This is a genomic window from Pseudomonas sp. BLCC-B112, assembly GCF_028550695.1.
GTDB lineage: Bacteria > Pseudomonadota > Gammaproteobacteria > Pseudomonadales > Pseudomonadaceae > Aquipseudomonas > Aquipseudomonas danubii.
The window spans coordinates 114219-171150 of record NZ_JAQQGK010000009.1 but is presented as its reverse complement, the minus strand read 5'-3'; the positions used below and the strand labels follow the sequence as shown (position 1 = coordinate 171150).

At 59.7% G+C, this 56932-nt stretch carries 53 protein-coding genes, 1 tRNA gene and 4 pseudogenes (2 of these 58 only partly in view); 21 read left to right on the top strand and 37 right to left on the bottom strand.

The window, feature by feature from the left end; genetic code table 11:
- Together PQT43_RS23380 and cobA are read left to right on the top strand one after the other, a co-directional pair.
- On the top strand, positions 1-1133 hold the final stretch of the coding sequence (locus tag PQT43_RS23380; RefSeq protein ID WP_272754729.1) for a nitrate reductase. The gene continues 1588 nt to the left of window position 1, outside the view; the window shows 1133 of its 2721 coding nt (coding positions 1589-2721); the start codon falls outside the window, past its left edge; its stop codon occupies positions 1131-1133.
- A gap of 9 nt (positions 1134-1142) precedes the next feature.
- The gene (gene cobA, locus PQT43_RS23375; RefSeq protein ID WP_272754727.1) at positions 1143-1883 is read left to right on the top strand and encodes a uroporphyrinogen-III C-methyltransferase; all 741 of its coding nucleotides are present in this window, start codon (positions 1143-1145) and stop codon (positions 1881-1883) included.
- Positions 1884-1961: 78 nt separating this feature from the next.
- Here cobA and PQT43_RS23370 read toward each other — a convergent pair whose 3' ends face one another.
- The 8 genes from PQT43_RS23370 to ppsA all read right to left on the bottom strand — a co-directional run bounded on the left by PQT43_RS23370 (position 1962) and on the right by ppsA (position 10096).
- Positions 1962-2939, bottom strand: a complete 978-nt coding sequence (locus PQT43_RS23370) for an OmpA family protein (RefSeq protein ID WP_025128772.1) — start codon at positions 2937-2939, stop codon at positions 1962-1964.
- A 107-nt stretch (positions 2940-3046) separates the two neighbouring features.
- Positions 3047-3637, bottom strand: a complete 591-nt coding sequence (sigX, locus tag PQT43_RS23365; protein WP_011060195.1) for an RNA polymerase sigma factor SigX — start codon at positions 3635-3637, stop codon at positions 3047-3049.
- A gap of 87 nt (positions 3638-3724) precedes the next feature.
- Complete coding sequence (locus PQT43_RS23360; RefSeq protein ID WP_016964357.1) at positions 3725-4549, bottom strand: mechanosensitive ion channel family protein; 825 nt, start codon at positions 4547-4549, stop codon at positions 3725-3727.
- Between the two features lie 2 nt (positions 4550-4551).
- A complete protein-coding gene (locus PQT43_RS23355) occupies positions 4552-4797 on the bottom strand; it encodes a hypothetical protein (protein WP_011060193.1) in 246 nt (81 codons plus the stop codon).
- A 63-nt stretch (positions 4798-4860) separates the two neighbouring features.
- Entirely contained in the window at positions 4861-5856 is a 996-nt protein-coding gene (locus PQT43_RS23350; protein WP_102863847.1) for a zinc transporter ZntB, read from the bottom strand.
- 25 nt (positions 5857-5881) lie between these two features.
- The gene (rraA, locus tag PQT43_RS23345; RefSeq protein ID WP_102863848.1) at positions 5882-6373 is read right to left on the bottom strand and encodes a ribonuclease E activity regulator RraA; all 492 of its coding nucleotides are present in this window, start codon (positions 6371-6373) and stop codon (positions 5882-5884) included.
- A gap of 255 nt (positions 6374-6628) precedes the next feature.
- Entirely contained in the window at positions 6629-7618 is a 990-nt protein-coding gene (locus PQT43_RS23340; protein ID WP_102878971.1) for an alpha/beta fold hydrolase, read from the bottom strand.
- A gap of 102 nt (positions 7619-7720) precedes the next feature.
- Positions 7721-10096 carry a phosphoenolpyruvate synthase gene (ppsA, locus tag PQT43_RS23335; RefSeq protein ID WP_253084498.1) on the bottom strand — a complete coding sequence of 792 codons (2376 nt, stop codon included), beginning with the start codon at positions 10094-10096 and terminating at the stop codon, positions 7721-7723.
- A 174-nt stretch (positions 10097-10270) separates the two neighbouring features.
- On the opposite strand from ppsA, the gene ppsR reads away from it, so the two are divergent.
- Complete coding sequence (gene ppsR, locus PQT43_RS23330; RefSeq protein ID WP_102863851.1) at positions 10271-11089, top strand: posphoenolpyruvate synthetase regulatory kinase/phosphorylase PpsR; 819 nt, start codon at positions 10271-10273, stop codon at positions 11087-11089.
- A gap of 73 nt (positions 11090-11162) precedes the next feature.
- Here the strand turns inward: ppsR and PQT43_RS23325 are convergent, their stop codons facing one another.
- A complete protein-coding gene (locus PQT43_RS23325) occupies positions 11163-12587 on the bottom strand; it encodes an aminotransferase-like domain-containing protein (RefSeq protein WP_253084497.1) in 1425 nt (474 codons plus the stop codon).
- A 93-nt stretch (positions 12588-12680) separates the two neighbouring features.
- On the opposite strand from PQT43_RS23325, the gene PQT43_RS23320 reads away from it, so the two are divergent.
- Positions 12681-13634, top strand: coding sequence for a DMT family transporter (locus tag PQT43_RS23320; protein ID WP_272754721.1), 954 nt, complete (start codon positions 12681-12683; stop codon positions 13632-13634).
- Positions 13635-13758: 124 nt separating this feature from the next.
- On the opposite strand, the gene prpD is transcribed toward PQT43_RS23320, so the two are convergent.
- The 6 genes from prpD to PQT43_RS23290 form a co-directional block, all read right to left on the bottom strand.
- Positions 13759-15243, bottom strand: coding sequence for a 2-methylcitrate dehydratase (gene prpD / locus PQT43_RS23315; RefSeq protein ID WP_272754720.1), 1485 nt, complete (start codon positions 15241-15243; stop codon positions 13759-13761).
- Between the two features lie 164 nt (positions 15244-15407).
- On the bottom strand, positions 15408-16598 hold the full coding sequence (gene prpF / locus PQT43_RS23310; RefSeq protein ID WP_272754719.1) for a 2-methylaconitate cis-trans isomerase PrpF: 1191 nt from the start codon (positions 16596-16598) through the stop codon (positions 15408-15410).
- Positions 16599-16659: 61 nt separating this feature from the next.
- Entirely contained in the window at positions 16660-19254 is a 2595-nt protein-coding gene (gene acnD / locus PQT43_RS23305) for a Fe/S-dependent 2-methylisocitrate dehydratase AcnD (RefSeq protein WP_272754718.1), read from the bottom strand.
- A gap of 202 nt (positions 19255-19456) precedes the next feature.
- On the bottom strand, positions 19457-20584 hold the full coding sequence (gene prpC / locus PQT43_RS23300) for a bifunctional 2-methylcitrate synthase/citrate synthase (RefSeq protein ID WP_102878965.1): 1128 nt from the start codon (positions 20582-20584) through the stop codon (positions 19457-19459).
- Positions 20585-20653: 69 nt separating this feature from the next.
- Entirely contained in the window at positions 20654-21547 is an 894-nt protein-coding gene (gene prpB, locus PQT43_RS23295; RefSeq protein ID WP_102863857.1) for a methylisocitrate lyase, read from the bottom strand.
- Positions 21544-22266 carry a GntR family transcriptional regulator gene (locus PQT43_RS23290; RefSeq protein ID WP_102863858.1) on the bottom strand — a complete coding sequence of 241 codons (723 nt, stop codon included), beginning with the start codon at positions 22264-22266 and terminating at the stop codon, positions 21544-21546. Before PQT43_RS23290 ends, prpB begins: the two co-directional genes overlap by 4 nt.
- Before the next feature lie 267 nt (positions 22267-22533).
- Between PQT43_RS23290 and rloA the strand changes: the two genes are divergently transcribed.
- The 4 genes from rloA (at position 22534) to pabB (ending at position 27101) form a co-directional block, all read left to right on the top strand.
- A complete protein-coding gene (rloA, locus tag PQT43_RS23285; RefSeq protein WP_102863859.1) occupies positions 22534-23070 on the top strand; it encodes a retropepsin-like aspartic peptidase RloA in 537 nt (178 codons plus the stop codon).
- A 5-nt stretch (positions 23071-23075) separates the two neighbouring features.
- Positions 23076-24608: an osmotic stress tolerance membrane protein RloB gene (rloB, locus tag PQT43_RS23280; RefSeq protein WP_102863860.1), complete on the top strand. Its 1533-nt coding sequence runs from the start codon at positions 23076-23078 to the stop codon at positions 24606-24608.
- A complete protein-coding gene (locus PQT43_RS23275; RefSeq protein WP_102878964.1) occupies positions 24608-25594 on the top strand; it encodes an alpha-L-glutamate ligase-like protein in 987 nt (328 codons plus the stop codon). Before rloB ends, PQT43_RS23275 begins: the two co-directional genes overlap by 1 nt.
- A 163-nt stretch (positions 25595-25757) precedes the next feature.
- Positions 25758-27101, top strand: a complete 1344-nt coding sequence (gene pabB / locus PQT43_RS23270; RefSeq protein WP_123392244.1) for an aminodeoxychorismate synthase component I — start codon at positions 25758-25760, stop codon at positions 27099-27101.
- 114 nt (positions 27102-27215) lie between these two features.
- Here the strand turns inward: pabB and thrH are convergent, their stop codons facing one another.
- Positions 27216-27833: a bifunctional phosphoserine phosphatase/homoserine phosphotransferase ThrH gene (gene thrH, locus PQT43_RS23265; RefSeq protein ID WP_102863862.1), complete on the bottom strand. Its 618-nt coding sequence runs from the start codon at positions 27831-27833 to the stop codon at positions 27216-27218.
- Between the two features lie 175 nt (positions 27834-28008).
- On the opposite strand from thrH, the gene PQT43_RS23260 reads away from it, so the two are divergent.
- From PQT43_RS23260 to PQT43_RS23250, 3 genes are all read left to right on the top strand, one after another.
- Positions 28009-28743, top strand: coding sequence for a phosphoadenylyl-sulfate reductase (locus PQT43_RS23260; protein WP_102863863.1), 735 nt, complete (start codon positions 28009-28011; stop codon positions 28741-28743).
- A gap of 526 nt (positions 28744-29269) precedes the next feature.
- Entirely contained in the window at positions 29270-30817 is a 1548-nt protein-coding gene (locus tag PQT43_RS23255; protein WP_267269657.1) for an NCS1 family nucleobase:cation symporter-1, read from the top strand.
- A 55-nt stretch (positions 30818-30872) separates the two neighbouring features.
- Positions 30873-31601, top strand: coding sequence for an aspartate/glutamate racemase family protein (locus tag PQT43_RS23250; RefSeq protein ID WP_016964340.1), 729 nt, complete (start codon positions 30873-30875; stop codon positions 31599-31601).
- A 36-nt stretch (positions 31602-31637) separates the two neighbouring features.
- Here the strand turns inward: PQT43_RS23250 and PQT43_RS23245 are convergent, their stop codons facing one another.
- Positions 31638-32561: a LysR family transcriptional regulator gene (locus PQT43_RS23245; protein WP_110595224.1), complete on the bottom strand. Its 924-nt coding sequence runs from the start codon at positions 32559-32561 to the stop codon at positions 31638-31640.
- Between the two features lie 126 nt (positions 32562-32687).
- Here PQT43_RS23245 and PQT43_RS23240 point away from each other — a divergent pair, with 126 nt between their 5' ends.
- Complete coding sequence (locus PQT43_RS23240; RefSeq protein WP_110595223.1) at positions 32688-33434, top strand: 3-oxoacyl-ACP reductase family protein; 747 nt, start codon at positions 32688-32690, stop codon at positions 33432-33434.
- Between the two features lie 134 nt (positions 33435-33568).
- Here the strand turns inward: PQT43_RS23240 and PQT43_RS23235 are convergent, their stop codons facing one another.
- The 4 genes from PQT43_RS23235 to PQT43_RS23220 form a co-directional block, all read right to left on the bottom strand.
- The gene (locus PQT43_RS23235) at positions 33569-34264 is read right to left on the bottom strand and encodes an HAD-IA family hydrolase (protein WP_272754716.1); all 696 of its coding nucleotides are present in this window, start codon (positions 34262-34264) and stop codon (positions 33569-33571) included.
- A gap of 159 nt (positions 34265-34423) precedes the next feature.
- Positions 34424-34585 (bottom strand): hypothetical protein, encoded by a 162-nt coding sequence (locus PQT43_RS23230; protein ID WP_272754715.1) that lies wholly within the window; start codon positions 34583-34585, stop codon positions 34424-34426.
- A gap of 109 nt (positions 34586-34694) precedes the next feature.
- On the bottom strand, positions 34695-35060 hold the full coding sequence (locus PQT43_RS23225) for a glycine zipper domain-containing protein (protein ID WP_102863869.1): 366 nt from the start codon (positions 35058-35060) through the stop codon (positions 34695-34697).
- A gap of 397 nt (positions 35061-35457) precedes the next feature.
- Positions 35458-35922 carry a hypothetical protein gene (locus tag PQT43_RS23220; protein WP_372852653.1) on the bottom strand — a complete coding sequence of 155 codons (465 nt, stop codon included), beginning with the start codon at positions 35920-35922 and terminating at the stop codon, positions 35458-35460.
- Between the two features lie 1183 nt (positions 35923-37105).
- On the opposite strand from PQT43_RS23220, the gene PQT43_RS23215 reads away from it, so the two are divergent.
- Both PQT43_RS23215 and PQT43_RS23210 read left to right on the top strand, forming a co-directional pair.
- A complete protein-coding gene (locus PQT43_RS23215; RefSeq protein ID WP_102863872.1) occupies positions 37106-37375 on the top strand; it encodes a hypothetical protein in 270 nt (89 codons plus the stop codon).
- Positions 37376-38606: 1231 nt separating this feature from the next.
- Positions 38607-39044 carry a hypothetical protein gene (locus PQT43_RS23210; protein WP_170003351.1) on the top strand — a complete coding sequence of 146 codons (438 nt, stop codon included), beginning with the start codon at positions 38607-38609 and terminating at the stop codon, positions 39042-39044.
- 65 nt (positions 39045-39109) lie between these two features.
- Here PQT43_RS23210 and PQT43_RS23205 read toward each other — a convergent pair.
- Together PQT43_RS23205 and PQT43_RS23200 are read right to left on the bottom strand one after the other, a co-directional pair.
- Positions 39110-39220 (bottom strand): annotated as a pseudogene (locus PQT43_RS23205) (IS5/IS1182 family transposase); the annotation flags it as partial.
- 40 nt (positions 39221-39260) lie between these two features.
- The gene (locus PQT43_RS23200; protein ID WP_272754786.1) at positions 39261-39626 is read right to left on the bottom strand and encodes a hypothetical protein; all 366 of its coding nucleotides are present in this window, start codon (positions 39624-39626) and stop codon (positions 39261-39263) included.
- A gap of 131 nt (positions 39627-39757) precedes the next feature.
- On the opposite strand from PQT43_RS23200, the gene PQT43_RS31525 reads away from it, so the two are divergent.
- The gene (locus tag PQT43_RS31525) at positions 39758-39991 is read left to right on the top strand and encodes an HNH endonuclease (protein WP_372820908.1); all 234 of its coding nucleotides are present in this window, start codon (positions 39758-39760) and stop codon (positions 39989-39991) included.
- A gap of 71 nt (positions 39992-40062) precedes the next feature.
- Positions 40063-41134 (top strand): annotated as a pseudogene (locus PQT43_RS23195) (tyrosine-type recombinase/integrase); the annotation flags it as partial.
- 122 nt (positions 41135-41256) lie between these two features.
- Here PQT43_RS23195 and PQT43_RS23190 read toward each other — a convergent pair.
- Positions 41257-42045 carry a hypothetical protein gene (locus tag PQT43_RS23190; protein WP_170003353.1) on the bottom strand — a complete coding sequence of 263 codons (789 nt, stop codon included), beginning with the start codon at positions 42043-42045 and terminating at the stop codon, positions 41257-41259.
- A 357-nt stretch (positions 42046-42402) separates the two neighbouring features.
- Positions 42403-42492, bottom strand: a tRNA-Ser gene (locus PQT43_RS23185).
- Between the two features lie 319 nt (positions 42493-42811).
- Here PQT43_RS23185 and PQT43_RS23180 point away from each other — a divergent pair.
- The 3 genes from PQT43_RS23180 to PQT43_RS23170 all read left to right on the top strand — a co-directional run bounded on the left by PQT43_RS23180 (position 42812) and on the right by PQT43_RS23170 (position 45566).
- On the top strand, positions 42812-43501 hold the full coding sequence (locus PQT43_RS23180; RefSeq protein ID WP_102878956.1) for a crotonase/enoyl-CoA hydratase family protein: 690 nt from the start codon (positions 42812-42814) through the stop codon (positions 43499-43501).
- 212 nt (positions 43502-43713) lie between these two features.
- Positions 43714-44436 (top strand): lysophospholipid acyltransferase family protein, encoded by a 723-nt coding sequence (locus tag PQT43_RS23175; protein ID WP_110652116.1) that lies wholly within the window; start codon positions 43714-43716, stop codon positions 44434-44436.
- Positions 44437-44594: 158 nt separating this feature from the next.
- Positions 44595-45566, top strand: a complete 972-nt coding sequence (locus PQT43_RS23170; RefSeq protein WP_102878954.1) for a magnesium and cobalt transport protein CorA — start codon at positions 44595-44597, stop codon at positions 45564-45566.
- A gap of 41 nt (positions 45567-45607) precedes the next feature.
- Here PQT43_RS23170 and PQT43_RS23165 read toward each other — a convergent pair whose 3' ends face one another.
- From PQT43_RS23165 to PQT43_RS23155, 3 genes are all read right to left on the bottom strand, one after another.
- Entirely contained in the window at positions 45608-46330 is a 723-nt protein-coding gene (locus PQT43_RS23165; protein WP_267269627.1) for an amidotransferase, read from the bottom strand.
- A 105-nt stretch (positions 46331-46435) separates the two neighbouring features.
- Entirely contained in the window at positions 46436-48580 is a 2145-nt protein-coding gene (locus PQT43_RS23160; RefSeq protein ID WP_253084488.1) for a 3-hydroxyacyl-CoA dehydrogenase NAD-binding domain-containing protein, read from the bottom strand.
- Positions 48581-48605: 25 nt separating this feature from the next.
- Positions 48606-49811 (bottom strand): acetyl-CoA C-acetyltransferase, encoded by a 1206-nt coding sequence (locus tag PQT43_RS23155; RefSeq protein WP_272754712.1) that lies wholly within the window; start codon positions 49809-49811, stop codon positions 48606-48608.
- Positions 49812-50372: 561 nt separating this feature from the next.
- Here PQT43_RS23155 and PQT43_RS23150 point away from each other — a divergent pair.
- Together PQT43_RS23150 and PQT43_RS23145 are read left to right on the top strand one after the other, a co-directional pair.
- Positions 50373-50669 (top strand): hypothetical protein, encoded by a 297-nt coding sequence (locus PQT43_RS23150; RefSeq protein WP_272754711.1) that lies wholly within the window; start codon positions 50373-50375, stop codon positions 50667-50669.
- Positions 50666-51472: a c-type cytochrome gene (locus PQT43_RS23145; protein WP_267269625.1), complete on the top strand. Its 807-nt coding sequence runs from the start codon at positions 50666-50668 to the stop codon at positions 51470-51472. Before PQT43_RS23150 ends, PQT43_RS23145 begins: the two co-directional genes overlap by 4 nt.
- 82 nt (positions 51473-51554) lie before the next feature.
- On the opposite strand, the pseudogene PQT43_RS23140 reads toward PQT43_RS23145, so the two are convergent.
- The 9 genes and pseudogenes from PQT43_RS23140 to PQT43_RS23100 all read right to left on the bottom strand — a co-directional run.
- Positions 51555-51837 (bottom strand): annotated as a pseudogene (locus PQT43_RS23140) (transglutaminase N-terminal domain-containing protein); the annotation flags it as partial.
- On the bottom strand, positions 51834-52784 hold the full coding sequence (locus PQT43_RS23135) for an alpha-E domain-containing protein (RefSeq protein ID WP_267269624.1): 951 nt from the start codon (positions 52782-52784) through the stop codon (positions 51834-51836). The pseudogene PQT43_RS23140 and the gene PQT43_RS23135, both read right to left, overlap by 4 nt.
- Before the next feature lie 11 nt (positions 52785-52795).
- Positions 52796-52903: pseudogene (locus PQT43_RS23130) on the bottom strand (hypothetical protein); the annotation flags it as partial.
- A gap of 385 nt (positions 52904-53288) precedes the next feature.
- On the bottom strand, positions 53289-53630 hold the full coding sequence (locus PQT43_RS23125) for a ribonuclease E inhibitor RraB (RefSeq protein ID WP_102878950.1): 342 nt from the start codon (positions 53628-53630) through the stop codon (positions 53289-53291).
- 214 nt (positions 53631-53844) lie between these two features.
- Positions 53845-54078 carry a hypothetical protein gene (locus PQT43_RS23120; RefSeq protein ID WP_102878949.1) on the bottom strand — a complete coding sequence of 78 codons (234 nt, stop codon included), beginning with the start codon at positions 54076-54078 and terminating at the stop codon, positions 53845-53847.
- A gap of 145 nt (positions 54079-54223) precedes the next feature.
- Positions 54224-54832, bottom strand: a complete 609-nt coding sequence (locus tag PQT43_RS23115) for an START domain-containing protein (RefSeq protein WP_102863884.1) — start codon at positions 54830-54832, stop codon at positions 54224-54226.
- Positions 54833-54870: 38 nt separating this feature from the next.
- Complete coding sequence (locus PQT43_RS23110) at positions 54871-55125, bottom strand: YkgJ family cysteine cluster protein (protein ID WP_102863885.1); 255 nt, start codon at positions 55123-55125, stop codon at positions 54871-54873.
- A 169-nt stretch (positions 55126-55294) separates the two neighbouring features.
- Positions 55295-55798: a translation initiation factor 2 gene (locus tag PQT43_RS23105; RefSeq protein WP_123392209.1), complete on the bottom strand. Its 504-nt coding sequence runs from the start codon at positions 55796-55798 to the stop codon at positions 55295-55297.
- A 76-nt stretch (positions 55799-55874) separates the two neighbouring features.
- Positions 55875-56932, bottom strand: partial view of an aminotransferase-like domain-containing protein gene (locus PQT43_RS23100; protein WP_110652120.1) — the 3' portion only. The gene runs 382 nt beyond the window's last position; only the last 1058 of its 1440 coding nucleotides appear in the window; the start codon falls outside the window, past its right edge — the gene reads right to left on this strand; it ends in the stop codon at positions 55875-55877.

Genomic DNA, 56932 nt, shown 5'->3' with positions numbered 1-56932 from the left:
ACCAGTTGATCGACCGTCTCGGCCCACAGCAGTGGCCCTTCCCCAGCGGCGCGACACAGGGCACGCCGCGCTTGTATGGGGATGGGCGCTTTCCCACCGCCACTGGCCGTGCGCACTTTGTCTGCGACCCTTACCTGCCCGCCAAGGAACAGCGCGATGCCCGCTTTCCCCTGACCCTGATCACCGGTCGGCTGCGGGACCAATGGCACGGCATGAGCCGCACCGGCACTGCGGCGCAGCTGTTCGGCCATGTCAGCGAAGCACTGCTGAGCCTGCATCCGGACGAACTGCGGCGCCAGCGGCTACGGGAGGGAGATCTGGTCAACCTGAAAAGCCGCCGTGGCAGTGTGATCGTCGCCGTCAGCAGCGATGACAGCGTGCGTCCCGGCCAGGCCTTTGTGCCGATGCACTGGGGGGATCGCTTCCTCAAGGGCGGGATCAATGTCGTCACTCAGCCGGCCTTTGACCCTCTGTCCAAACAGCCGGAACTCAAACACAGCGGCGTGCGCCTGGAGCCGGTGCAACTGCCTTGGCAATTGTTTGCCCTGATCGAAGGCGACGTGCAGGTGCACTTCAGGGCTCTGCGCCCTCTGTGCGAAGCCTTTGCCTATGTCAGCCTCAGCCTGACCGGTCGCGAACGTCCGGCCCTGGTGATTCGAGCCGCTCACCAGGAGGCGCCGCAGCCGGCATTGCTCAAGCTCATCGATCAGCACTTGGGGCTCGAAACTGGGCCGGTACTGGCTTATGACGATCCGCGTCGGGCCATCGGCAAGCGGGTGCGCATCGAACAAGGGCGGATCACCGCGATTCGCCTGGCCGGCGAAACCCTGGCCCAGCACTGGCTTCAGGAACTGTGGCTCGAGGGGCGCGCCGATGAGCAACTACGACGCTGGTTGCTGGCTCCGATGAGCAGTCCGCCGGGGGCCAGCGGCCTGGGCGGGGAACGGGAGCGGACCCTGTGTAACTGCAAGAACCTCAGCTACCGGGCGGTCTGTGCCGGTATCGCTGAAGGCCTGAATCTCGACCAACTGAAACAACAACTGGGTTGCGGTAGCCAATGTGGCTCCTGCGTGCCGGAGATCAAGCGCCTGCTGGCGGCTCCGGTGCAACCTGTCGCCGCCATCCCTGTGTGAGGAAAACGTATGAGCGCAAAAGTCTGGCTGGTAGGTGCAGGGCCTGGAGACCCCGAGCTGTTGACCCTCAAGGCCGTACGCGCCCTTGGCGAAGCCGATGTGGTGTTGATCGATGATCTGGTGAACAGCGCGGTGCTGGACCATTGCCCCACAGCGCGGGTCATCCCGGTGGGCAAGCGCGGTGGCTGTCGCTCCACGCCCCAGGCCTTCATTCATCGCCTGATGCTGCGCTATGCCCGGCAAGGGCGCTGCGTGGTGCGCCTCAAGGGTGGCGATCCATGCATTTTCGGGCGAGGTGGCGAGGAAGCTCAGTGGCTGAAGGAGCGTGGGATCGAGGTGGAGCTGGTCAATGGCATCACCGCCGGGCTGGCGGGTGCAACCCGTTGTGATATTCCCCTGACCCTGCGAGGCGTGGCTCGGGGCGTGACGCTGGTGACCGCCCACACTCAAGATGACAGCAGCCTGAACTGGCAGGCTCTGGCTCAAAGCGGTACGACCCTGGTGATCTACATGGGGGTGGCGAAGCTGGCAGAGATTGCCGGGCACTTGCGTGACGGCGGTCTGGCAGCCGATACGCCGGTGGCGATGATTGAAAATGCCTCGCTGCCTGAACAGCGGCAATGCCGCAGCGATCTGGCGGGGATGGAGCGCGATGCCCTGCGCTTCGAGTTGAAGAGCCCGGCGATCCTGGTGATCGGTGCAGTGGCGGCCACTGAGTCCGCTGTCCAAGCCTCTGCGTGCCAAGCCTGAGTCGCGCCTCTGGGCCAGGTAAATCGCAGACAAAGAAAAACCCGGCCTCGGCCGGGTTTTTCCAAGCTACAAGGCTAATTACTTAGCTTGAGCTTCAACCGATGCTTCTACGCGACGGTTAACTGCGCGACCAGCTTCAGTTGCGTTGTCGGCAACTGGGCGGGACTCACCGTAACCAACGGATTGAACGCGGTTAGCGCCAACGCCGTACTGGTTGACCAGAACTTGTTTAACGGCGTTTGCACGACGCTCAGACAGCTTCTGGTTGTAAGCGTCAGGACCGACGGAGTCAGTGTGACCTTCAACAACGGTGGTGGTCTGTGGGTACTGATTCATGAAATCAGCCAGGTTCTTGATGTCAGCGTAGCTGTTAGGCTTAACGACCGACTTGTCGAAGTCGAACTTAACGTCCAGCTCAACACGAACAACTTCAGCAACTGGAGCTTCTGGAGCTGGCTCAGGAGCTGGAGCTGGAGCAACTGGAGCTGGAGCAACTTTGCCGCCGCTGCCACCGAAGTTCACACCCAGACCGATAGTAGGAGCGTAGTCCCACTTGCCGTTGTCCAGCTTGTAGTCAGCTTCAACGCCGGCACGGGCGAACAGGTTGTCGGTGAAGTAGTACTTAACACCAGCGCCTGCAGTCAGGAAAGTCGACTGGTCGCGGCCGCTGTGACCGTCAGCGATCACGTTGGTCATGCTCTTGTGAGCAACACCGCCGGAAACGTATGGACGCAGAGCGTCACCCACGGTACCAAAGTGGTACTGAGCGTTCAGGCCGAAGTTGTCGCCTTTGATTTTCTGGTTACCAGTACCGTCGTTAGAACGGGTGTGGTTGGTCTTGTCGTAGGTGGCGTTCAACGACAGATCGTCGGTCAGGAAGTAACCGATCGATGCGCCTGGGTTGAAGCCGTCTTCAACGTGATTAACGCTGTCGTTGTACTGTTTTTTGTAAAACAGTTCACCCTCGACCGCGCCTTGGCCTTGCGCCAGAACGCCGAACGAAGTCACGGCAACAATAGAACCAATGGCAATGCCCAAGGTGTTTTTCAGTTTCATCCGTTAAATCCCCATCTGGTGATTGTAAAGCAGTCCCACATACCGGGGGACAACTCGGCGGTAAGTCTATCAGAACTCACCTAGACGTAAGAGATATTTGCGCCGAACTAAGTTTCAGCAATGCCTGCAAATTTCTCACGCAATTTATCAAGAGCACGTTTGTAACGCATTTTTGTAGCACTCAACCCCATGTGCATGATGTCCGCGATCTCCTGAAACTCCAGTTCTGCGACAAATCGTAGCACCAGAATTTCTCGATCAATCGGGTTCACATGCACTAGCCATCGGTCAAGTCCGCCCTTCTCCTCAGGTTTCGGCGCCTTCTCTTCAGAGGCCTCCTCGAGGGGGTCAAGACTTAAAGCGTCCATCAACCGACGCTTGCGCCGCTCCTTGCGATACTGCGTGATGCATTCGTTGTACGTGATGCTATATAGCCATGTCTTGAACTTCGATTTGCCCTCAAAGTTCTTAAGGCCATACAGCACCTTCAACATCACCTCCTGACAGACATCATCCGCATCACGATCGTTCCCTAGATAACGCGCACAAACATTAAATAGGGTCCGCTGATAGCGTCGCATTAACTCTTCATAGGCGCGTGTTACGTGAAACAGCTCCGTATGTGAGCGCGCAACCAACTCCTCATCAGAGAGCTCACGGGGGTCATAGCGCGTGGATAGCGATTGGGTTTTATTCAAAACGAGTCGTGCCGACAGTCAGGTCAATGTCCGCCGCAGCCCAATGAGGGCATTTTGCGGCGGCATACATTAGCAGGGTTTGCCGGGTTAGCGGCTACTTACATGCTGCTCCAGCAGGATCCGATTGGACAGAGAGACTAGCTCACCCTCCTCGGTCAGCAATGTAGTTTTAACCGTGCCGATCTCTTCGATCTGGCCTTCGACCTCACCAACACGTACTTGTTGCCCAACCTGGTACAACTCACGCACATAGATTCCCGCAAGAATCTGTCCGGCAATTTCCCGGCTTCCCAAACCCATCGCCAGCGCAACGGCCAGACCAACGGTAATCAATACGATCACGATCACATGGTTGAGCAGGTCGGTTTTGACCTCCAACTGACTGATCGCAACGGAAATACTGATGATGATCACCAGCCCCTGGGCAATCCGTCCCAGGCCACTGGCGTAATCGAGGCCTACACCTTCCGCCGCTCCGCGCACCAGACCGTTGGCCAATTGCGCCAGCAGAACCCCCACCAACAGCACCAGCGCAGCACCGAAAACCTTCGGCAAATACAGCGCAAGCATGTCGAGCGTAGCCGAAACTCGCTCAAGGCCAAGGGATTCAGCAGCAGAAACCAGAAAAATAAGTAGAACGAACCAATAGACGATCTTGCCGATCAAGGTCGAGATCGGTACTTGCAAGCCCGCGCGGGACAGCAATTTGGTCAAGCCGGTACCGCCCATCAGGCGATCCAGGCCCAGCTTGGCCAGCAATTTCGACAACAGGGTATCCAGCAGCTTGGCCACCACGAAGCCCAGCAACAGCACCACCAGCGCGCCGAACAGGTTCGGAATGAAGTTCGCTACCTTGGTCCACAAGGCAGTCATCGCCGTGACGAGGCTCTGCGTCCAGAGATCAAGTTCCATATTCAATCAGCCTTATCAGCAGTGCGAGCAGAAGATTTACGACGGGAAACCGGCGCGATATGGGCCGATCCGTTATTCAAGGCGATCATCAGCGCCGGCAGCCAGCGGCCCAGCAGGCTGAACAGATCCCCCGCCCCAACCTGGCGGTTGGCGGTTTTCAGTACTCGGCCTAGGCAGGCATCGTCATCGCGGCTCGATGGCGAAGCTTTGAGCATGTCACGCAAAGACTGTTCAAACGGATCGTGCATACGCACCTCGGGTGATGTCTGGAAAAGACGCGATCAGATTTATTCGGGTCACATGACGCATCATCACACCCAGCGCAAACGGCGAAACAACCACCATTGTCCCAGGGCCACCGACACCAGCAGCAGGCAGGCAATGATGAATCCGTAAGGGCTGGCGGAGAACGGAATGCCGCCGACGTTGATCCCCAGAAGACCGGTGAGAAAACTCATGGGCAGGAAGATCCCGGTGATGATCCCGAAGCGATACATGGTTCGATTCATGCGTACGCTCAAGCGACGGTCTTCGGCCTCCAGCACAAGCCCCACGCGCTCTCGAGTCAATTCCAGCTCTTCCAGGTAACGGGTAAGGCTGTTGTGCAGTTCATTCCAATAATCACCATCATCGACGGCGAACCAGGGCAGTTTTATCCGACTCAGTTGGGAGAAAATATCCCGCTGCGGTGCCAGGAAGCGCTTCAGTCCGGCAGCCCGGCGACGGATCTGCAAAATACTCCCATGCTCCGGGGTATACCGTTCGTCGGCATCTAGCTTTTCTTCCTCAGCATCGACCACTTCAGAGAGATCGCTGACCAGATCCTGCACTTTATGGGTCAGGTATTCGGCCATATAGAGGAGGAGCTCGGCGGCGGTTTTCGGCCCCTTGCCCTCGGCCAGCTGCACCAACAGCTCATCGGTGGCCCGCAAAGGCCGCAAGCGCAGAGAAATCACCCGCTGCGCGGACGCAAAGATGCGCACCGAGACCATGTCTTCAGGCTCGGCTCCCGGATTGAGATTGATGCCCCGCAGAAACAGCAGCAGTTCCGACTCCGGCAAGGCCAGCAAGCGCGGCCGGGTATTTTCCTCCAGCAGCAGATCACAGCTGAATTCGCTCAAGCCGCTGGAGCGGCGCAACCAGGTCTGGGTTTGCGGATGACTGCGATCCCAATGCAGCCACAGGCTTTCATGGGCCTGTAGCTGCAGATCGTCAAGCTCAGTCCGGGCTATCGAACGCGCACCACCTTCACCATCCAGCACCAGGGCATGCACCAGCCCCCATTGCGCGTTTTCTTCCTCGAACATCCTCATCCCTTGTCAGGCCAACTACTTATTCAGGCATTTTCAGCGGGCTCGGCGACACGATCACGCCGTTGTTATCGGCGTAGACATACTGGCCCGGACGGAAAGTCACACCGGCAAAGGTCACTGCCACATTGAGATCACCAATGCCACGCTTGTCGGTCTTCATCGGGTGGCTGGCCAGGGCCTGGACACCGAGGTCAGTCTGCGCGATGACATCCACATCGCGGATGCAACCGTAGATCACCAGACCTTCCCAGCCATTTTTCGCCGCCTTCTCGGCCAGCAGGTCGCCCAGCAGCGCGCGACGCAGGGAACCACCGCCATCAACCACCAATACCTTGCCGTGCCCCTTGAGTTCGACTTGCTCCTTGACCAGCGAATTGTCTTCGAAGCACTTGATGGTGACGATTTCCCCACCAAAGGAATCGCGACCACCAAAGTTGCTGAACATGGGCTCAACCACCTGTACCAGGTCCGGGTAGGCGTCGCACAGGTCGGGAGTGAGGTAATGGTTCATCGAGAAACTCCTGTAGCAGAAAGAACACGATCGAAGGTATCGGCAAATTCCAGGGGCTGCCTTGGAAATACGAGCCCAAGCGGCAGATGTTTAACCCACAGTGCCTGAGAAGCTGATCGGCCTGTCGCGTATTTTGCAGCCGCCTCACTGGAACGGAAAGTCGACCCAATAACTGAATGTGACCAAAACAGCACAATGCGTCATATCTTAGCCGCAAGCGTTATCGAGCGAAATGCCCTTCTCAGAGCCCTCGCATCAGACCGCAGCCACCTGCTCGGGCGCTGAAACCAGCAACGGCGTGTGCTGATCCTTGAGCCAGCGCTCCACTAAAGGCCAGACCTCAGTCTGCGCCGGCTTGCTCACCAACATCTCGACATGACCGAAATTGCTACTGAACCCTAGCTCACGCCCCAGGCAGACAAATTGTTTCTGCTCGCTGGCCAACTGATCGAACAACTTGCGACAGGCCCAGGTCGGGTCCTGGTGATCCCCAGTTGCGCTGACCGCCAGCACCGGCACTGAAACCTCCGCTAGCCCCGCCCACCAATCCTTATCGGCATCACCAAAACGACCGAACAAGCCATGCCAGCGCATGCTTTCCAAAGCCAGGCCAATGGGCTCGTCTTCCGGACCGCGCTTGAGCCGGGAACCGGAGAGTTGGGCAAAACGCTTGATGACCAGGCGCCCGCCCCACTCCACCATAGGAATTTTCAGCGGCCAGTAGGTGCGACTGACCTGGGTGCCGAAAAACGCCGCCGAAGCCACCCCCGCATCCCCCAGATACTGCCCACCCAAAGCCGCCGCCAGGGTGGTACCCCCCAGGGAATGGCCAATCCAGTGCGGTATTTGCGCACTTTGCTCACGAACGAAGGCAGCAATCGCCGGCAGATCGTAACGCGCGTAGTCAGCCACCCGATTCTTGCGGTAATCGGCATTGCGTCGCGACAGACCGTGACCGCGCATCTCGGGAATCCACACATCAAAGCCCGCTCGGGCCAGATAGGCCCCGAGGCCAATGCCCTTGGGCGAGTACCAGAAACGCCGGTTGGAAAAACTGCCGTGAAGCAAGACCACAGGCACACCCCGGGCCTCGGGCTCATCGGCCAGCCCCAGGCGGGTCACCGCCAGCTCTACGGAGCTGTCCGGACTGTTGCCGGGTTTCAAGCGATAGACATCTTCGCTGAGGTCGCCTCGACGCTCGGCACTGATCAAGGCGACGGGAAATAGATTGCTGCTGCTTTGCATATTCTTCTTGCACAAAAAAGGGCGGCATCCAGAAGAAGCACGCCCTGCTTGAATCTTCAAGAGCCGGCCAGCCTCACGAGCGACCGACTCTTCGTTCACCGATTACGCCGCGCCCTGGCCTTCAGCCAGGAAGAACCAGGTTTCCAGCACCGAGTCCGGGTTCAACGAAACGCTTTCAATGCCCTGCTCCATCAGCCACTTGGCCAGATCCGGATGGTCCGAAGGCCCCTGGCCGCAAATGCCGATGTACTTGCCAGCCTTGTTACAGGCGGCAATGGCATTGGCCAGCAGTTTCTTGACCGCAGGATTACGCTCGTCGAACAGGTGGGCGATGATCCCGGAGTCGCGGTCCAGGCCCAGGGTCAGCTGGGTCAGGTCGTTGGAACCGATGGAGAAACCATCGAAGTACTCGAGGAACTCATCAGCCAGGATGGCGTTGGATGGCAGTTCGCACATCATGATCACGCGCAGGCCGTTTTCGCCACGCTTGAGGCCGTTTTCAGCCAGCAGATCAACCACTTGGCTGGCTTCGCCCAAGGTACGCACGAACGGCACCATGATTTCGACGTTGGTCAGGCCCATCTCGTTGCGCACGCGTTTCAGCGCGCGGCACTCGAGCTCGAAGCAGTCACGGAAGGATTCGCTGATGTAACGCGAAGCACCGCGGAAGCCCAGCATCGGGTTTTCTTCTTCCGGCTCGTAGAGCTTGCCGCCGATCAGGTTCGCGTATTCGTTGGACTTGAAGTCCGACAGACGCACGATGACCTTCTTCGGCGTGAACGCTGCCGCCAGGGTGCTGATGCCCTCGACCAGCTTGTCGACATAGAAGTCCACCGGATCGTGGTAACCGGCGATGCGCTTGTCGACGCTGTCCTTGATCTCCTGCGGCAGCCCGGCGTAATTCAACAGCGCCTTGGGGTGCACGCCGATCATGCGGTTGATGATGAATTCCAGACGAGCCAGGCCCACGCCGGCATTGGGCAGTTGGGCGAAGTCGAAGGCGCGATCCGGGTTACCGACGTTCATCATGATCTTGAACGGCAGCTCCGGCATGGCATCCACCGAGTTCTTCTTGATGTCAAAGCCCAGTTCGCCTTCAAAGATGAAACCGGTGTCGCCCTCGGCGCAGGAAACGGTCACGCCCTGGCCATCTTTCAGCAGCTCGGTGGCGTTGCCGCAACCGACCACCGCAGGAATACCCAGCTCGCGAGCGATGATCGCCGCGTGGCAGGTACGGCCGCCACGGTTGGTGACAATGGCGCTGGCGCGCTTCATCACCGGTTCCCAGTCCGGGTCGGTCATGTCGGAGACCAGCACGTCACCCGGCTGGACCTTGTCCATCTCGGAAACGTCCTTGATGATCCGCACCTTGCCAGCGCCGATGCGCTGGCCGATGGCGCGACCTTCCACCAGCACGGTGCCGGTTTCCTTGAGCAGGTAGCGCTCCATGACATTGGCCTGGGTGCGGCTCTTCACGGTTTCCGGACGGGCCTGGACGATGTACAGCTTGCCGTCGTCGCCGTCCTTGGCCCATTCGATGTCCATCGGGCACTGGTAGTGCTTCTCGATGATCATCGCCTGCTTGGCCAGCTCGCTGACTTCCGCATCGGTCAGGCAGAAACGCGCGCGATCGGCCGCGTCCACGTCGACGGTCTTCACCGAACGCCCGGCCTTGGCTTCATCGCCGTAAATCATCTTGATCGCCTTGCTGCCCAGGTTGCGGCGCAGAATGGCCGGACGACCGGCTTCAAGGGTGTTCTTGTGGACGTAGAACTCGTCCGGATTGACCGCACCCTGAACCACGGTTTCACCCAGGCCGTAGGCGCCGGTGATGAAGACCACGTCACGGAAGCCCGACTCAGTGTCGAGGGTGAACATCACGCCGGCGGTGCCGGTTTCCGAACGGACCATGCGCTGCACACCCGCAGACAAGGCCACCAGCTTGTGGTCGAAACCCTGGTGCACGCGGTAAGAAATGGCGCGATCGTTGAACAGAGAAGCAAACACTTCCTTGGCCGCGCGAATCACGTTATCCACGCCACGGATGTTGAGGAAGGTTTCCTGCTGGCCGGCGAAGGAGGCGTCAGGCAAGTCTTCAGCGGTAGCCGAGGAACGTACGGCTACGGCGATGTCCGGGTTGCCCGCCGACAAAGCGGCGAAAGCGGTGCGGATTTCGGTGTTCAGGCGCTCGGGAAACTCGGCGTCCATGATCCATTGACGGATCTGCGCGCCGGTCTTGGCCAGGGCGTTGACGTCATCGACATCCAGCGCATCGAGGGCGGCATGGATCTGGTCGTTCAGACCGCTCAACTCAAGAAAATCACGATAAGCCTGAGCTGTCGTGGCGAAGCCACCAGGGACCGATACGCCCGCACCTGCGAGGTTGCTGATCATCTCGCCCAGGGATGCGTTCTTGCCCCCCACATGCTCAACATCGTGTTTGCCGAGCTTATCGAGGGAAACTACGTACTCTACCAAGGTGATCTCTCCACTAACTGTGTTGGAAAAGCTCAGAAGCCGGCTGCTCTTTGGAGCGTTTGCCCGCTATATGGCCTGGACCTGGAAAATAAGTGAGAATGCGGGCCATTCCCGGCCGACAAATCGCGCCTATCATATCCAAGAATCGTCACTAGCTTAAGGCCCAAGCCGCAAATGAAACGATCTGCTTTCTTTATCTCCGACGGTACCGGCATCACAGCGGAAACCCTCGGCCAGAGCCTGTTGGCGCAGTTCGAAAACGTTACCTTCAGCAAATTCACGCGGCCGTATATCGACAGCATGGAAAAAGCGCGGGCCATGGTACAGCAAATCAATATAGCCGCCGAAAAAGACGGCTATCGGCCGATTATCTTCGACACCATCGTCAATCAGGACATTCGTGAGATCCTCGCCACCTCCAATGGTTTCATGATCGACATCTTCTCGACCTTCCTCGCCCCCCTGGAACAGGAGCTCAGCGAGCACTCTTCCTACTCCGTCGGCAAGTCCCATTCCATTGGCCACAACTCCAACTACATGGAGCGGATCGAGGCGGTGAACTTCGCCCTGGACAACGACGACGGTGCCCGCACTCACTATTACGACAAGGCCGACCTGATCCTGGTGGGCGTGTCGCGCTGCGGCAAGACCCCAACCTGCCTGTACATGGCCATGCAATTCGGCATCCGTGCGGCCAACTACCCGCTGACCGAAGAAGACATGGAGCGCCTGCAACTGCCCAACGCCCTGCGCGCCCACAAGCACAAGCTGTTCGGCCTGACCATCGACCCGGACCGCCTCACCGCGATCCGCAACGAGCGTAAGCCCAACAGTCGCTATTCCAGCTACGCCCAGTGCGAGTTCGAAGTGCGTGAGGTGGAAAACCTGTTCCGCCGCGAAAACATTCCCCACATCAACTCCACGCATTTCTCGGTGGAAGAGATCTCGGCCAAGATCCTCGTGGAAAAAGGCGTGGAACGGCGCTTCAAGTAAGCATCGACGCCACTTCAGCCGATCCGATGTGGCAAGCACGCGCCCTTGCCACATCCACACCGCCTTCAGCGTCTCACCACCCCGGCAATCCAGGCTCCTGGCTTAACGCCGCAGCCAGCGCAGCAAAACCCTCAGTCAGTTTCCGATCATCGGCAGTGGTATTGCAGACACTGGCACGAATGAACTGCGGCACCCCTGCCTGGCCTACGGCAAAGGCCTCGGCCGTGGCCACCAGATAGTGCTGCTGCTTCAGATGCGCTTCGATCTCCGAGGCCCGCCAGGGCTCGGGAACCTGAATCCAGAAATGCGGGCATGCCTGCGGACTGCGCCACTCCAACCCTTGCAGCAAACCCGCCACTAGCCCCTTGCGACGAGTGATCTCGGCCATTTGCTGCTGACGCAGGCGTTCGGCAATGCCGTCGTCGATCCACCCGGCAGCCAGCTCCAGGGCTAACGGCGTGGCCATCCAGCAGGTTGCCCGCAGCGCTGCGGCCAATCGTCCCACCAGAGGCTGCGGCCCATGCACGAAGCCGACCCGCAACCCAGCCGCCACAGCCTTGCTCAGGCTGCTGATCAGCACCGTGCGCTCCGGGGCAAAATGCGCCAACGGCGCCGGGCGCCGATCCATCAGCACGGCATGGGTTTCGTCTTCAAGAATCAACAGATTGTGTCGCCGACAGACCTCGGCAATGGCCTCCCGCCGCGTCGGGGACTGCACCGCCGTGCTGGGATTCTGCAAGGTCGGCGTGCAATACAAGGCCGCCAGCCGGTGATGCCGGCACGCCTCCTCCAGCGCCTCGGGCAACAGCCCCTGCTCATCCATGGGCAACCCCAGCAACTTGATCCCCAGCATCCGTGCAGTGCTGATCAGACCCGGATAGGTCAGGTGTTCGGTAGCCAGGGTATCCCCGGCCTTGAGCAGCGCCAGCAAGGCGACATGCAAGCCGTGCTGCGCCCCGTTGACGCAAATGACCTGCTGGGGATCAACCTGCAATCCCTCTTGGCTCAACCAGCGGGCGCCGGCCTCGCGATAGCGCGCCAGCCCGGCTTCCGGGCTGTAGCGAGCCACCTCCAGCAACCCCTGGGGATCTTCCGCCAGCGCCCGCAGGCTCTGGGCGATGTAACGACTCTCCGAACCGGGGATATGGGTATTGCGACTCATGTCGAACAGCGCGGGCGACTCGTCTCCGACAGTGCGGAACCCCGAATCACGCTGACGCTGCAAACCGTCCTGGCGCACATAAGTGCCATCACCGACTCGCGCCACCACCTGCCCCAGGCGCTCCAGCTCGGCATAGGCACGGCTGATGGTGCCGATGGTCACGCCCAGTTGATCGGCCAGCAGCCGGTGGGGAGACAGTTTGCTACCGGGCGCCAGCAGGCCTTGCTCAATGCCCTGGTCCAGGGCCTCTGCCAGCCGCTTGTACTTGGGCCCCGAGCCCTCCTGCAACGCGGAACGCAACATTGACACCATGTCAATACTTACTTTGACAGCCATCATTTACCCCAATAACGTGCTTTACAGGTTCAATCACCGGAAATGACTCGCCAAATATAGGGGTCAATTGCCAATCACGAAAGGAATGTCAGTGTGAACACCCTCACGGCAGCACCTACCACGCCTGTGCCATCGCGCCAGTGGCTCGCCACGCTGGTGACCTGCACCCTGTTCCTGATTGTCTGCCTGAGCTGGGGCACCACCTGGCTGGGCATCAAGATTGCCGTGGAGAGCGTGCCGCCGCTGACCGCCGCCGGGCTGCGCTTTCTGATCGCCTTCCCGCTGTTCGCCTGCTTTGCCTGGCTGCGCCGCGAACCACTGATGTTTCCCAAAGGCAGCCGGGGTTTCTTGCTGTTCGTCACCTTGTGCTACTTCAGCCTGCCCTACACCTTGCTCAACTACGGCGAGGTCCACGTCTCCTCGGGCCTGACCGCGCTGCTGTTCAGCTGCATGCCGGTGTTCATCCTGATTTTTTCCGCCTTGCTGTTGCGCGAGAAGATTCATCTGGCACAACTGCTGGGCATCGCTGTCGGCTTCGCCAGCCTGTTCCAGATCATCCGCGGCCAGGGCCTGCTCAGCGATCACAACGAACTGTCGGGGGTACTGGCGATTCTCGGCGCGGCGCTGCTGCATGCACTGTGCTACGTGGTCACCAAGAAACACGGCAGCGCCATCAGTGTCATCACCTACAACACCTTGCCAATCGGCATCGCCGGTTTGCTGCTGTGCCTGGCGGGGCTGGGGATTGAGCAACCGGACTTTGCCGCCATCAGCCCGCGCTCCTGGGGCGCCTTGCTGTATCTGGGGCTGGCCGCTTCGGTGGGCGGGTTCATTGTCTACTTCTTCCTGCTCAAGCGACTGAACCCGGTGATCCTGTCCTTCGTGTTCATCATTTTCCCGGTGTTCGCGGTGATCATCGGCGCCTGGTACGAAGGACAGAGCCTGTCCCGGGACTTGTTGCTGTACTCCGCCACCCTGCTCGGCGGCTTTGCCATCACCAAATTGCCATTGGATAAATGGCTGTCCAGAACACCTGCCCAAGACTAAAGGAACTCAGTAGCGGCGAGTTTGCTCACCAACCCCATCGGAACGCCGGGTTCGCCCGGCGAACCGGTGTCATCACTGACATTCATCGCGAGCAAACTCGTCCCTACAAAGGGAGAAGGTTGCCTCAGATCACCAGCAAATCGACGAACCTATGCACCGGTGTTGCCTCCAGGCGCGCCGGGTCCTTGCACAGTTGGAAAATCTGCGTCGAACGCTGGGCGGTGAAGCGCGTGGCCAGATTGGCCTTGAACTTGTCCTCCAGCAATGGAATGCCTTCGGCGCGGCGACGACGGTGACCGATGGGATATTCCACCGCCACCTGCTCGGTACTGGAGCCGTCCTTGAAGAACACCTGCACGGCATTGGCGATGGAGCGCTTGTCGGCCTCCAGGTATTCACGGGTGTAACGCGGGTCTTCGACGATCTCCATCTTGCCCCGCAACTGATCGATGATCGGATGCGCTGCGTGGAAATCATCTTCGTAGTGCTCGGCCACCAAGGTGCCGAACGCCAGGGGCACAGCGGTCATGTATTGCAGGCAATGATCACGATCGGCGGCATTGGCCAAGGGGCCGACCTTGGAAATGATGCGGATCGCCGATTCATGGGTGGTGATGACGATCCGGTCGATCTCGGGCAAGCGATTGCGCACCAGGGGATGCAAAGTCACCGCCGCTTCACAGGCGGTCTGCGCATGGAACTCCGCTGGGAAGCTGATCTTGAACAGGACGTTTTCCATCACGTAACTGGCGTACTTCTGCGACAGGCTGAAACAGCGCTGCGCCTCGGGCTTCAACGCCAGGTCCTTGTTGGTGTGACTGAACAGCACGTCATAGAAGCCCCATTGCGGCGCCGTCAGGACACCGGGAATCCCCATCTCGCCACGCAGGGCGATGTCCGCCAGACGCACCCCACGGCTTGAAGCATCGCCCGCCGCCCAGGATTTGCGTGAACCGGCATTCGGCGCATGACGGTAGGTGCGCAGCGCCTGACCGTCGACAAAGGCATGGGACAGCGCCGCCAGCAACTGCTCGCGGTTGGCGCCCATCAACTTGGCGCAGACCGCTGTGGAGGCAACCTTTACCAACAGCACATGATCGAGACCGACCCGGTTGAAGGAGTTTTCCAGGGCAATCACTCCCTGGATCTCATGGGCCATGACCATCGCTCGCAACACATCGCCCATGGTCAACGGCGCTTCACCATTGGCCACACGCTTTTGCGAGAGATGGTCGGCCACCGCGAGAATGCCGCCGAGGTTGTCCGAGGGATGCCCCCATTCGGCCGCCAGCCAGGTGTCGTTGTAATCCAGCCAACGCACGATGCAGCCGATGTCCCAGGCCGCCTTCACCGGGTCCAGGCGATAGCTGGTGCCGGGAACCCGGGCACCGAAGGGCACCACCGTGCCTTCGACGATCGGTCCCAGGTGCTTGGTGCATTCAGGGAAACGCAGGGCCAGCAAGCCGCAGCCCAAGGTATCCATCAGGCAATTGCGGGCGGTATCGAGGGCTTCCCGGGAGTCGATGACGTAGTTCAGGACATAGTCGGCAATGTCCTGCAAAACCGGGTCGTAATCGGGACGGTTGTTCAGGTCAACGTTGGCGCTCATGAGTGCTTCACTCCTGTTGCAAGGTTGTGGGTGGCGGTGATTCCTCAGGTACAGGTCAATAACGGCATCGCAGGTCTGCGCCTGCTCAGCGATTCAATAACAACATCACGACTGGCGGTGGTGGCGAGGGAGCAAGCCCCACCGCCACGCCAGCGTGGCTCTGCTTAGAAACTGTCGCCAGGCACTCGCACCCAGCCTTCCATCAGTACTCGGGCGCTGCGGCTCATGATGGCCTTGACCACCGTCCAGTCACCGCCGCTTTGAGTGGCTTCGGCGCCGACGCGCAAGGTGCCCGAAGGGTGACCAAAACGTACCGCGCTGCGCGCGCCGCCACCGGCCGCCAGATTGACCAGGGTCCCGGGAATCGCCGCCGCGGTGCCGATGGCCACCGCGGCGGTGCCCATCATCGCGTGATGCAGCTTGCCCATGGACATGGCCCGCACCAGCAGGTCGACGTCACCGGCCTTGATCGCCTTGCCGCTGGAAGCCTGGTAATCCGCCGGCGGCGCCACAAAGGCCACTTTCGGCGTGTGCTGACGCTGGGCGGCTTGGTCCAGGTGCTGAATCAGGCCCATGCGCAGGGCGCCGTGGGCGCGGATGGTCTCGAACATCGCCAGGGCCTTGGGGTCGCCATTGATGTCGCCCTGCAGCTCGGTGCCGCGATAACCGATGTCCGCCGCGTTGACGAAGATCGTCGGAATCCCGGCATTGATCAAAGTCGCCTTGAAGGTGCCGACACCGGGGACTTCCAAGTCGTCCACCAGGTTGCCGGTGGGGAACATCGAACCACCGGCGCCCTCTTCCTCGGCCGCCGGATCGAGGAATTCCAGCTGCACTTCGGCCGCCGGGAAGGTCACGCCGTCGAGCTCGAAATCACCGGTTTCCTGAACCTCGCCGTTGGTGATCGGCACGTGGGCGATGATGCTCTTGCCGATATTGGCCTGCCAGATACGCACCACCGCCACGCCGTTCTGCGGAATGCGCGCCGGGTCCACCAGGCCGCTGCTGACGGCGAAGGAGCCCACCGCCGCCGAGAGGTTGCCGCAGTTGCCGCTCCAGTCGACGAAGGCCTTGTCGATGGCCACCTGGCCGAACAGGTAGTCGACGTCGTGATCGGCCTTGATGCTCTTGGACAGAATCACCGTCTTGCTGGTGCTGGAGGTGGCACCGCCCATGCCGTCGATCTGCTTGTCATAGGGATCGGGGCTGCCGATCACCCGCAGCAGCAGGGCATCGCGGGCCGCGCCCGGCAACTGCGCGGCCTCGGGCAGGTCCTTGAGGTTGAAGAACACACCCTTGCTGGTGCCGCCACGCATGTAGGTGGCCGGAATCTTGATTTGCGCTACAAATGCCATGGATTTCTGGTCCTGATAAAGACCGGGGGCGGCGCCTTGCAGCCCGCCCCCGGTACGTCATTTAGCTGGCGACTGCCGATTCCAGGAAGTCCTGGGCGAAGCGTTGCAGCACCCCGCCCGCCTCGTAGATCGACACCTCTTCGGCGGTGTCGAGGCGGCAGGTTACCGGCACCTCCAACCGCTCGCCGTTGCGGCGGTTGATCACCAGGGTCAACTGCGCCCGTGGCGTGCGTTCGCCGATCACGTCGTAGGTTTCGGTGCCATCGATGCCCAGGGTCTTGCGGTCGGTGCCCGCCAGGAACTCCAGGGGCAGCACGCCCATGCCCACCAGGTTGGTGCGGTGGATGCGCTCGAAGCCTTCGGCGACGATCGCCTCCACACCCGCCAGGCGCACGCCCTTGGCCGCCCAGTCGCGGGACGAGCCCTGGCCATAGTCGGCGCCGGCAATGATGATCAGCGGCTGCTTGCGCTGCATGTAGGTTTCGATGGCTTCCCACATCCGTGTCACCTTGCCTTCCGGCTCGATGCGCGCCAGGGAACCCTGCTTGACCTTGCCGTTTTCCTCGACCATTTCGTTGAACAGTTTCGGGTTGGCAAAGGTCGCGCGCTGAGCGGTCAGGTGGTCGCCACGGTGGGTCGCGTAGGAGTTGAAGTCCTCTTCCGGCAGGCCCATTTTCGCCAGGTACTCACCGGCCGCACTGTCGAGCATGATGGCGTTGGACGGCGACAGGTGGTCGGTGGTGATGTTGTCCGGCAGCACCGCCAGCGGGCGCATGCCCTTGAGGCTGCGCTCCCCGGCCAGGGCCCCTTCCCAGTAAGGCGGACGGCGGATGTAAGTGCTCTGCGGACGCCAGTCGTACAGCGGCTCGACTTTCGGGCCGGTGTCTTCGTGGATGGCGAACATCGGGATGTAGACCTTGCGGAACTGCTCCGGCTTCACCGCGGCCTTGACCACGGCGTCGATTTCTTCGTCGCTCGGCCAGATGTCCTTGAGGCGGATTTCCCGGCCGTTGGGGTCCAGGCCCAGCACGTCCTTCTCGATATCGAAACGGATGGTGCCGGCAATCGCGTAGGCCACCACCAGCGGCGGCGAAGCCAGGAACGCCTGCTTGGCATAGGGGTGGATACGCCCGTCGAAGTTGCGGTTACCCGAGAGCACGGCGGTGGCGTACAGGTCGCGATCAATGATCTCTTTCTGGATCACCGGGTCCAAGGCGCCGGACATGCCGTTGCAAGTGGTGCAGGCAAAAGCCACCACGCCAAAGCCCAGCTGTTCCAGTTCATGGCCCAGGCCGGCTTCTTCCAGGTACATGGCCACGGTTTTCGAACCCGGAGCCAGGGACGATTTGACCCACGGCTTGCGGGTCAGCCCCAGCTTGTTGGCATTGCGCGCCAGCAGGCCGGCAGCAATCACGTTGCGCGGGTTGCTGGTGTTGGTGCAACTGGTGATGGCGGCGATGATCACCGCGCCGTCGGGCATCTGCCCCGGCACTTCGGACCACTGCCCGGCGATGCCCTTGGCCGCCAGGTCGCTGGTGGCGACCCGCGCGTGGGGGTTGCTCGGCCCGGCCATGTTGCGCACCACCGACGACAGGTCGAACTGCAGGCCGCGCTCGTAACGCGCGCTCTTCAGGCTGTCGGCCCACAGGCCAGTGTGCTTGGCGTAGCTCTCTACCAGACGCACTTGTTCGTCTTCACGACCGGTGAGCTTGAGGTAGTCGATGGTCTGCTGGTCGATGTAGAACATCGCCGCGGTGGCACCGTATTCCGGGGCCATGTTGGAGATGGTGGCGCGGTCGCCCAGGGTCAGTGCCGCGGCGCCTGCGCCGAAGAACTCCAGCCAGGCACCCACCACTTTCTGTTTGCGCAGGAACTCGGTCAGCGCCAGCACCATGTCGGTGGCGGTGATCCCGGGCTGCAACTTGCCAGTGAGCTCGACACCGATGATTTCCGGCAAGCGCATCCACGAAGCGCGACCGAGCATGACGTTCTCGGCTTCCAGGCCGCCCACGCCGATGGCGATCACCCCCAGGGCATCCACGTGCGGGGTGTGGCTGTCGGTGCCGACGCAGGTATCAGGGAAGGCCACCCCGTCGCGCACCTGGATCACCGGGGACATTTTCTCCAGGTTGATCTGGTGCATGATGCCGTTGCCCGGCGGGATCACGTCGACGTTCTTGAAGGCTTTTTTGGTCCAGTTGATGAAGTGGAAACGGTCTTCGTTGCGCCGGTCTTCGATGGCGCGGTTCTTGTCGAAGGCGTCCGGATCGAAGCCGCCGCACTCCACGGCCAGGGAGTGGTCGACGATCAACTGGGTCGGCACTACCGGGTTGACCAGCGCCGGATCACCGCCCTGGTCGGCGATGGCGTCGCGTAGGCCGGCCAGGTCCACCAACGCAGTCTGGCCAAGGATGTCATGGCACACCACGCGGGCTGGGAACCAGGGAAAGTCCAGGTCGTCACGACGTTCGATCAACTGGCCCAGGGACGCCTTGAGGGTCGCCGGATCACAGCGACGCACCAGGTTCTCCGCCAGCACGCGGGAGGTATAGGGCAGGCTGTCGTAAGCGCCTGGCTGAAGCGCATCGACCGCCGCGCGGGCGTCGAAGTAGTCCAGCTGGCTGCCGGGCAGCGTCTTGCGAAATTCAGTGTTCATGGTCAGGGGACTCGATCACGGTAGTTTCAAAGGGAGCGCCTGGCACCGTGTTGAATGGACCTCTATCCCTTGTCGGAGCGAGCTTGCTCGCGATGACTGAAGCAGATCCGACATGGCTGTCGGCTGATCCATCGCTATGGCGAGCAAGTTCGCTCCTACAGGTTTGTGGTTCATTCAAGCCACAGTGCCGGCGCCCTCCCGGTCAGCGGCGTTCGATTGGCACGAACTTGCGCTGTTCAACGCCGATGTACTCGGCGCTTGGACGGATGATGCGGTTGTTGCCACGCTGTTCGAACACATGAGCAGCCCAGCCGGTCAGGCGCGAACACACGAAGATCGGCGTGAACAACTTGGTGGGGATGCCCATGAAGTGGTACGCCGAGGCGTGGTAGAAGTCGGCGTTGGGGAAGAGTTTCTTCTGCTCCCACATGGTCTTGTCGATGGCTTCGGATACCGGGAACAGCACCTTGTCGCCCACTTCGTCGGCGAGCTTCTTCGACCAGCCCTTGATCACCTCGTTGCGCGGGTCGTTGTCTTTGTAGATCGCGTGACCGAAGCCCATGATCTTGTCCTTGCGCTCCAGCATCCGCAGCAACTCGGCAGTCGCCTCCTCGGGGCTCTGGAAGCGCTCGATCAGCTCCATGGCTGCCTCGTTGGCACCACCGTGCAGCGGGCCGCGCAGCGAACCGATGGCTGCAGTAATGCACGAGTACAGGTCCGACAGAGTCGAGGCACAGACCCGGGCGGTGAAGGTGGAAGCGTTGAATTCGTGCTCGGCGTAAAGGATCAGCGAGACGTTCATCACCTTGACGTGCAACTCGCTGGGCTTCTTGCCGTGCAACAAGTGCAGGAAGTGGCCGCCGATGGTCTGCTCGTCGCTGACACAGCTGATGCGCACGCCTTCGTGGCTGAAGCGGTACCAGTAGCACATGATCGCCGGGAAAGCCGCCAGCAGACGGTCGGTGACGTCATGCTGCTGGGAGAAGTCCGCCTCCGGCTCGATATTGCCGAGGAACGAGCAGCCCGTACGCATCACGTCCATCGGATGGGCCTGGGCCGGAATCCGCTCCAGCACTTCCTTGAGCGCCTGAGGCAGGTCCCGCAGCTTGCTCAGCTTGGCGCTGTAAGCGGCCAGTTGCTCCTGGGTCGGCAGATCGCCGTACAACAGCAGGTAGGCCACTTCCTCGAACTGCGCATCGGCCGCCAGTTCGCGCACGTCATAGCCGCGATAGGTCAACCCGGCACCGGCCTGGCCCACGGTGGACAGCGCGGTTTGCCCGGCCACCTGTCCGCGCAGACCTGCGCCACTCAATACTTTTGCTTCGGCCATTGCTCTCTCCAATCTTGAATTTGTTAGGGACTTGGCAACTTCATCAACGGTTTGTTCGTGGTTCGCGAATCAACCTTTCTTCTGCGCGAACAGCGCGTCGAGCTTCTGCTCGAAGCTGTGGTAGTCGATACGCTCGTAGAGCTCCATGCGGGTCTGCATGGTGTCGATCACGTTCTGCTGGGTGCCATCGCGACGGATCGCGGTGTAGACGTTTTCCGCCGCCTTGTTCATGGCACGGAACGCCGACAGCGGGTACAGCACCAGGGAAACATCCACGGATTTCAACTGTTCGGTGGTGTACAGCGGAGTCGCGCCGAATTCGGTGATGTTGGCCAGGATCGGCGCTTTCACCCGGTCGGCGAAGATCTTGTACATCTCAAGCTCGGTGATGGCTTCCGGGAACACCATGTCGGCACCGGCCTCGATGCACGCCGCGGCGCGCTCCAGGGCCGACTCCAGGCCTTCCACCGCCAGGGCGTCGGTACGCGCCATGATCACGAAACTGTCGTCGGTGCGGGCATCCACCGCGGCCTTGATGCGGTCGACCATTTCCTGCTGGGACACGATCTCTTTATTAGGACGGTGACCGCAGCGCTTGGCGCCGACCTGGTCCTCGATGTGGATCGCCGCCGCGCCGAACTTGATCATCGACTTGACGGTGCGGGCCACGTTGAAGGCCGAGGAACCGAAACCGGTGTCCACGTCCACCAGCAGTGGCAGGTCGCAGACGTCGGTGATGCGGCGCACGTCGGTGAGGACGTCGTCGAGGCCGGTGATGCCCAGGTCAGGCACGCCGAGGGAACCGGCGGCGACCCCGCCGCCAGACAGGTAGATCGCCTTGAAGCCGGCGCGCTTGGCCAGCAGGGCGTGGTTGGCGTTGATCGTGCCCACCACTTGCAATGGCTGTTCGCTGGCGACCGCATCGCGGAAACGCTGGCCTGGAGTGCTCTTGTTGGAACTCATGACTCACCTCGTGGAGTGGCTGTCTGATGGGCGCTGTCCTGGTAGTGACGCGCGATGTTGCGTTTCGAGGCGCCGATGTGGCGGCGCATCAGTAGCTCGGCCAGTTCGCCGTCGCGATCGGCAATGGCGTCGAGAATCCGGTGGTGTTCGGCAAAGGCCTGGTGCGGGCGGTTAGGGGTCGCGGAGAACTGGATGCGATACATGCGCACCAATTGATACAGCTCGCCACAGAGCATTTGCGTGAGGGTACGGTTGCCCGCGCCCTGGATGATCCGGTAGTGGAAGTCGAAATCCCCTTCCTGCTGGTAGTAGCCGACCCCGGCCTGGAACGCCGCATCGCGCTCGTGGGTATCGAGCACCCGGCGCAATTCGTCGATTTCCTCGCTGGTCATGCGCTCCGCCGCCAGGCGACAGGCCATGCCCTCCAGGGATTCGCGAATTTCGTAGAGTTCGATCAGCTCGGCGTGGCTCAGGGATACCACCCGGGCCCCGACATGCGGCACCCGCACCAACAGGCGCTGGCCTTCCAGGCGGTGGATGGCTTCGCGCAGCGGGCCGCGACTGATGCCGTAGGTTCGGGCCAGCTCAGGCTCGGAGATCTTGCTGCCCGGGGCGATCTCGCCCTTGACGATGGCGGCCTGGATGCGCCGGAAGACGTTTTCGGACAGGGTCTCAGAATCGTCCTGTGTCGGCAGTGGATGTTCCAGTTGATCCAACATATTGTCGACACCTTTAAAATCAATGAGGCAAAAACTAGCCAATACCCCCTAAACAGTCAAAGGAAAAATTGAGATTGTCGACAATCGTCTAATAACCCTTTGCACCCAGACGAGACAAAAGGCCCGCCCCCGACGCTGGCGCCATAAAACCAGCATGCTAGAATGCTGCCCGCATTGGCCTGTCATCTTTTTATGACACGCATACGAGGGAGCTTGCGCAGCAATGCCGGTCGCCTTGAACTGAAGAACCCAAGCCCATCAGGATCTATGAGACTCAAGGCCCTTCCCCTACTCCTCTGTCTGCCTGCCCTGCCCGGTCTCAGTGCCGCCGCCGGCAAGACGGTCTACGGTTTGAACGAGTACGCGCATCTATCAGGTATCGACCTGGAAGTTGCTGCCAAGCTCGACACCGGCGCCAAGACTGCGTCCTTAAGTGCCCGCGACATCAAGCGCTTCAAGCGCAATGGCGAGTCCTGGGTGCGTTTCTACCTGGCCATCGACACCGCCCATTCCCACCCCATCGAACGGCCCCTGGCCCGGGTCAGCAAGATCAAGCGCCGCGCCGGCGACTATGATCCCGATGAGGACAAGAATTACACCGCGCGTCCGGTGATCGCTCTGGATGTCTGCATGGGCAGTGCCTTGCGCAGCATCGAAGTGAACCTGACCGACCGCAGCACTTTCCAATACCCGCTGCTGATTGGCTCCGAAGCGCTGAAACGCTTCGACGCGCTGGTCGACCCCAGTCTTAAATACGCTGCTGGCAAACCCGCCTGCGCCACCGACGCTCATACCGCAGAGTAATTCCAATGCGCTCTCTTACCCTTCATCTGAAAGTCCTGATCGCCATCCTGGTGGTGCTGGGCATTTCGATCACGGCCTATCAGATCTTCGTGCTCGGCATTCCGGTGACCGAAGACGCCACCGACGATCTGTGGAACATCGACGCCAAGGTCGAGTTCGTCGCCAACGGCAAGGACCCGATCAAGATCCAGATGTTCGTGCCGCCCCTGAGCCGCGACTACGTGAGCCTCAACGAGAGCTTCATTTCCAACAACTACGGGGTGGCGGTCAACCGCGTCGACGGCAACCGCAAGGTCACCTGGTCGGCACGCCGGGCCAAGGGCAACCAGACCCTGTACTACCGCCTGGTGCTGACCAAGCGCTACAGCGCCGAGAAATCCAAGGTCAAGGGCCCGACCTTCCGCGACAGCATGGCCGTGGAAGGCGCGGAAAAGATCGCCGCCGAAGCCCTGCTGGCGCCAATCCGCCAGCACTCGGCGGACGTCGAGACCTTCATCAGCGAAGCCATCAAGCGCGTCAACAACGCCAATGACGACAACGCCAAGCTGCTGCTGGCCGGCGACCCCTCCAGCGCCAACAAGGCCAGGATCGTCGAGCTGCTGCTGTCCATCGCCCACGTGCCGATGGAGAAGGTCCACACCATCCGCCTGGTGGCCGATCAGCCGCAGACCCCGGAACTCTGGCTGCGCAGCTTCAACGGCACCGACTGGCTGTACTTCAACCCGGAAACCGGCGAGCAGGGCATGCCCAGCGACCGCCTGCTGTGGTGGACCGGCGATGACAACCTGATCACCGTCGATGGCGGCAAGAAGGCCAACGTCACCTTCAGCCTCAACAACAGCGAAATGAACGCCATTCGCCTGGCCAAGCTGACCGACGAGAACACCGACGCCAACTTCCTCGAATACTCGCTGTACGGCCTGCCGCTGCAGACCCAGCAGACCTTCATGATCATGGTGATGATCCCCATCGGCGTGCTGGTGATCCTGGTGTTGCGCAACCTGATCGGCCTGCAGACCCTGGGCACCTTCACCCCGGTGCTGATCGCCCTGGCATTCCGCGAGACCCAGCTGGGCTTCGGTATCGTGCTGTTCACGGTGATTACCGCGCTGGGCCTGTCCTTGCGCTCGTACCTGGAACACTTGAAGTTGCAGATGCTGCCGCGGCTGTCGGTGGTGCTGACCTTCGTCGTGGTGCTGATCGCCGCCATCAGCCTGTTCAGCCACAAGCTGGGCCTGGAGCGCGGGCTGTCGGTGGCACTGTTCCCGATGGTGATCCTGACCATGACCATCGAACGCCTGTCCATCACCTGGGAAGAACGTGGCGGCGGCCACGCGATGAAAGTCGCCATTGGCACCCTGTTTGCCGCGTCCCTGGCGCACCTGATCATGAGCGTGCCGGAGCTGACGTACTTCGTCTTCACCTTCCCGGCGATGCTGCTGATCCTGGTGGGCTTCATGCTGGCGATGGGTCGCTACCGCGGCTACCGCCTGACGGAGCTCGTGCGTTTCAAAGCCTTCGTCAAGGCTGACTCCTGATGTTCGGCCTGTGGAAAACCTGGAAAGCCCTGGAAGCGCGGGGAATCATGGGCATCAACCGGCGTAATGCCGACTACGTGCTCAAGTACAACAAGCGCAGCCTGTACCCCATCGTCGATGACAAGATCATCACCAAGGAGCGGGCGATCAAGGCCGGCATCCATGTGCCGGAACTGTACGGGGTGATCTCCACCGAGAAGGAAATCGACAAGCTCGACGAGATCATCGGTGGGCGCAACGACTTCGTGATCAAGCCGGCGCAAGGCGCCGGTGGTGACGGCATCCTGGTGATCGCCGACCGCTTCGAAGGCCGTTACCGCACCGTCTCCGGGAAGATCATCAGCCATGAGGAGATCGAGCATCAGATCTCCAGCATCCTCACCGGCCTGTATTCCCTGGGCGGCCACCGCGACCGGGCACTGATCGAGTACCGGGTGACCCCGGACCAGATCTTCAAGAGCATCAGCTACGAAGGCGTGCCGGACATCCGCATCATCGTGCTCATGGGCTACCCGGTGATGGCCATGCTGCGCCTGCCAACCCGCCAGTCCGGGGGCAAGGCCAACCTGCACCAGGGCGCCATTGGCGTCGGTGTCGATCTGGCTACCGGCCTGACTCTGCGCGGCACCTGGCTGAACAACATCATCACCAAGCACCCGGATACCACCAACGCCGTGGACGGTGTGCAACTGCCCTACTGGGACGGTTTCATGAAGCTGGCAGCCGGCTGCTACGAGCTCTGTGGCCTGGGCTACATCGGCGTGGACATGGTGCTGGACCAGGACAAGGGCCCGCTGATTCTCGAGCTCAACGCCCGGCCCGGGCTGAATATCCAGATCGCCAACGACTGCGGCCTGACCCAGCGTACCCACGCTATTGAAGCCCACCTTGAGCAACTCAAGGCCCGGGGCATCGAGGAAACCGTCGAAGAGCGGGTGCGCTTCGCCCAGGAGCTGTTCGGCCACATTCCGCCGGTGGAAGGCTGATAACGGCTGCCGCGGGGTGCGAAGGCAATTTTCGCAGCCTGCGGCAGCGGCTACAGGTCGGTGAATGCGCCCTGAATCAGGCAATCGCCGACATACCCTCTAGGAGCAATTCCTGCACAGGCATACAATCGCCAACCGCGCTCCGATGGCTGATTTGCCCCGCATGTTGACCTGTTCCGTACACCCGCTTCCTTATCGCGCCAACCCCGCCGAGTATTTCGCGGCAATCGAACACGCCCCCGGTGCCGTGCTGCTGGACAGCGGCCGGCCCGCTGCCGAGCGCGGTCGCTATGACCTGCTCAGTGCCTGGCCGCTGGCCGAGCTGACGGTGGCCGCCGACGAAAGTGGCGGCGACTTCCTCCAGCGTCTGCGGCACAACCTGCAGCAACTGGGCCCGGCCGAGGTCCCGGCGCCCTATGAATTGCCCTTCGCCGGCGGCCTGATCGGCTACCTCAGCTACGACTTCGGCCGCCACCTGGAACGCCTGCCGAACCTGGCCCAGGATGACCTGCACCTACCGGACGCGCGCTTTGGCCTGTATGGCTGGGCGCTGATCAATGACCACCAGACGGGCACCAGCCAACTGCTGTTCCACCCCAGCCTGGACACCGCCGAACGCCAGCGCCTGATCCAGCTGTTCAACCAGCCACTGCCCGCGTCGCAGTCGGCATTCAAGCTGACCAGCGCCATGCAGCCTGATCTGAGCGCCGAGGATTACCGCCAGGCCTTCCAGCGCATCCAGCACTACATCCAGGCCGGCGACTGCTATCAGGTGAACTTCGCCCAGCGCTTTCGCGGCCAGTACCAGGGCGATCCCTGGGTCGCCTACTGCGCGTTGCGCGCGGCCTGTCCGACGCCCTTCTCCGGCTTTCAGCGCCTGCCGGACGGTGGCGCGGTGCTCAGCCTGTCGCCGGAGCGCTTCGTTCATGTCAGCCAGGGCCGGGTGGAAACCCGGCCGATCAAGGGCACTCGTCCCCGGGGCCGGGACGCCGCAGAAGACGCCGCCAACGCCGCCGAGCTGCTGGCCAGCCCCAAGGACCGCGCGGAAAACCTGATGATCGTCGACCTGCTGCGCAACGACCTGGGGCGCACTTGCCGCACCGGCTCGGTGCGCGTGCCGGAGCTGTTCAGCCTGGAAAGCTACCCCAACGTGCACCATCTGGTGAGCAGCGTGACCGGCGAGCTGGCGCACGACAAGGACGCCCTGGACCTGATCGCCGGCAGCTTCCCCGGCGGCTCGATCACCGGCGCGCCGAAGATCCGCTCGATGCAGATCATCGACGAACTGGAGCCCACGCGACGGGCGCTGTACTGCGGCTCGCTGCTGTACCTGGACGTGCGTGGGGAAATGGACAGCTCGATCGCCATCCGCAGCCTGTTGGCCAAGGACGGGCAGATCTGTTGCTGGGGCGGTGGCGGAATCGTCGCGGATTCGGACTGGCAGGCGGAGTACCAGGAATCCATCACCAAGGTGCGGGTGCTGCTGGAAACGCTGCAGGGGCTCTGAACCCCTGTAGCCGCTGCCGCAGGCTGCGACAAGCCCCGCAGGGGCTTCAAGACCTCAAGAGCGACGCCTGCTTCGGAGTCGATCGCAGCCTGCGGCAGTGACTACAGGTGCTGCTTACAGGCTCAAGGTGCGGTTGGAAGCCTTGATGAACTCCTGCTTCAGCTCGGCAAAACTGTGCACCGCGGGGAACTGCGGGAACTCGCGGATCACGTTGTCCGGGGCATGGAACAGGATGCCGGCATCGGCCTCGCCGAGCATGGTCGTGTCGTTGTAGGAATCCCCCGCCGCGATCACTCGGTAGTACAGGCTCTTGAAGGCCAGCACCGATTGACGCTTGGGGTCCTTCTGGCGCAGCTGGTAACCGGTCACTCGACCAGCGTCATCGGTGATCAGGCGGTGACACAGCAAGGTCGGGAAACCCAGCTGGCGCATCAAGGGCTGGGAAAACTCATAGAAGGTGTCGGAGAGGATCACCACCTGGAAGCGTTCGCGCAGCCAGTTGACGAACTCCACCGCGCCGTCCAGGGGCTTGAGGGTGGCGATCACTTCCTGGATGTCGGACAACTTCAGGCCGTGCTCGTCGAGAATCCGCAGGCGCTGCTTCATCAATACGTCGTAGTCGGGAATATCCCGAGTGGTTGCCTTGAGGGATTCAATCCCGGTTTTTTCGGCAAAGGCGATCCAGATTTCCGGGACCAAGACACCTTCCAGATCGAGACAGGCAATTTCCACAAGACACTCCCATTGGTTCTGATTATTGAAGTTGAGCGAGCAAAAGGACTGCCGAACTCTAGCGATTCGCCTGCGCAGGCGCAACGCAGAGGAGCGCGCCAGGGCCGCGTGGATTTTGTTAAGATCGCCCCCCTATAGAGCGCACAGCGCCACCGACCTGTAGGAAACCGCCCTGATGACCCCATCGTTCGACGTCGCTGAACTCGCCGCGACCTATGCCAACAAATCCGCCCAGGACATTCTCAAGCTGGCCTTCGCCCAGTTCGGTGACGACCTGTGGATCTCCTTCAGCGGCGCCGAGGATGTGGTGCTGGTGGACATGGCCTGGAAGCTCAACAAGAACGTCAAGGTGTTCAGCCTGGACACCGGGCGCCTGCACCCGGAAACCTACCGTTTCATCGATCAGGTGCGCGAACACTACAAAATCGACATCGAACTGATCTCGCCGGACCACAGCAAGCTCGAACCCTTCGTCAAGGAAAAGGGCCTGTTCAGCTTCTACAAGGACGGCCACGGCGAATGCTGCGGCATCCGCAAGATCGAACCGCTGCGACGCAAACTGTCCACCGTCAGCGCCTGGGCCACCGGCCAGCGCCGCGACCAGAGCCCGGGCACCCGCAGCCAGGTGGCGGTGCTGGAGATCGACAGCGCCTTCTCCACCCCGGAACGCCCCCTGTACAAGTTCAACCCGCTGGCGCAGATGAGCAGCGAAGAGATCTGGGGCTACATCCGCATGCTCGAACTGCCGTACAACAGCCTGCATGAGCGCGGCTTCATCAGCATCGGCTGCGAGCCCTGCACCCGCCCGGTACTGCCCAACCAGCACGAGCGCGAAGGCCGCTGGTGGTGGGAAGAAGCCACCCAGAAGGAATGCGGCCTGCACGCCGGCAACCTCATCAGCAAAGCCTGACCCTCCCCCTTCTCCCCTGGAACCGGCTTGCCGGCGAAAGCCCCTCGGCCTGAGGACGCGTTCGCCGGCAAACGGAACGCCAACCGACGCACCCGCAAAACCTGTACACATAAATGTCACCAAGGGTGCCATTTATGTGTGCACTTTCAGCACCCTCCGCCCCAAAAAGTGACAGGCCTTTCTGCCGTCAGCATTCATACGACAGCCAATCGCATCCGCCGAAAAATAAATACCTGTTCAAACGGTCAATTTTTAATCCATCTGTTTCATACAGTTAGGAGCAGACCATAACAAAACGAAATCAGCAGCCGATTTCATAGTTTCAAAACTGGCACAGAAGTGGCTTTAGTCGACCTATGTTTTGTATACAAAAACAGCAAAACATACATACACTAACCGTCCGCACGCCTGATCCACGACTCAAGCTGCAGATGCCCAGAACCCAGTGATTCCGCCCCTGCGACGAAGATTGTCGAGCCTTGCGCTCAAGCACAGTCATCCGGGGCCGGAATCAGGAGCCGCCGGAATGCACACCAGCCCTTCCAACAACATCGCACTGGATCTGCCCTCCTCGCCGCACTCGCACCACCTGCAACAGCCCATCGCCACAACCGACCCGGACAGGGTCATCCTCAGCCCGCGCCTGCACAACCGCGACCTGGCGCCAACCAAGGTCGAAGGCCGGCGCTGGGGTGGCTACAGCATCTTTGCCCTGTGGACCAACGATGTGCACAACATCGCCAACTACTCCTTTGCCATCGGCCTCTACGCCCTGGGCCTGGGTGGCTGGCAGATCCTCCTGTCGCTGGGAATAGGCGCGGCGCTGGTGTACTTCTTCATGAACCTGTCCGGCTACATGGGACAGAAGACCGGGGTGCCGTTCCCGGTGATCAGCCGCATCAGCTTCGGCATCCATGGCGCACAGATACCGGCACTGATCCGCGCGGTGATCGCCATCGCCTGGTTCGGCATCCAGACCTACCTGGCCTCGGTGGTATTTCGCGTGTTGCTCACGGCCATTCATCCGGGGTTCGCCGACTACGACCACAACTCGATCCTCGGCCTCTCGACCCTGGGCTGGGCCTGTTTCGTGCTGATCTGGCTGGTGCAGTTGGTGATCCTCGCCTACGGCATGGAGATGATCCGCCGCTACGAAGCCTTCGCCGGGCCGATCATTCTGCTGACCGTGGCCTGCCTCGCCGGGTGGATGTACACCCAGGCCGACGGGCAGATTGCCTGGTCGATCCGCGAACCTTTGACCGGCGGAGAAATGTGGCGGCAGATCTTCGCCGGCGGCGCCTTGTGGCTGGCGATCTACGGCACGCTGATCCTCAATTTCTGCGACTTCGCCCGCTCCTCGCCGTGCCGCAAGACCATCAAGGTCGGCAACTTCTGGGGCCTGCCGGTGAACATCCTGGTGTTCGCCACCATCACCGTGCTGCTGTGCGGAGCGCAGTTCCAGATCAACGGCCAGGTCATCGAAAGTCCGACCCAGATCATCGCCTCGATCCCCAACACCCTGTTCCTGGTCCTGGGTTGCCTGGCCTTCCTGATCGTCACCGTGGCGGTGAACATCATGGCCAACTTCGTCGCACCGGCCTTCGTCCTCAGCAACCTAGCCCCCAAGTACCTGACCTTCCGCCGCGCCGGGCTGATCAGTGCGGCGCTGGCGGTGCTGATCCTGCCGTGGAACCTGTACAACAGCCCGCTGGTGATCGTGTACTTCCTCTCCGGCCTCGGTGCCCTGCTAGGCCCGTTGTACGGGGTGATCATGGTGGACTACTGGATCCTGCGCAAAGCCCAGATCCACGTGCCACAGCTGTACAGCGAAGACCCGCAAGGCGCGTACTTCTACAGCCGCGGAGTCAATCTGCGAGCGGTGGCGGCCTTCGTGCCCGCGGCGCTGATTGCCATCGTGCTGGCCCTGGTGCCGGGCTTTGCCAGCGTCTCGCCCTTTTCCTGGCTGATCGGCGCCGGCATCGCCGGCCTGCTGTACCTGATCATCGCCAAGCGCCAGCCCTGTTACGCGGACGTCAGCGGCGAATCCATCGCCGTGGACAACGTCAGCCATTGAACCTGAACGGCCCGGTGCGCCGGGCCCTGAACTGCCCAACCTGCAAGGAACCCCCATGCGCATTCTCGTGGTCAACGTCAACACCACCGACAGCATCACCCAGGCCATCGCCCGCCAGGCACAAAGCGTGGCAGCGCCGGGTACGGAAATCGTCGGCCTGACTCCCTATTTCGGCGCCGAATCGGTGGAAGGCAACTTCGAAAGCTACCTGGCGGCCATCGCCGTCATGGATCGAGTACTGGCCTACGACCAGCCCTATGACGCGGTGATCCAGGCCGGTTACGGCGAGCACGGCCGCGAGGGGCTGCAGGAGCTGCTGAATGTGCCGGTGGTGGACATCACCGACGCCGCCGCCAGCACGGCGATGTTCCTCGGCCACGCCTACTCGGTGGTGACCACCCTGGATCGCACCGTGCCGCTGATCGAGGACCGGCTCAAGCTGTCCGGCCTCTATGAGCGCTGCGCCTCGGTACGAGCCAGCGGCCTGGCGGTGCTGGAACTGGAGGAAGACCCGCTGAGGGCGGTGGAATCCATCGTGCGCCAGGCCGAACTGGCGGTAACCCAGGACAAGGCCGAGGTCATCTGCCTGGGCTGTGGCGGCATGGCCGGGCTGGATGAACAGATCCGCCAGCGCACCGGGGTGCCGGTGGTGGATGGGGTCACGGCGGCGGTGACCATTGCCGAATCGCTGGTACGCCTGGGGCTGTCCACCTCGAAGGTGCGCACCTACGCGACGCCACGGCCAAAAAAGGTGCTTGGCTGGCCGCTGCGTTCAGGGCGCTGAGTCAGGCAACTGCCGGGTTCGCCGGCAAGCCGGCGCCTACAGGGCGCTGAAGGTTTGCGCCAGGCCCTGTTCGGCGAACTGCTCGATGACGAAGTCGACGAACGCCCGGGTCTTGCCCGGGAGCATCTTGTGCTCGGCGTAGTAGATCGAGGTGTAGCCATCATCGACGTACCAATCCGGCAAGACCCGCTGCAGCGCGCCGGAACGCAGGTAGTTGACGGCAAACGGCATGCTCACCAGGGCCAACCCCAGGTCCTGGGCGGCCGCCACGCAGGCGGCTTCGGAATCGCTCATGGTCATGCTGGCCTTGAGCTCCAGCGGGCGCACACCGCCTGCGCGGCCAGTCAGTTGCCAGGGACGGATGCGGCCGGTCTGCGGAGAACGGATCAGGATCCCCCGGCAATGCTGCAGGTCTTCCGGATCACGGATCGGCGCTCGCCCCGCGAGATAGGCCGGGCTGGCCACCAGCACCCGATGGGCCGGTGCCAGGCGCCGGGCGACCACCCCTTGCGGCAGTTCGAAACCGCCACCGATGGCGGCATCGAAGCCCTGGCCGATCAGGTCCACCTGGCGATTGTCGAAATGCCAGTCCGGCTGGATGTCCGGGTAACGCTGCAGGAAGCTTGCGAGCATCGGCACGATGTAAAAACAGCCAAATACCGTTCCCATGCTGACCTTGAGCGTGCCTGCCGGGCGCCCCTGGACGGTGGACAGGCTGCTCACGGCATTCTGGATGGTCTGCAGGCTGTCGCTGACTTCTGCCAGGAACAAGCGTCCGGCCTCGGTCAGGGTCAAACGCCGGGTACTGCGCTGGAATAGACGCACACCCACCCGCGCCTCCAGCTTGGCTACGCTTTTTCCCACCGCGGCGGGGGTCAATCCCAGGCGTCGCGCCGCCTCGGCAAAGCTGCCGACTTCAGCGCTGCGGACAAAACATTCGATACTGCCGAAAGCTTCCATCACTGACCATTCCATACTTTTGGTTTACACAGAGTATAGGAATTACCCTCTACACAGCGGCCAATCAGCAGTCGATACTCGACGCCAAGCACAAGGCAACCCGACCTTGAATCTCTGGAGAAACACATGAGCAAGCACAACCTCAGCGGCAAAGTGGCCTTGATCCAAGGCGGTTCCCGCGGTATCGGCGCCGCCATCGTCGAGCGCCTGGCCGCCGAAGGCGCCAGCGTCGCCTTCACCTATGTCAGCTCCGCGAGCAAGGCCAAGGCCCTGCAGGACAGCATCATCGCCAAGGGCGGCAAGGCCCTGGCCATTCAGGCCGACAGCGCCGACGCCGACGCCATTCGGGAGGCCGTGCAACGTACCGCCCAGGCCTTCGGCCGCCTCGACATCCTGGTCAACAATGCCGGGGTCCTGGCAATGGCCCCGCTGGACGAATTCAAGCTGGAAGACTTTGACCAGACCCTGGCCATCAACGTACGCAGTGTGTTCATCGCCACCCAGGAGGCTGCGCGGCACATGGGCGAAGGCGGACGCATCATCAATATCGGCAGCACCAATGCCGAGCGCATGCCCTTCGCCGGTGGCGGTCCCTACGCCATGAGCAAGGCCGCGCTGGTAGGCCTGACCAAAGGCCTGGCGCGGGACTTGGGACCACGGGGCATCACCATCAACAACGTACAGCCCGGCCCAGTGGACACCGACATGAACCCGGCCGACGGCGCCTTTGCCGAAAGCCTGCTGGATCTCATGGCCGTGCGTCGCTATGGCCGCGCCGAAGAAATCGCTGGCTTCGTGGCCTATCTCGCCGGGCCCGAAGCGGCCTACATCACTGGCGCCAGCTTGAGCATCGACGGCGGTTTCAGCGCCTGATCCGTCAACGCAAAAAAAACCGGGCCACCTGTAGCGGGTGGCCCGGTTGCTTGCGCGGCATCGGCCAACGGCTGCCGCAGGGGGCGAACCGGCTGGCAACGCCCTCCTTTCTCCCTACCCGTTTCCTTGCGACCTCAGGCCCACACCAGATGCGGCAAACCACAGGCGGCGGGCTGAAACCCCTTGAGCGAGCGCAGAATCCCGTCAGCGTGGGCGAACTTGCTATCCGCCATGGCCGGATCGGGCACCGCAAGCACCCGCATCCCTGCGGCCTTGGCAGCCGTCACGCCGAAGGGCGAGTCCTCGAACACCAGGCACTCCCCTGGGGCTACCCCCAGGCGCCGGGCCGCGGTGAGGAAGATATCCGGCGCCGGCTTGGCCGCCGTCACTTCCGGGTCATCGGCGGTGACGATGGTGTCGAACAGCGCAAACCAATCGCCATGGCGGGTGATTTTCTCGCCGAAGGACATCTGCGATGAGCTGGTGCCCACTGCGATTGGCACCCGGTGCTGCTTCAAATGGCGTACCAGTTGCTGAGCCCCCGGCATGGCCTCGGCTCGAGGAAAGCGCTCACGCATCAAGGGCTCGCGCATGACCAGGAACTCTTCGGCGCTGATGGGCAGGTCCAGGGCCTCGACCACGTAACGCGCCAGATCGGCGGCACCACGTCCGATGATGTTTTGCTTGATGGTCCAATCGTAGGTACGGCCATAACGCTCGGCGATCAACTGCGTGATCTCGGTGTAGATACCTTCGGTATCCAGGAGCAGACCGTCCATATCGAAAATGACCGCCTTGATCGGTCCCAAATCATTCAACTGTGCATTCATCGCATCTGATCCGTTAGCAAAAGTACATTCCAGGGAGCGGCTCAGGTACGGCCCGTTATGTTCGGCAACGCGTCAATTAAAGGATTCAGCAGCATAGCGGCGGGGCTGGGTCAGGAGCAACCGAGGGGCAAGGCACAGAGTGCGAGAGGCGGGATAGTTTCAGTCGCCAGAATCGAGCTCGCCCTCTCCTTCTTCAGGCCCTTCCTGCAGTGGCACCAGCGCATCATCCATCAAGGAGCCGGGATCTTCATTCCCCGGGTCGTTGATCACCAACGGTGACGCTGGGCCTGGCTCGACATTAGCGGGCATTTCACGGGGCATGATCCTCTCCTTAAACAGCGGGACGGGCTACATCAAGTATGGCGAAGCCCTGGGCAACGCGCACAAAAAACCCGGCGCGGGGCCGGGCTATTTTGAACGAGAGCCTAAATCAATGACGCTTCTTGTGCCCCATGCTGCTCCCCAGGGCACCACCCGCCGCACCACCAATGCCGGCACCTACCGTGGACCCAGTGCTGCCGCCCAGGCGATTGCCGATCAGCGAGCCACCAGCCGAGCCCAGGCCACCGCCAATCGCAGCCTTGGTCCGGCTGCCCTTGCGCGCACCCGCCGCACTACCGGCCGCCCCGGCCACACCCGCACCAATAGCCGCCCCGGTGCTGCCGCCGAGCTGTTGCCCGACCACGTTGCCCAGCGCACCGCCGAGCCCACCACCAATGGCGGCAGTGCCATCGCCTGCCATCGCACCTTGAGCCAGCAGAAGTCCTACAACCAGGGCAGGTAAAGTTGAACGCATGACTTGAACCTCAAAAAAAGACTGTCGAACTGACACAAAAGCCCAGCGCGCGCCACCCGCTGCGGAGCGTAACGGCAACACCCGGTTGCTCTCCGGTGGGTTGGACCGCGGATTCTAAAAGAGTTTTATCGTCGCGCAAAAAAAAGCCCGCTGGGGAACGGGCTAGGGGTACTGCTTTTAACGGATGGTTTGAGCGTACGCAGGCAGATGTGAAGATTCTGTGAAAAGTACCCGCGACTGGGAGCAACAGACGCGGATCACACAATTTCCCATCCTGCCAACATCTTCAGTTCACCTTCTGAAGATGCTCGAAGCCGATCAATACAGGCCAGCCCCTTGGTTGGCTACCCCGCCACTGCTTCGATAACGGCCTGATCGCTCACTGGCAACAGTGATCTCAGCGAATGCTGCGAATGCTGCCCTTGTTGCCTTTGACAGTGACCGAGACTTTCTTGAAGACGAAGTAGTTTTCTTCGCTGACTTCATAGCGTGGAGCCACGATCAGGTCGGCACCGGAAGACTTGACTGCCTTGAAGGCAGCAGCCGACTTGACCGCACTCACTGGATCCAGGCCCAGACCACCCAGACCGCCGCCAGTATCGCCACCGTAGGTCACGCCATCAGCAAACTGGTTATCGCCACCAAACTGCAGGAAACCAAAGAGGATATTCACCGACGACTGGCCCGAGATTGCCTCGCCCACTGCTACATCTGCCTTCAGGTCAGCCTTGACCTGGCTATCGATGGGCGACGATGGCTGGCTGATGTTGTAGCTGGTGCAACCAGTGGCTGCGGCTACGAGAGTGGACAGTGCGAGGAGTTTGAAAATAGCTTTCACGTTTATTTCCTTATCGCTTTTCATATAAAGGCATCATCGCTGGATGCGCAGCCCCGTTTGAATCGGGATAAGGAACATATCGCCAGTTATAGCCAATTGAGATAAGAAAATTCCTAAAAGCACAAAGGATGCCTCTTCAATTACCCCCTCTCACTGGCGATAAACTATTAATACGACTACCAAAAAATCGGAAAAAAAATAATACGCAAACAACGGCAAGAACGTTATGCCCCCAACCAACCACCGAAAATGAACCCGCCTACTTCGTGACCAGCCTTCACGTTTGGCAGCACGATAAAGCCCCATTACAGATGCATCGCTCGGCGCAAACAGGGATCTCTATTGCCAGCAGGACTATTGGCAACATCAGGCCTTTTCTCAAACTACTCATTTCTTCCAATTACAACTATCAATCCTGATAGACATCCAGATTTAACATTTTGCGGACAATAAAAAGCCCCGCATCTAACGGGGCACTCAAAACTTAAGATTACTTTCTCTTTGGCATTGCCTTGGGAAAGAACATCGTGCTACTGGCTACCGGCAGCGGCGCAGTTTTCTTTCTGCTACTGACTCGGGATTGTTCTTCGACTTCAAATGCGGCCTGACCGCAACGCACCAAGTTGTTGATTGGGAACTCATCCCCGTTGTCTTCGATATAGGCAAGACTCCTCATATTCCAGCTCCCTCCAACAACCGATCAGTACCGGCAAGCTCCTGATTGCCTGAAAAATACTGACCGTCACGGCGCTTCAGACTAGCCAGTCATTTGTCGACCTGCCGTCCAAACCAGACAAGTGCCGACGAGTGGCAAGGCATCAGAGGAAAAAATGATCCAGAGCACATTTCCGGGCCCATGAACCCGACGACCGCTTGATATGGCAGCACGTCCATTCAGAAATTAGCGGGGGCTTGGCATCCAATTGCCTTATGAAGTGGTGCTGTACATGTCTAGGGATGGAGACATTTTCAGGGAGAGCATCAACACCAGGCTCATCAAATTCGAACCCCTGGCAGCTCTTTCCATGAAAAAACCCAGACCATTATCAGCTTGTCAATAGTGCTGTTGAGCGACTGAGCGGGAGGTCGCGCGGTGGTAGGCTTTCATGGCGTCACATTACGCGCGTGCCCGATCTGTTCGGATTACTGATAAAGGCAGGTCAGGCTATGCATAAGCCGCATATCAGCTAACTGAAAGGATTCGAACATGAAAAATTCCATAACTGTTCTGGCCGTTTCCGCGACGCTCGCTTTCACAGCAACTGTCGCGAACGCCTCTGTGCATCAGGCCCCCATCAAGGCTCCCCAGACCGTCAATCAGATGACAGCCTCTGTTGACACTCCTTTCGGACCCCATCAGACAACTGGCGAAATCCAGATGGCCAGCCTGGCCAGTAGTTGCTCCGATGATCGATATTCCTGGTGGGAATACAGCGGCTGGGAAATCGTCGGCTGTCTCATAAGCGGTCAGTGGTAACTATTCTGACAGGCCTGGTGCGCGACTTACGCGGTCAGCACGCACCAGAGCCTGTCAGCGCAGCCACACACGACTTCGAAGATACAGACGCCCTCATACTTTTTACCCAGCAATAGCCCTCGCCGGCAGACAATTGCTTCTGGTTTAGAGGCAACCCTTGTTGCGTCTTCGAAATGGGACTTGAGCAACAAAATACCTTTCCATGTGTATGCTGCCGCGGACATCGCTCGGCGAATTCGACCTCGGCCATTTCGCCGAGATACATACAGCCCATTCACTGCGCAAAGGGGGCAACGCTTAACCAGTTGTTATCCACCCAACGCCACTGAAAAACACCCACCGGCCCCATGCGGGTCCCAGAGGGAGATTTTTCAGACGCCAAAAACCACAAACCCCCGACTCTCTCTAGGAAAATCAGGGGTTTGTATTTGTAGAATGTGGCGGTGAAGGAGAGATTCGAAACTACCCGCAAAGTCACTTCCATTATGCAAGTTCCCGGTTTACAAGGGCTGCTGGCCGATTGCTTTCGTGAAAATCGAGGCTCGCCAGTCCCATGGCAGTCCCATGGGTTTGTAAGCCAGGATGCTGCGAGAGGCCAAAAATGCCATTCCCCCCGATTTATGTTGAGCCCTGGGAAAAAGGTAATTTTGGTAATGCGTTGTCAGAGAACCAAGAAAACACAATAAAATCAGTTACTTATTGACCCCTTCAAGAGGTAATAAAAAGGTCAGTAATTGGTTAGAAAATCACCTTCAGTCTGAGTAATACCTAACAGCCCCAAACCCCAGAAAAATAAGGGCTTTAACAAAATATTACCTTTCTTATTACCTAAAATCACCCTCCAAGGTAATGCCTGAAAGCCACGTTATATAAGGGCTCCAGCCCGTTTTGACCCATCGATTACCAAAATTACCTTTTTCCCAGCCCGCATCTGAAAAACAGTCCTGAATCATCAGCCCAGGTGATTTTTCACGTCTTCTATAAAGGTTGCAATGTACAATAGGTTGCCGTTTTAAATAGACAATAGACGTTTGGTTGCCTTTAATCCTGCAGGGGTTAAAATTTACAAATTAATTTAGTGAGCCTTAAGGAGCCAGTTGTTAGCAAGATATTTTTGGGTCGTTTCGACCCTATTGGAGGTAAGGAAAAAATATTGTATTAGCTAAGAGCTCAGAGCAAGGATGGGCTAAACGATTTTTATTAGATGCTGGACTGATAAAAGGAAGAAGGCATGAGTAGTAATGCAAAAGAGTCCCCTGGCAAGGCGGATTATCAAGAGCACTCCATGTGGAAGTATGATGATGAAAGCGATCTTTACTATCCAGTTATTTCTCCGAAAGATTTGCCAGATGCAGAGTCAGATTTGTCGATATATACAAAATTTACGCTGCCTAATGGCAAAAATGTAGAAGGTTATACTGTTGGGGTGGAACGCGTATTTTCAATGGGCTTGTTTGGCGACAATAATATATTTTTCATAAATAAAAACATGCCGGACCTCTCCACTGAACAAATTAAGATGTTTTTAGTCGAGCAGCCACTTCTTGAAATAGAAAAAGCTTCCGATATATTTCCTTTGAAGTATCGAACATTAATTAACGCGGATGGCTTTTCCGATGTGACCGGTACTTTTGATATGGGCGAGACATTTGGGCTTACAGATAAGTGATTTTTTAAGTTTAAGAGTTAGTCAAAGCGATTATTTTAATGTTGTTACCTTGATTTTTTCGAAAGTTACTGCCGCATACAACGCAGCTTGCAGAGCAATGTGGCTATAGCTGCAAAGTTTCTGGCCAGCGTCTCATAGTGGGTACCTATTCTGCGGTTCTCTTTTAGCCAGCCATGGCGATGCTGCAGAACATGAGATAGCCACGCCGGCTGGGCCTCAAAGCTGTTTTGATAACAAGCTGACCAGTGAATTGTGCGCACCTGGTGCGAACGACATCAGAAACGAAAACCCAACCTTCCGCAGCTTTTCGTAGCTCACGCCCTTGTAAACTGGGCGCATCCCCACCCAGCCCAATTCGCCAGCCGCATACCCCTGTGCAATGCCGCTGCACCTCTTCACAAAACCTTGGCACACCTTGTAATCACTAAACGCCCGACAAACCCCGCAGCGGGCCTGGGCGGGGGCATGGTTTGCACCACCACCTGGCTTTGCACAAAAAAGGGATGCAGAACCCGTCGGCGGGAGGGGGATAAGTGATTTTCTATCCAGATTTTTTCGCCGCCTGCGATTTTCCAGCGTCATGGCTGCACCTAGTCGGAAACGGCTATATTGGAATTCGTACTGAGAGGGTTTGAGGTGATTGATGGATGCACTTATACACACCCCTAATGTTTATCGCTTAGACTGAATTTAACAAAGCAAGGAAGCATGCAATGAACGCTGAATGTGTGTATTGCGGTCAAGTTAATGAGTTCAATGGGGAGCACATGTTTCCAGCTGGTTTAGGCGGCGACGACAAACGATTCATGATAAAGGACTGTGTCTGTAAGGTCTGTAATACCTACTTCTCTAAACTCGAGGGTGAGCTATCCAGAAGAACCCCAAGTGCATTGGCCAGACTTATTAAACAGTCACAAGGGCGCAACCGTAGTAGGAGATCAAGCTAGCCTGTTATTCAAACCGAAAGCAGCTACATCATCGATGACGGCCGGCTTCTCGAAGCAAAAATTTCTGCAAACCAGCAACTATTGCCCAGGCAAAGCGCCTGATCGACATCATCGAATACGAGATCCAGACCGGCACCTTTGATTACGCAAGGCACTTCCCAAATTCGTCCAAGCTGGTCGAAAACACTTTCGGCCACTACCTAGATCTGTGGCTGAAGATCAAAGCCAACAGCGTGGCAGCATCGAGCTATCGAGGCTACGCAAACAAGGCGGAGGTTCATGTACGGCCACGCCGGGGGGAAGGTGCAGATCAATGCGATTGATCACCTGGACCTGCAGGAGTGGATCCAGGGCACCCTGTCGAAGACACTCAAGAACAAGACCATCCGCGACATCATCAGCAACGTGCGACAGGTGTTCAGGCCGTACCGCACCAGAATGAAAGTTGCGCACGACCCCACCGAGGGCCTGATGGTTCACCTGCCAGATCCCGAGGCCCCCGACCCATTCACCAGGGCGGAGATCCGACAGATCCTCGAAACCCCGACCAGTCGCACGCAAGTGCTGCTGATGGTTCAGTTCATGATTTGGGCTGGTCCTCGAGTATCCGAAACCATCGCCCTGGCCTGGGAGGACGTAGACCTGGAGCAAGGCACCGTGACCTTCCGCAGATCAAAGGTCCGCGGAGCCTACCGAGTGACGAAAACCCGGCGCTCGACACGCAAAGTGCGCCTGCTCGCTCCCGCATGGGATGCACTGCGCAAGATCGATGCACTCAATAGAAAGAAGAAGGCGGAAACAGTCGAAGTCGTTGAACGGGACAACAAGACGGTCAGGAAACACAAACTGCACTTTGTATTCCTGAACACCAAAAGCGGCCTGCCCCACGCCAATGACTTTGTCGTACGAGACAGGTTCTTCAAGGCACATTTGTTAGCGGCCGGGGTTCGCTATCGCGGCCCCGGCCAGTGCCGGCACACCTACGCCAGTCAGCTGCTGACAACCGGCGTGGCCTCGATCGACTGGATAGCCGAACAGATGGGACATACCAACGGGAACATGATCCGTCAGCACTATGGGACATGGATCAATGAAGACGGGCCAGATGTTGTTGGGATACTGCAGTTAGCATTAAAGCTATAGCCAACCAAACACCCTCTGCTCGGTAATACCAGTCCAGAGGAGTTTGATACCCGTGAGCCAATAAAAAGGCCCCCGCGCTTGGCTTAAGTGTGGGGGCCTTTTGTACATAAGCGGCGTTTTATCTATCCGTTGTCGACATCAGCAATCGGTAGCCAATCATTAGACTGGTAGTCGGTGCTTGTTGCTCGTAGAAAGCTAACCTCAAATTCGCGGATTGACACAAACAACTCGTCATCACCAAACGCCTTCGCTGTTAAACAACAAGACATGATGCCTCGAAACATATAATTCCAAAAATCAGCACGATGCTCAGCTTGTCTTGTAGTCTCGTGCATACCTCGCATAAAAAATCCGCAAGTGACTCCCCCATACATATCCATGATTTGAGGTGATGCTGCATGAACGTAACCTGAATATGCCTTGCTGAGCGTTCTAGCAGTATCCAAGTTCTGGCTTGAACCTTTTGTGCCACTCACACACCGATCCAAATAAGCACGAATTTTTTTTCTAGGAACCATCCCCCTATCCGTAGACGACGTGGACTCACCATCGGGATCAAATTCTTCTTGGAAGAAAAACTCCAAGTATTTCTCATGTAAAGGAGTCGACTCTCCGAGTATTACAGAGAATGCCAAGAACGAAATATCTTCGGTAATTTCGTCGAGAATACGTTGTAGAGAAGCCTGCTCTTGAACAAACCCCGCTTCTAAAAGCAGCCTTGCAGCATGGAGACTGCTCACCATCCGCGCGAGCTTCTGCACCAATGCCTGATGTATCGTTTTTTCTACATGCCGATATACAAACGAACGCCTAAATCGGACAGGTTTGGGAGCAGGAACACGGTTTGAAAAAACGTTAACGATGCGCTCCATGTAATCTAAGGCTTGTTCGTAAGGCTCGTTTTCGATCATGGGCAATGAAACCAGGTGTGATTATCCGAAAATACACTTTTGAATGGTTGTACGTCGATGCCATCGCAGGACGCTAGGAGCCCCACGGCTTTACATCCGCTTTAGACCGTAACCAGTAAAGCAGTGAGCCTTCATTATCACCCAAGAGCTGTAAAGCTCTTATGCCCCAAATGCGGGGGAAATCAACGCAAATTTCTTGTCGTCGCTGGCGACGGCCACTCACTGCATTAAAGCCTGTTTCTGCACCAGAACAGCGCACCAGTCCCATGACGGTCCCATGGGATCATTTTTCAGACGCCAAAAACCACAAACCCCCGACTTTCACTAGGAAAATCAGGGGTTTGAGTTTGTAGAATGTGGCGGTGAAGGAGAGATTCGAACTCTCGATACAGTTTCCTGTATACACACTTTCCAGGCGTGCTCCTTAAGCCACTCGGACACTTCACCGTATCTCTTCAAACCGATTCAGTCTGTCGAGGCGCGCTAATGTAGTCGATAGCTTTTCAGATGGCAAACTTTTTTTTCAGAATTTTCATGCGCTTAAGGCCGATCCCTGCTTGAAGGGGATTCGCCCTCCATCGACGACAAGGCAAACCGGCCATTCTCCAGCCTTGCCTACAGCTATATAGAAGAAACCACCCGTTACCCGCAGCGCCATACAGGCCGATGTCAGGTCCCAAGCCTGACTCACCAGTCAGTCACGGCGCTTTACCAGATCTATCGTGGTGGGTAACTTCTGCTGCACTTCAATACAAGGAATTGCGTCATGAGTGAGTTGATTTCCTACCATCTCGAAGACGGTATCGCGACCCTGACCTTGAGCAATGGCAAGGTCAATGCCATCTCCCCGGACGTGATTGCCGCTTTCAATGCCGCGCTGGATCAAGCAACGGCCGATCGCGCAGTGGTGATCATTACCGGTCAGCCAGGGATTCTTTCCGGTGGCTACGACCTCAAGGTGATGACTGCCGGCCCTAAAGAAGCCGTGGCGCTGGTGACCCTGGGTTCGACCCTGGCTCGCCGCCTGCTGTCCCACCCCTTCCCGGTGATCGTCGCCTGCCCCGGCCATGCTGTGGCCAAGGGCGCGTTCCTGCTGCTGTCGGCAGACTACCGTATCGGCGTCGACGGGCCGTTCAGCATCGGCCTCAATGAAGTACAGATCGGCATGACCATGCACCACGCGGGGATCGAGCTGGCCCGTGACCGTCTGCGGCGCTCGGCCTTTCATCGCTCGGTGATCAATGGCGAGATGTTCGATCCCCAGAGTGCTGTGGATGCCGGCTTCCTCGACAAGGTGGTGAGCGCCGAGGAACTGCAAGGCGCCGCCCTGGCTGCCGCGCGTCAACTGAAGAAAATCAACATGCTGGCCCACAAGAACACCAAGCTGAAAGTGCGCAAGGCGCTGCTGGAGACTTTGGACAACGCCATCATCCAGGACCAGGAACACCTGGGCTAAAACACCTGCCGTCCCCGATCCAGCCCGACCTGCGTGTCGGGCTTTTTGCATTCGGCTGAACACCCAGCGCCCACCGCTCTAGACCGCTGCCGGCCATCGCAGCCGGAAACATGCCCTTAAACATCGCCCATCTCCCGGCTGAGAACGGTAATTGCCGAAAACAGTGCACATCCGTACACTGCGCCACCTTTTGTCCCCGGTGAGCCGTTTAGATGCTGTATCTGTTTCGTATGTCGTTGATGGGCCTGCACTTTATCCTGGCCGGCAGCCTGGGCCTGCTGCTGGGGCTGTGCCGCCCGTTCAACCCCGACAACAGCCGCCTGTGCGCCCGCCTCTACGCCTGGCCGGCCATGTGCATTCTGCGCCTGCGGGTCAAAGCCGAAGTCGGGCCACTGATGGACAAACCCGAGAGCTGCGTGATCATCGCTAACCACCAGTCCAACTACGACCTGTTCGTGTTCGGCAACGTGGTACCACGGCGCACCGTGTGCATCGGCAAGAAGAGCCTGAAATGGGTGCCTTTGTTCGGCCAACTGTTCTGGTTGGCGGGCAATGTTCTGATCGATCGCGGCAACCCGCTTAAGGCCCGACGCTCGATGCTCACCACCACCCACACCCTGCAGCACAAGAACACCTCGATCTGGGTCTTCCCGGAGGGCACGCGCAACTTCGGCGAAGAACTGCTGCCCTTCAAGAAAGGCGCCTTCCAGATGGCCATCGCCGCCGGCGTGCCGATCGTGCCGGTGTGCGTCAGCAGCTACATCAAGCACATGCACCTGAACCGCTGGAACGGTGGCAAGATCCTTATCCGTTCGCTGCCGGCTATTCCCACGGCCGGGCTGACCATGGACGACATGCCCTTGCTGATTGCCCAGTGCCGCGAGCAGATGCGCGAGTGCATTGCCAACATGGATCGCCAACTGCAAGCGGCCTGAAGCTGCCGGCCCATCTGTGACGCCACCAAGCCCGCCTCGTGCGGGCTTTTATTTGTCGCCGAACTCAAGCTGCACCAGTGACTCTGATGCTGCATTGCAGGCTAAGCTGCTGCTGATCTGTCATCGCCACCATTGATAAGAAGAAGTGAACCGCAACCATGGGTAGAGTTGTTGCTGCCGCCGTTTATAGCGGCGGGAAGAAAGTCGCTGATATCAGCCTCGACGAAGGGGCTGCCTGGGCCGCGAAACCCGGCCACTTCGTCTGGATCGGTCTGGAAGAACCCAACGCCCACGAGCTGGCCAATCTGCAGCGCCAGTTCAACCTGCACGAACTGGCCATTGAGGACGCTCTGGAGAAACACAGTCGGCCCAAGCTGGAAACCTTCGGCGACGCACTGTTCATCGTCACCTACTCCCCCGTGCGGACCGAAGGCAAGCTGGAGTTCATCGAAACCCACATCTTTGCCGGCAACGGTTACATCATCACCGCCCGCAACGGCCAATCGGCTTCCTACGGCTATGTCCGCCAGCGCTGTGAGGCGCGCCCACTGTTGCTCGAGCACGGCGAAGACTTCGTCCTCTATGCCTTGCTGGACTTCGTCACCGAGAACTACCAGCCGGTCAGCGAGGCCATCCACGGGGAAATCGACGAGCTGGAACGCAATGTGCTGAGCAACTCACTGAACGAGCGGGATATCCAGAACCTCCACGGCCTGCGCCGCGACGTGCTGCGACTGCGCCGTTATGTGGCGCCCATGGTGGAGATCAGCGAGGAGTTGCAGAAGCTCAGCTTTCCGTTCATCGACAAGAACATGCGCCCGTACTTCCGTGATGTGCAGATTCATGTCACTCGGCAGATGGAAGACCTGTCGACCCTGCGCGACATCGCCAGCCAGACCATCGAGATCGGCGTGCTGCTGGAGGCTTCTCGGCAAAGCATCGTGCAACGCAAGTTCGCCGCCTGGGCAGCGATCCTGGCGTTTCCAACAGCGGTAGCCGGGATCTACGGGATGAACTTCCAGAACATGCCGGAACTGAGCTGGCACTACGGCTACTTCGGGGTGTTGGGCTTCATCAGTGTCGGCTGTGTCGGTCTCTGGGCCAGCTTCAAGCGCTCAGGCTGGCTCTGAGGGACGATGGCCCTACCCTTGCGGCAGGGCCACAGGCGCACTCAGGCCGCTTCAGGCTTGTGAGCGACGAAGCGCATCATCCACTCCGCAACGGTGGTGCCGTGATGATCGTGCTCAAGGCTGGCCACGCCTTTCTGGTAGATCTGCTCGCCGAGAAACTCCTGGCGCAGATCCAGCAGGGCCCGGGAGTAATCGTGGATGAACTCGGGATGCCCCTGGAAGCACAGCACCTGGTAGTTGATGTGGTAGGCCGCGAAGGGGCAGAAATCACTGGAGGCAATCACCGTGGCATTTTCCGGCAACGCGGTGACCTGGTCCTGATGGCTGATCAACAGGGTCAGTTCCTCCACCACCGGGCTCATCCAAGGCGCCTTGGCCGCCAACTTGTAGCTGTGGGTTCCCACGCCCCAGCCCTGACTCGCCCGCTCGCTCTTGCCCCCCAGGAGCAACGCCAGCAACTGATGACCAAAGCAGATGCCCAACAGCTTGTCGCCGCGCTCGTAGCGACCCAAAAGGTAGGTCCTGAGGGTTTCGATCCAGGGATCGGTACCGAAGGAATCGGCCTTGCTGCCCGTCACCAGATAGGCATCGAACTCCAGCTCATCGCCGGGATACTCGCCCTGGACCACGTTGTAGACACTGAACTGGGCGGCGATGGGCTGCTGGGAAAACAGACGCTGGAACATCTGCCCGTAACCCTGATATTGATCGACCAGTTCGGGACGCAGGATGTCGGTTTCAAGAATGCAGATGCGTAGCGACATAAAAAATTCCTGACAAGGCGATGGCAATAATGAACACCCCAGAGCCTGCCTTGAAATACCACGGCAAGGCAAGCCCCGGGGCGGGTCATTTACTGCCCGCTTGTGTCAGAACAACTGGCCCTGGCGGGCCTTTTCCAGGAGCAGCGTCGGCGGGGTGAAACGCTCGCCATACTGCTCCGCCAGGTACTGCGCGCGAGCGACGAAATCCTGCACCCCGTACTGATTGATGAACTGCAGGGCGCCACCGCTCCAGGCCGCAAAACCGATACCAAAGATCGAGCCGATATTGGCGTCAGCGGTGGACTGCAACACGCCCTCCTCCACACAGCGCACGGTTTCGATGGCCTGGATAAACAGCAGGCGGTCGCGCACATCCTGGGGCGAGATCTGCCCGTCGGCCTTGTAGAAGCGCGTGTGCAATTGTGGCCACAGGTGCTTCTGGCCGCCGGCCGGGTAGTCGTAGAAGCCGCCTCCGGCAGCCTTGCCCGCTCGCTTGTATTCGTTGAGCAACAAATCGATCACGGCAAATGCCGGATGCTCGATGGCAGGCCGGCCTTCGGCCTGCAAGTCCTTGGTGGTCTGCTGGCGAATATGGCTCATCAGGCTCAGGGAAACCTCATCGGAGATTGCCAGCGGTCCGACGGGCATCCCGGCCTTGCGCGCCTCGGCTTCGATCATCGGTGCCGCGATGCCTTCGCCCAGCATGGCGATGCCTTCGTTGGTAAACGTACCGAACACCCGGGAGGTGAAGAAACCGCGGCTGTCATTGACCACAATCGGGGTCTTCTTGATCTGCAGGACAAAGTCGAAACCTCGAGCCAGGGTTTCATCGCTGGTCTTCGCCCCTTTGATGATTTCCACCAGAGGCATTTTCTCCACCGGGCTGAAGAAATGCAGACCGATGAACTTGTCCGGATTGGGTACTGCGGTGGCCAGCCCGGTAATGGGCAAGGTGGAGGTGTTGGAGGCAATCACGGCGTCCGCGCCGACCACCTGCTGGGCAGCCCTGGACACCTTGGCCTTGAGTTCTCGATCCTCGAACACGGCTTCGATGATCAGGTCGCAGCCGGCCAGGTCGGTCTCTTCAGCCGTGGTGAGAATCCGCGCCAAGATTGCCTCACGCTGCTCGTTGCTCATGTGTCCGCGCGCGACTTTTTTCTCCAGCAGCGCAGCCGCGTGGGCCTTGCCCTTCTCCGCCGCTTCGCGGCTTATATCCTTGAGCACCACCTCGATGCCTGCGACGGCACTGACGTAGGCAATCCCCGCGCCCATCATCCCGGCACCGAGTACCCCGAGTTTTTTCGTGGTCTGCGGCGCTATGCCTTGAGGACGTGAACCGCCGGCATTGATCTCGTTGAGCTGGAACCAGAAGGTGCCGATCATGTTCTTCGCCACCTGGCCGGTGGTCAGCTCGGTGAAGTAGCGGGTCTCGATCAGTTGCGCGGTGTCGAAGTCCACCTGGGCACCTTCAACGGCGGCGCAGAGGATCTTCTCCGGTGCCGGGAAGCAACCCTGGGTCTTGTTCCGCAGGATCGACGGGGCAATGGCCAGCATTTGCGCCACTTTCGGGTTCGCCGGCGTACCTCCGGGAATCTGATGGCCGCGCACATCCCAAGGTTGCCTGGCTGCCGGGTTGGCCTGAATCCAGGCCCGGGCCTTGGCCAGCAGGTCGTCGCGATCTGTCGCCAGTTCGTCGATCAGGCCGGCCTGCAGCGCCTGCTGCGGACGCACTTTCTTGCCCTCCAGCAGATAAGGCAAGGCCTTCTCCAGGCCCAGCATGCGCACCATGCGCACCACGCCACCGCCACCGGGCAGCAGGCCCAGAGTCACTTCCGGCAGACCGATCTGTACCGACTTGTCGTCCAGTGCAATTCGGCGATGGCAGGCCAGACAGATCTCCCAGCCACCGCCCAGAGCGGCACCGTTGATCGCGGCGACCACGGGCTTGCCCAGGGTCTCCAGGGCACGCAACTGGCCCTTGAGGGTCAGCACCATGTCGTAAAAGGCCTTGGCCTGCGGCTTGCCGACCTTGATCAGCTCATTGAGGTCACCACCGGCAAAGAAGGTTTTTTTCGCCGAGGTAATGATCACCCCGGCAATGGAATCCTGTTCGGCCTGCAGCCGGGCCACTGCAGCGGCCATGGCATCGCGGTACACCGCGTTCATGGTATTGGCGCTCTGGCCCGGCATATCGATGGTCAGGACGACGATCTGATCCTGGCCCTTTTCGTAACGGATGGCATCGGTCATGAAGGAAATTCCTTGAAGTCGGGGCTCAGAGGCGTTCGATGATGGTGGCGATACCCATACCGCCGCCGACACACAGGGTGGCCAGGCCATAGCGCTGGCGCCGGACTTCCAGCTCGTCGAGCAAGGTGCCGAGAATTGCGCAACCGGTGGCGCCCAGTGGATGGCCCATGGCGATGGAGCCGCCGTTGACGTTGACCTTGGCCGGATCGATGGCCATGTCCTTGATGAACTTGAGCACCACCGAGGCAAAGGCTTCGTTGACCTCGAACAGGTCGATGTCCTCGACTCGCAGCCCGGCCTTGGCCAGGGCCTTGCGAGTGGCCGGTGCCGGGCCGGTAAGCATGATGGTGGGATCGGTGCTGGTCACCGCAGTGGCAACGATCCGCGCCCGGGGCTTGAGTCCCAGCTCCCGGCCCTTGGCTTGCGAGCCGATGAGCATCAGCGCCGCACCGTCGACGATTCCTGAACTGTTGCCCGGGGTGTGCAGATGGTTGATGCGTTCCACATGGCTGTAGACCCGCAGCGCAGTGGCGTCGAAGCCCATCTGCCCCATCATCTCGAAACTCGGCTTGAGGTTGCCCAGGCCTTCCAGGGTCGAATCGGCACGAATGAATTCGTCGTGGTCCAGCAGCACGATGCCGTTCTGGTCCTGAACCGGCACCAGGGACTTGCCGAAGGCACCGCTGGAGCGCGCACGGGCAGCCTTCTGCTGGGATTGCAGGGCAAAGCGGTCGACGTCCTCGCGGGAGAAACCTTCCAGGGTCGCAATCAGGTCGGCACCTATCCCCTGGGGCGTGAAATGACTGTGCATGTTGGTCTCAGGGTCCAGTACCCAGGCGCCGCCATCACTGCCCATGGGGACCCGCGACATGGACTCGACGCCACCGACCACCACCAGTTCCTCGAAGCCCGAGAGCACCTTCATCGCGCCCAGGTTGACCGCCTCCAGCCCCGAGGCGCAGAAGCGATTGATCTGCACCCCCGCCACGCTCACATCCCAGTCCGCCGCCTGGACGGCGGTCTTGGCGATATCGGCCCCTTGATCGCCGATAGGGGTCACGCAGCCCAGGACCACGTCGTCCACCTGGCTGGTGTCCAGCTCGCAACGTTGTTGCAGGGCCCGCAACAGGCCGGCTACCAGATTCACCGGTTTCACACTGTGCAAGGCGCCATCAGCCTTGCCTTTGCCACGGGGCGTGCGTAACGCATCGAATATCAAAGCTTGGGTCATGACGTCCTCGAACCGCTATCCAGGGGGGAAATGTCGAGCTCCCACATTAGGCGCGGCAGCGACGGATTCAATGACCGATGCGCTCAGCCGCCTTGACGGTGACGCTCAGACGAACGGTAGGCAGCTAAGCGATCCACCGATGAAGGGTCGCGAGCTGTCTAGCCAAAGGGCGGCCACCCGGTATTCGGGCGGATTTATAGCTTTTTAAGGAAGTGCAGCTACAACTTCATACGAATTGGATCTAAGCCAGAGGATTCAAGGCCCCTAAGGTAGAAACTGTAGGAAGTCCCAGACGGATTCTGCGCCGGGACAGATCAGAAAAAGGACACATAGCCGGCTCATCGTAAAAAAACAGCGACCGGCGTGCATAGATGCTCAGGAATAACAACAAAAGGCATTCAGCCATGTTCAAACATTCGAAAGTACGCCAGGCGGGGCTCATTCTCTTTGCAACCACACTGCTGCTGATCTTGCCGAACCTCACCAAAGTGATCGGCTGATCTGTGGCTGCTCGACCAACGAGATAGAAAATCGCCCCCCGGTTCCTACCGGGGGACAGTTTTGCGTGCCAGTCTTCCCGAGGAACTGGAGGACGTTATCGGCATCAGTGCCGAGGGCCTGGCCCAACAGTTGCGCAACGTGGTGCTGGCCCCCAACGCCACGGTGGTGAGCTACAGCGACACTAGCCAGCATGCCCTGGAAGCCGAAGATACCCTGGTCAAATGCGGCCATTTCGGTATCGTCAACGGCGGTAACCATGAAAAACTCCGGGCTGCCCTGTTCGACCATGTGTCGCAACCAGAGGATGTACTCCCCGGCGACGAACCCACTGACGACGATCCGATGGACATCAATTGAAAGCTCTCATCCTTTGCGCTGCTCTGTTGTCGAGCAGTCCGCTACACGCTGCGCAACTGCTGATCGACCTGGGCTCAGACAGCCGCACCTGGCAAACCGAAGAACTGCTCAAGCACCCCGAAGCCCGGGACATCCGCATCAAGGACGATGTGTCCTACAAGCGCGAGATGCATTACCGAGCCGTGCCCATGGCGGCCCTGCTCAAGGGCCTCAAGGCCGAGGACCATCTGCAGGCCGTGGCTCTGGACGGCTTTGCCGCAGAGTTGAATGCCGCGCCCCTGCTCAATCGCAAGGGCGCCCAGGCTTGGCTGGCCATTGAGGACCCTGACAAACCCTGGCCGTCACTGGCAGCGGACAAGCCCAGCGCCGGGCCTTTCTACCTGGTGTGGAGCAACCCTGCGGCCGGGCATATCAGCCCAGAGCAATGGCCGTTCCAGGTTGCGCGCATTCAGCGCCTGGCGCCGGTGGCGGAGCGTTTCCCGGCCCTGGGCCCGGACCCGAAGCTGGCGGTCGATGATCCAGTCAACCAGGGGTTCGCCCTGTTCCAGAAGAACTGCCTGGCCTGCCACCGACTCAATGGCGCTGGCGACTCTCAGTTCGGACCGGACCTGAACATTCCCTATAACCCCACCGAGTATTTCGGCAGTGATTTTCTCAAGCGCTATATCCGCGATCCGCAAAGCCTGAGGCGCTGGCCCCAGGCGAAAATGCCTGGGTTCAGCAACAGTGTCCTGCCGGATGGGGAGCTGGAATTGTTGCTGGAGTACCTCCGGCATATGGCGGGGCGCAAGCAGATTCCTTGAGTCCCTTTCGCCGGCGAGCCGGCGTTTGCAGAAGTGACTGCTGCTTGCACAATCCTGGTATGCATCTGTTCGCCGGCACCGCCCCGGCGAAAGCCTCGGCCGCGCTGGTAGCCACATCCGTTGCCCTCAATGTGTAGGCCATGAGCTGGTGAAGCCCTGCATCAGGTCGACCAGAGCGGTGCGATCACAGCGCCTTGCGCATTGCTGACTGGCAAATTCACGCAACGCTTCATCAGCCTCGGTCAGGCGAGCACCTGCTGGCGCTCACTGTCGTGGGGCGTCAGGCTCAAGTACTGGATGCTGGTTCGTACCGGGTGCTGGTGCTGGTAGCGATAGGCGGTTGCGTGGCTGATGGAGAGTCTCACGCAGCCTCCAGGTAGGCACGGTGAATGGCATCGCCCAACTGGCGCACCAGGGGAATGAAGTCGGTCAGCCAGGCATGCAGGCCCTCGTCGAGAATTTCATCAATGCCGATGCAGCGCAGACGCGCATTCATCTGCGCCGCCAGACGCTGGGCCGGAAGCCCGTTGTCCCCTGGCAGGCTGGCGAGGATCTGGTCGATCTCCTCGGTGCAAGCGCGCAACGAGCGCGGCACGTCGGCATGCAACAGCAGCAAATGGGCGACATGCCGGGCTCCGGGAGCTTCGCGGTAGATCTCGGTATAGGCCTCGAAGGACGACAGGGCGCGAAGCAAGGCGCTCCATTGGTAATACGCACGGGCGGTAGCGTCACCGACCGCATCAACCTGGTCGCCAGTCATCTCGTAGCGGGCATCCAGCAGGCGCAGGGTATTGTCGGCCCGTTCGATAAAGGTGCCCAGGCGGATAAACCGGAAAGCATCGTTGCGCATGATGGTGCCGTAGGAGGCTCCGCGAAACAGGTGGGAGCGCTCCTTGATCCATTCGCAAAAGCGGTTCATGCCGTAGGTACTGAGACCTTGGCGGGCAATCTGTTGAATATCCAGCCAGGTGGCGTTGACGTTTTCCCACATATCGGCGGTGATCCGCCCGCGTACCGCGTGGGCACAGGCCCGGGCCGAACCCAGGCAACTGTAGATACTGGCCGGATTGGCGGCATCCAGGGCAAAGAACTGCAACAGCCGCTCGGCATGCAGCGTCTCATGGCGAGCCCGGTAATCCTCAAGGGTGCCGGTGATCAACAGCGGCATGGCCAGTTCATGCAGACCGTCACCGTGCCCATCCTGGGGCATCAGCGACAGCGAATAGCTGACGTCGAGCATCCGCGCGAGGTTTTCCGCGCGCTCCAGATAACGGGACATCCAGTACAGGTCTGAAGCGGTTCGACTCAACATGGCAGGCGTCCTTAATCCTCCACTACCCAGGTGTCCTTGGTGCCGCCAACCTGGGAGGAGTTCACCACCAGGGAGCCTTCACGCAGGGCCACACGAGTAAGACCACCGGACACCACACGGGTTTCGCGATCGGCGAGGACAAGCAGCAACCTGGCGTGCCTACCCTCGCTGCGCGAAGCCGCTGCCCCTCCCTTGTACGTAATGGCCAGGCGCAGGTTTTGGCTATCACCAGCATAGTCAGAGTTGATTTCACCGCTGGGGGACACACGGGGATAATCGCCCCATCGAGCAAACACTTCACCAAGCCTGATGAAGTTGCTGCTGCAACCTTGATGACGCCGATGACAACCGGGTCCGGGCTCTCCCGACCGGTTCCCTCTCCTGACCGGTCTTCCCTTTTAGCCACCCTATCGGGTGGCTTTTTTTTGCCTTTGCCGCCCCTGAAAACACAATTGGCCGACCCGCAGGCCAGCCAATTGTCAGTCTCGATGCACACAACCTTAGCTATACCAGACGCCCACGGATCTCCTGTTTCACCCCCCAGCCTTCAATGATGCCGCCCAGGGGTTCGACCACTGCCTCGAAGTCCTGTTCAAAATCCCCGATGCCGCCATGGGTGGCGTACATCACCTTGCTCAACTCCAGATACCAGGCGCCGTCGTCACGCACGCTGACCTGGGCATTCAAGGATTCACCGCGAAACTGTCCTGCCGCCCTGCGTGCCCGCTCCTCATCCGGGAAAATGGCGTAGAACTCGATGGGATGGAATCGTGAAAAGTCAAAACCGCCTTCTTTCATGCGGCGCAACACACTGCTGCTGAGGTCTTCTTGAAAGGCTGTGCTCATGAAACGTCCTCCTCAAACCGATGGATAGACTTTCCGTGCTTCCCGACCCACCGGCCAAAAGTGACCGGCATCACGACCCGGGGCGGGTCGTCAGGAAACAAGCATGGAGCTGACAAGATCAGAGCTTAGCGAAGAATTCGCTGATCTCGTTTGCAGATTAGCGCCAACACCTGGACGACGCCAGAAATTGCTGTCGGAGCCCTCTCTGCTCTCATTACATCGGCGTAATGCTGAGAATCTGAATGCTGTTCTGCTCTTTCAAGCTCTTGAGGGTGGGGGAGTCGGTGCGCCCATCCAGATCATTGAGATCCAGTTCGGCACTCACTGGCAGCAACCTGGCCCGGACCAATTGTGCGGCGCGTTCCAACGTCGGTTGCTGCTCGCAATCGAACTGCTCGACGGACTGGACGCCATGATCATCCACGAAAGTGACTTGCCACTTTTGCATCAACGCCTCCTTGATAGCCCCATGAGTGGACCTACAGCATCTCGACCTTGAGTGCGAGGCAAACGTTCCACAGTGCTGGCGGGGACAAACCAATAAAAAGACCGCCCGGAGGCGGCCTTGATGAATCCCGTGGACAATCAGCCGACTACGGCTTTTCGGCACGGGCCTTGAGCGCCTTCAAAGTGTTGAAGGGCGCGTCCACCACGAACTTGTTGGCCAGCCAGGACGGCACGCTGCCACCCGGCTCGGTATGCACCTGGTAGGTCACTTCCACCTGATCGGCCCCTTTGGGCACAAACTTCCAGTAACCCTCAACCTGGGACACACGCACGAAGCCTTTCTCTTCGGGAATGTAGGTGGGCACGCCTTCCAGTTTACGGGTCAGGCTGCCATCGGCGGCCTCGCTGGAGGTAATGTGCAGCACCGAGTCACGGGCAGTCACTGGCCAGGGGGTATTGAACTGAGTGTAGGTCCAGCTTTGATCGCCCTCATGCTTGAGCAGCTTCTGGCTCTTGCACTCATGAATCCAGGAGCAGGCACCGGCCACGTCTTCCTGCAGCGCGCGAAGCTTGGCGATGGAGGTCTTCATGGTGGTGACGCCGCGATAGGCCTTGTATTTGGAACCGGCCACTTCACTCAAGGAAATCTTGATGCCGTCTTCATCCTTGGCCGTTTGCCAGTCTTCGGCGTGGGCCGTTGCCGACAGCAGCACGGTTAAACCACAGAGCACAGCAATTCGATGCAGCGAACCCATTGTCTTATTCCTTATTGTTGAAGTTCCGTTCATTAAAACTAAGCAGCCGTCACTTGCTCCCACCAACCGAGCAAACGGATGGCGTCTTCTCGGCTTTCGCCACACACCTCAGGATCCGCCTGAAATGCCCCACAAACCGCTGGCCGCTCCGGCCTGCCGAAAAGACCGCACAGGTGTTCGACAGAAAGGTGCAGGCAACGTTCTCCCGCCGGCTTGCCATTGGGCATTCCAGGAATCGGCGTACTGATAGAAGGGGCAATGCAGCAAGCGCCACAACCTTCACGGCAGTTCATGACGAAAAGCTCCTCGCGACAAGCATAGTGTTGAATGAGGCCGGACAAGAGTAACCGCTAAAACAGCCGTTTAAAATTACTCAAAGAACGGATTTGACGCACAACCGTGCGTGACTGATCAGTCTCCGACAAAGTGCCGGTCAACTCGGTCACAGAGAGGTTGATGAATTTACTGCTTGAACTCGAAATCCAGGGCAGCGCCCTCGATATCCCGACGCTCCTCGTTGCGTAACTGCAACTGCATTTCGTTGCTGAGCAATCGACCGTTGAGCTGGAACGGACTGCTGTCCTTGGGCTTCTCGCCAAACATCTGCGGCAGCAGAGGCTCGCGCTTGGGCAGCGGCAGCGCTCCCACAGGCTGCAAGTGCTTGACCATTTCCGGTGGCAGGCTCAAGTCGAGCTTGGGACTGGCCAGAGGTGTGTTGATATCTTGATAGGCCCACTTGGACTTGGCCTTCTTGGGCGCAGGCTTGGCCTTTTTCTTGGGCTGGGCTTTGCTGGCATTGGCGGACGGTTTGGTCTTGCTCGCTGGAGCCTGCTTGGTGCTGGAGGCCTTGCTTGAATGAGTAACGCTGGCAGCCGGTTTATCCGGGGTCGAGGCCGCCTGGACAGGCGCCGCAACGACTCCCAAGAGGCAGGCACTCAACCAGATGACAGGAAAAAAGGCTTTCATAAAGGCAGGTAGATCGACAAAAGGTGCCCTATGCTCGCTTGTTGCAAGCCCCATGACAAGCATGGGACCGCACTGTCTAGAATCCGCCGGCCGCTTCTTGGCATAACTGACTGGCGAGCATGCCCAGGGTCATCAAGGCTCGCTCGGCCTCGCGGTTCCAAGGTGTCCCGCAATTCAGGCGCACGCAGTGGTTGAACTGTTCGGTGTTACTGAAGATCAACCCCGGAGCGATGCTGATGCCCTGCTGCAAAGCCCGCACGTGCAGTTCCTGGGTGTTGACCCGTCCCGGCAGGCTGACCCAGAGAATGAACCCGCCGTTGGGCCGGGTAATCTGCGTACCTTCCGGAAAATGCTGCTGCACCGCCAGTTGAAAGGCGCTGAGGTTCTTGCGGTATTCCTGGCGGATGTAGCGCAGATGACGGTCATAACCACCGTTCTCCAGATACGCCGCAACACCCATCTGCGTCACGCTGCATGCGGAATGGGTACTGAAGGTCTGCAGGCGCTGGATCTCCTGCTGATACTTGCCAGCAATCATCCAGCCGATACGCACTCCCGGCGATAGGGTCTTGGAGAAGCTTGAGCAGTAGATCACCCGGTCCAGGCGGTCATAGGCCTTGAGGGCCTTGGTGCGCCCCACTTCGAACATCAACTCGCCGTAGATATCGTCCTCGACCACCTGGATATCGAAGTCCGAAGCCAGGCGCAGCAGTTGCTTCTGCCGCTCCTCCGGCATGGTTCCGCCCAGGGGGTTGCTCAGGCGCGTAGTCAGTACCAGGGCCTTGATCGACCATTGGTTGGCCGCCAGCTGCAGGGCCTCAAGGCTCATGCCCGTAGAGGGGTCGCTGGGAATCTCGATGACCTTGAGCCCCAGCAGGTCCGCCAGTTGCAGCAGCCCGTAATAGGTCGGCGATTCCGCGGCGATCAGATCACCCGGCCGGGTCAGGACCCGTAGGGACATCTGCAAAGCATCGACGCATCCGTGGGTAATCACCACTTCCGAAGGGTCGACCACGACTCCGGCATCGCGCATGCGAATCGCCACCTGACGCCGCAAGGGCTCGAATCCCGGGCTGAACATATAGCTGAACGCCCGCGGACTGTGAAAACGCGTGACCTTGGCCAATTGCTGGT

Excerpts from the sequence above, each read along its gene's own strand:
- cobA (WP_272754727.1), top strand. The coding sequence starts at position 1,143 with ATGAGCGCAAAAGTCTGGCTGGTAGGTGCAGGGCCTGGAGACCCCGAG.
- PQT43_RS23370 (WP_025128772.1), bottom strand. The coding sequence starts at position 2,939 with ATGAAACTGAAAAACACCTTGGGCATTGCCATTGGTTCTATTGTTGCC.
- PQT43_RS23360 (WP_016964357.1), bottom strand. The coding sequence starts at position 4,549 with ATGGAACTTGATCTCTGGACGCAGAGCCTCGTCACGGCGATGACTGCC.
- PQT43_RS23355 (WP_011060193.1), bottom strand. The coding sequence starts at position 4,797 with ATGCACGATCCGTTTGAACAGTCTTTGCGTGACATGCTCAAAGCTTCG.
- PQT43_RS23350 (WP_102863847.1), bottom strand. The coding sequence starts at position 5,856 with ATGTTCGAGGAAGAAAACGCGCAATGGGGGCTGGTGCATGCCCTGGTG.
- rraA (WP_102863848.1), bottom strand. The coding sequence starts at position 6,373 with ATGAACCATTACCTCACTCCCGACCTGTGCGACGCCTACCCGGACCTG.
- PQT43_RS23340 (WP_102878971.1), bottom strand. The coding sequence starts at position 7,618 with ATGCAAAGCAGCAGCAATCTATTTCCCGTCGCCTTGATCAGTGCCGAG.
- ppsR (WP_102863851.1), top strand. The coding sequence starts at position 10,271 with ATGAAACGATCTGCTTTCTTTATCTCCGACGGTACCGGCATCACAGCG.
- PQT43_RS23325 (WP_253084497.1), bottom strand. The coding sequence starts at position 12,587 with ATGGCTGTCAAAGTAAGTATTGACATGGTGTCAATGTTGCGTTCCGCG.
- prpD (WP_272754720.1), bottom strand. The coding sequence starts at position 15,243 with ATGAGCGCCAACGTTGACCTGAACAACCGTCCCGATTACGACCCGGTT.
- prpF (WP_272754719.1), bottom strand. The coding sequence starts at position 16,598 with ATGGCATTTGTAGCGCAAATCAAGATTCCGGCCACCTACATGCGTGGC.
- acnD (WP_272754718.1), bottom strand. The coding sequence starts at position 19,254 with ATGAACACTGAATTTCGCAAGACGCTGCCCGGCAGCCAGCTGGACTAC.
- prpC (WP_102878965.1), bottom strand. The coding sequence starts at position 20,584 with ATGGCCGAAGCAAAAGTATTGAGTGGCGCAGGTCTGCGCGGACAGGTG.
- prpB (WP_102863857.1), bottom strand. The coding sequence starts at position 21,547 with ATGAGTTCCAACAAGAGCACTCCAGGCCAGCGTTTCCGCGATGCGGTC.
- PQT43_RS23290 (WP_102863858.1), bottom strand. The coding sequence starts at position 22,266 with ATGTTGGATCAACTGGAACATCCACTGCCGACACAGGACGATTCTGAG.
- rloA (WP_102863859.1), top strand. The coding sequence starts at position 22,534 with ATGAGACTCAAGGCCCTTCCCCTACTCCTCTGTCTGCCTGCCCTGCCC.
- rloB (WP_102863860.1), top strand. The coding sequence starts at position 23,076 with ATGCGCTCTCTTACCCTTCATCTGAAAGTCCTGATCGCCATCCTGGTG.
- PQT43_RS23275 (WP_102878964.1), top strand. The coding sequence starts at position 24,608 with ATGTTCGGCCTGTGGAAAACCTGGAAAGCCCTGGAAGCGCGGGGAATC.
- pabB (WP_123392244.1), top strand. The coding sequence starts at position 25,758 with ATGTTGACCTGTTCCGTACACCCGCTTCCTTATCGCGCCAACCCCGCC.
- PQT43_RS23260 (WP_102863863.1), top strand. The coding sequence starts at position 28,009 with ATGACCCCATCGTTCGACGTCGCTGAACTCGCCGCGACCTATGCCAAC.
- PQT43_RS23255 (WP_267269657.1), top strand. The coding sequence starts at position 29,270 with ATGCACACCAGCCCTTCCAACAACATCGCACTGGATCTGCCCTCCTCG.
- PQT43_RS23250 (WP_016964340.1), top strand. The coding sequence starts at position 30,873 with ATGCGCATTCTCGTGGTCAACGTCAACACCACCGACAGCATCACCCAG.
- PQT43_RS23245 (WP_110595224.1), bottom strand. The coding sequence starts at position 32,561 with ATGGAAGCTTTCGGCAGTATCGAATGTTTTGTCCGCAGCGCTGAAGTC.
- PQT43_RS23240 (WP_110595223.1), top strand. The coding sequence starts at position 32,688 with ATGAGCAAGCACAACCTCAGCGGCAAAGTGGCCTTGATCCAAGGCGGT.
- PQT43_RS23235 (WP_272754716.1), bottom strand. The coding sequence starts at position 34,264 with ATGAATGCACAGTTGAATGATTTGGGACCGATCAAGGCGGTCATTTTC.
- PQT43_RS23230 (WP_272754715.1), bottom strand. The coding sequence starts at position 34,585 with ATGCCCCGTGAAATGCCCGCTAATGTCGAGCCAGGCCCAGCGTCACCG.
- PQT43_RS23225 (WP_102863869.1), bottom strand. The coding sequence starts at position 35,060 with ATGCGTTCAACTTTACCTGCCCTGGTTGTAGGACTTCTGCTGGCTCAA.
- PQT43_RS23220 (WP_372852653.1), bottom strand. The coding sequence starts at position 35,922 with ATGAAAAGCGATAAGGAAATAAACGTGAAAGCTATTTTCAAACTCCTC.
- PQT43_RS23215 (WP_102863872.1), top strand. The coding sequence starts at position 37,106 with ATGAAAAATTCCATAACTGTTCTGGCCGTTTCCGCGACGCTCGCTTTC.
- PQT43_RS23210 (WP_170003351.1), top strand. The coding sequence starts at position 38,607 with ATGAGTAGTAATGCAAAAGAGTCCCCTGGCAAGGCGGATTATCAAGAG.
- PQT43_RS23200 (WP_272754786.1), bottom strand. The coding sequence starts at position 39,626 with ATGACGCTGGAAAATCGCAGGCGGCGAAAAAATCTGGATAGAAAATCA.
- PQT43_RS31525 (WP_372820908.1), top strand. The coding sequence starts at position 39,758 with ATGAACGCTGAATGTGTGTATTGCGGTCAAGTTAATGAGTTCAATGGG.
- PQT43_RS23190 (WP_170003353.1), bottom strand. The coding sequence starts at position 42,045 with ATGATCGAAAACGAGCCTTACGAACAAGCCTTAGATTACATGGAGCGC.
- PQT43_RS23180 (WP_102878956.1), top strand. The coding sequence starts at position 42,812 with ATGAGTGAGTTGATTTCCTACCATCTCGAAGACGGTATCGCGACCCTG.
- PQT43_RS23175 (WP_110652116.1), top strand. The coding sequence starts at position 43,714 with ATGCTGTATCTGTTTCGTATGTCGTTGATGGGCCTGCACTTTATCCTG.
- PQT43_RS23170 (WP_102878954.1), top strand. The coding sequence starts at position 44,595 with ATGGGTAGAGTTGTTGCTGCCGCCGTTTATAGCGGCGGGAAGAAAGTC.
- PQT43_RS23165 (WP_267269627.1), bottom strand. The coding sequence starts at position 46,330 with ATGTCGCTACGCATCTGCATTCTTGAAACCGACATCCTGCGTCCCGAA.
- PQT43_RS23160 (WP_253084488.1), bottom strand. The coding sequence starts at position 48,580 with ATGACCGATGCCATCCGTTACGAAAAGGGCCAGGATCAGATCGTCGTC.
- PQT43_RS23155 (WP_272754712.1), bottom strand. The coding sequence starts at position 49,811 with ATGACCCAAGCTTTGATATTCGATGCGTTACGCACGCCCCGTGGCAAA.
- PQT43_RS23135 (WP_267269624.1), bottom strand. The coding sequence starts at position 52,784 with ATGTTGAGTCGAACCGCTTCAGACCTGTACTGGATGTCCCGTTATCTG.
- PQT43_RS23125 (WP_102878950.1), bottom strand. The coding sequence starts at position 53,630 with ATGAGCACAGCCTTTCAAGAAGACCTCAGCAGCAGTGTGTTGCGCCGC.
- PQT43_RS23120 (WP_102878949.1), bottom strand. The coding sequence starts at position 54,078 with ATGCAAAAGTGGCAAGTCACTTTCGTGGATGATCATGGCGTCCAGTCC.
- PQT43_RS23115 (WP_102863884.1), bottom strand. The coding sequence starts at position 54,832 with ATGGGTTCGCTGCATCGAATTGCTGTGCTCTGTGGTTTAACCGTGCTG.
- PQT43_RS23110 (WP_102863885.1), bottom strand. The coding sequence starts at position 55,125 with ATGAACTGCCGTGAAGGTTGTGGCGCTTGCTGCATTGCCCCTTCTATC.
- PQT43_RS23105 (WP_123392209.1), bottom strand. The coding sequence starts at position 55,798 with ATGAAAGCCTTTTTTCCTGTCATCTGGTTGAGTGCCTGCCTCTTGGGA.